Origin of the sequence: Pedobacter cryoconitis, from assembly GCF_003259615.1 — a bacterium.
Lineage (GTDB): Bacteria > Bacteroidota > Bacteroidia > Sphingobacteriales > Sphingobacteriaceae > Pedobacter > Pedobacter cryoconitis.
Genome location: NZ_QLLR01000029.1, coordinates 1 through 57,671, shown reverse-complemented (window position 1 = coordinate 57,671; position 57,671 = coordinate 1). Strand labels below are relative to the sequence as shown.

Below are 57,671 nucleotides of genomic sequence, written 5' to 3'. Positions count from 1 at the left end.
GGCCTGTGAAGGTGCTTTATTGATCGTAGATGCCTCACAAGGTATACAGGCCCAAACTATTTCCAATCTTTATTTAGCACTGGAGCATGATTTAGAAATCATACCGATCTTAAATAAGATGGATTTACCTGGTGCAATGCCAGAAGAGGTAAAAGATCAGATCATTGAACTGATTGGCTGTAAGAGAGAAGAAATCATCCCTGCTTCGGGAAAAACAGGTCAGGGTGTTCATGATATTCTGCGGGCTATTGTGGAACGCGTACCTGCACCTAAAGGAAATCCTGAAGGTGAATTACAAGCGTTGATCTTTGACTCTGTTTTTGATTCATTCCGTGGTATTGTTGCTTATTTCAAAGTATTAAACGGAGAAATCCGTAAAAAAGACAAAGTGAAATTTGTAGCTACAGGCAAGGAATATATTGCAGAGGAAGTAGGTACCTTAAAATTAAAACAATCCCCGAAAGATGTCATCAAAACTGGTGATGTAGGTTATATTATTTCTGGAATTAAAGAAGCCAGAGAGGTAAAAGTAGGTGATACAATTACGCACAAAGACAGACCAAGTTCTGAGCCGATCAAAGGTTTTGAAGAGGTTAAACCGATGGTATTTGCCGGTATTTATCCGGTAGATACGGATGAGTTTGAAGACTTAAGAGAAGCAATGCACAAATTGCAGCTGAATGATGCTTCTATTGTCTTTGAACCTGAATCTTCAGCAGCATTAGGCTTTGGCTTCCGTTGCGGATTCCTGGGTATGTTGCACATGGAGATTATCCAGGAGCGTTTAGAGCGTGAATTTGATATGACAGTAATTACTACTGTTCCCAACGTGTCTTATCAGGCAATGACCACCAAAGGTGAGCTGATCATTGTAAACAATCCATCTGATCTTCCTGATCCAAGTAAAATGGAGTATGTGGAAGAGCCTTATATCAAAGCAAATATCATTACCAAATCTGAGTTTGTTGGTCCGGTAATGTCTCTTTGTATTCAGAAAAGAGGGATTATCGTGAATCAGTCTTACCTGACTTCAGACCGTGTGGAACTTGTTTTTGAGATTCCGATGGGAGAAATTGTATTTGACTTCTATGACCGTTTGAAAACGATTTCCAAAGGATATGCCTCTTTTGATTATCATCAGATCGGTTACCGTAAGTCTGACCTGGTTAGATTGGACATTCTGTTAAATGCAGAACCGGTTGATGCTTTATCGTCGTTAATTCACCGTAGCAATTCTTACGATTTCGGAAAAAGGATCTGTGAGAAACTGAGAGAGTTAATTCCGCGTCAGCAGTTCGAAATTATTATCCAGGCTTCTATTGGTGCTAAAATTATCGCCAGAGAAACCGTGAAAGCTTTACGTAAGGATGTAACCGCCAAATGTTACGGTGGTGATATTTCCCGTAAGCGTAAACTGCTGGAGAAACAGAAAAAAGGTAAAAAACGTATGCGCCAGGTAGGTAATGTGGAAATTCCGCAAACTGCATTTATGGCGGTACTTAAATTAGATTAATCGTTTAACACACAAAACATAACGCTTGATATGCAGTTACTGGACGGAAAATTCGCATCAGAAAAGATTAAATTAGAGATAGCGGCAGAAGCAGCTGATTTTCTAGCACAAAGTGGACGTAAGCCTCATTTATTAGCCATTTTGGTAGGTAATGATGGCGGAAGTGAAACTTATGTGGCCAGCAAAATGAAAAACTGCGAAAAAGTAGGCTTTCAATCATCGCTGATCAGGTATGATGTGGATGTAACGGAAGAAGAGTTACTTCAAAAGATTCACGAGATTAATAGTGATGCAGGTGTAGATGGACTGATTGTTCAGCTCCCTCTTCCTAAACATATTGATCCGGAAAAAGTTACTGAGGCGATAGATCACCGTAAAGATGTAGACGGATTTCACCCGGTAAATTTAGGGCGTATGATGCGTAATCTGCCTTGTTTTATTCCAGCTACTCCTTATGGGATTTTACTTTTATTAAAAGCTTACGGAATCGATACCGCAGGAAAACATTGTGTCGTTGTTGGCCGTAGCAATATTGTAGGCAGCCCGATGAGTATTTTAATGGCCCGCAATGCAAATCCGGGAAATTGTACAGTGACGCTTACACACAGTAAAACTACAAACCTGAAAGAGATCGCTTTGCAGGCAGATATTATTGTTGCCGCTATCGGTAAAAAGAATTTTGTAACTGCAGATATGGTTAAACCTGGTGCAATCATTATTGACGTTGGTATTAACAGAGAAACTTCTGAGACAACCAAGTCAGGTTATAAATTATATGGTGATGTTGATTTTGAGAACGTAGCGCCTTTAGCTTCATGGATTACCCCTGTTCCTGGTGGAGTTGGTTTAATGACTATTGTTGGTTTACTGAAAAACACATTGGCTTCAGCTAAAAAAGAAATCTATTCTTAAAGGAATATTAATAACATTATTTAATGATAAAAATGGCTTGTAGAAATACAGGCCGTTTTATTTTAAATTTATTTTTTGCCGAAAAATCTACTGAACAAACCTTGTTTAAATCCGGCATATAAACCATCAGGTTCTTCCTTTACAGGGTATAAATCTATGTAATCCCCCTGCCCTTCTATTCCTCTTCCGGTTGACAAATCATAAGCGTACCGATGGATCGGACAGATTAATTTTCCATGTTCACACCATCCTCCACTCAGAATACCCCCGGCATGCGGACAAGAGTTTTGTACCAGGTGAATCTCATTCTGATGTCTGAGCAGACACAGTTTTTTACCCGCCACATTAATCTGCCGGATGAAATCTCCCTCTGGAATTTCTTCCTCAATTTTATACCAGCGTAAATCAGCCATTGCTACGGCACTTATTCATAGATTAGTCATTTAAATGCGGTCAATATACATATATTCCTATTTTCCAGCCATATTTATTTAACTTTGCCAATTGATATATGGCACATAATATTCCAGCAGACGGCACATTGCTTCCATTAATGGAAGAATTTTACACGATTCAGGGTGAAGGTTTTAACACAGGCAAAGCTGCCTATTTTATTCGTCTTGGAGGTTGCGATGTGGGTTGTCACTGGTGTGATGTGAAGGAAAGCTGGGATGCTGAACTTCACCCCTTAACTTCGGCAGATGATATTGCTGAAAAAGCAGATACATTTCCTGGTAAAGCTGTAGTGATCACTGGCGGTGAACCATTGATTTATAACATGGATTACCTGACCAAAAAACTTCAGGAAAAAAACATCCTTACTTTTATTGAGACTTCAGGGGCTTATCCATTGTCAGGCAGCTGGGACTGGATCTGTTTATCTCCAAAAAAATTCAAAGCACCGCGTCCGGACATTACTCCTTTCGCCAATGAATTGAAAGTGATTGTATTCAATAAGAGTGATTTTGAATGGGCAGAGAAATATGCGGAAACGGTATCTCCTGCTTGTAAGCTTTATCTTCAGCCGGAATGGTCTAAATCAAAAGAAATTACACCGATGATTATAGATTATGTGATGGCTAACCCTAAATGGGAAATTTCCTTACAAACACATAAATACTTAAATATTCCTTAGGCCGATTATTCCTGTTTTTTTATTAAGTTTATAGGGCTCTCCATGTCCTGTTTAATAGAAAAAACATGAATAAGATTACCATAGTATTTTTTTATCTGTTATTCAGCAGCAGTATTTTTGTGCGGGCACAAGAGTCTGCTGTAAAAAAAGCACAGCAGAATTTCGAATACGCACAAAAATCATTACTATCCAAAGATTATGATGGGGCAGCTAAACTGTTAGAAGATGCAGTGGCTGCCGATCCTTCTTTTCAATTTGCTTTTGTTCAGCTGGCTGATGTCTACAAACTGAAGCGATCTTTTGAAAAAGCCAGGCTTAACTATTTAAAAGCGATTGATATTCAGACACCGCCACTGCCAGCAAGAGTTTATTACTCACTGGGTGAAGCAGAGCTGAATAGCGGACAATACGCTGATGCGGGGAAACATTTCTCTTTATTCAAATCTACTTATAAAGGCAAAGATCAGGAAATGGTCTTGAAAGCAGAAAAGTATATCCGGAATTGTAATTTCGCAGTTATTGCAGTCAAAACACCTGAGAAATATGTACCCATTAATTTGGGCCCCGCTATCAATACCAAAGACCGGGAATATTTACCTACGCTTACTGCAGATGGGTCAACGCTTATTTTTAGCCGTACCGTAGATGGAAATGAAGATTTTTATATATCACGTAAAGTGAATAAGGAATGGAAAACGGCAATTCCATTAAGTGATAAAATTAATACCAGGTTCAATGAGGGTGCGCAGTCGATTTCACCGGATGGAATGTACCTCTTTTTTACCGGATGTAACCGCCCGGATGGATTTGGAAGCTGTGATTTGTATGTAAGCCATAAAAACGGAAACCATTGGGATGCTCCTTTTAATCTAGGCGCTGTGGTTAACTCCTCGTCCTGGGATTCTCAGCCAGCGGTAACTCCGGATGGAAATACCCTTTATTTTGTGAGTAACCGCCCCGGAGGAATTGGTGGTTATGATATTTGGAAAACCACTTTAAATAGTGAAGGTGAATGGAGTAAACCAGAAAATCTCGGACCAGATATTAATACTATTTATGATGAGAATACACCATTTATACATCCTGACGGCAAAACTTTATACTTCTCTTCTAATGGGTGGCCAGGAATGGGAAGCATGGATATTTTTTACAGCCGTGCACAATCAGATGGAAAATGGGGCAAGCCTGTGAATATAGGTTATCCGATTAACACTTTCAATGAGGAAAGTGGTTTAATGGTAAGCCCGGACGGAACGGAAGGATACTTCTCTTCTATACTCAAAGACGGGCTGGGAGATATGGATATTTACAGATTTAAATTACCAGAAGCCGCCAGACCGCTACCCATTACTTATGTTAAAGGAATTGTCAGAGACAAAGAAACCCGTGGTTATCTGGAAGCTAAAGTACAAGTAGTAAATCTGAAAACAAAAGAAACTAAATTCAATGACTTTACCTCTAAAGATAACGGAGAATTTCTGGCAGTTATGCCGTTGGGCAGTACTTATGCCTTTAATGCAATAGCTGATGGTTACCTGTTTTACTCTGAGAATTTCGAACTGAACCAGGCAAAACCCGGTCAGCCATACGTACTGGAAATTTACCTTGAAAAACTGAAACCCGGTGCAAACATGGTTTTAAAGAATATATTTTTCGACACCAATAAATTCGAACTGCTCCAGCCATCAATTACAGAATTAACGAATCTTTTGCAGTTATTACAGGCTAATACTACCGTAAGTATCGAGATTCAGGGTCACACAGATAACGAAGGAAATGCTGAAGCGAATCAGAAATTGTCTTTACAACGTTCCAAAGCAGTTTACGATTACCTGGTTACCAACAAGATAAATCCACAACGACTTACTTTTAAAGGATATGGCGCTACCAAGCCTATTTCATCAAATGATAGTGCTGCCGGCCGTCAGCAGAACCGCAGAACGTCGTTCATTATTACCGGAGTGTAAAAGGCGATTGTCAAAAGACAAACACCTTTTCAAACTTATCAAACACAAAAAAGAGGACTTTCATTGATTAAATGATAAGTCCTCTTTTTGTATTCAAATACAGTATTTATTACTAAACTACTGCTTTTCTAATCTTAATTAATTTCACTAATAACTGCTCTAATAAATCAAGATGCAGCATATTTGCACCATCAGATTTTGCATGTGCCGGATCAGGGTGCGTCTCAATGAACAATCCGTCCGCCCCAACAGCAATCGCTGCTTTCGCAATTGTCTCAATTAACTCAGGTTTACCGCCTGTTACACCAGAACTTTGATTCGGCTGCTGTAAAGAATGCGTTACATCCATCACCACAGGTACACCAAAAGACTGCATTTCAGGTAAACCGCGGTAGTCCACAATTAAATCCTGGTAACCGAATGTATTCCCTCTATCTGTCAATATAACCCGTTTATTTCCAGCTTCGTATATTTTGTCAACAGCAAATCTCATCGAGCCCGCAGAAAGGAACTGCCCTTTCTTCACGTTCACTACTTTTCCTGTTTTTGCAGCAGCAATCAGCAAATCGGTTTGTCTGCATAAAAATGCAGGGATCTGTAATACATCTACGTAAGCAGCGGCCATTGCAGCCTCAGCGCTTTCATGAATATCAGTTACTGTGGGTACACCAAAAGTCTTTCCAACCTTTTCTAAGATCTTTAAAGCTTTTTCATCACCAATACCAGTAAAAGAATCACCTTTAGAACGGTTTGCTTTTCTGTAAGAACCTTTAAAAATAAAAGGGATCTCTAACTGATCTGTAAGGGTTACAATTCTTTCCGCAATTCTCATTGCGATTTCTTCCCCTTCAATTGCACAAGGGCCGGCCATCAAAAAGAAATTCCCGGAAGTCGTATGTTTTAATTTATCTAATTCAAAATTGACCATGCTGTAGCTTAATTTCCAAGTTCTGACATGAACTTGATTCTCATTAATTGTATCTCTTCACGCGTATAATCCGTCTCTCCCAAATCTTTCAAAGCTTCATCAATTGAATCATTCTCAGCCGCACGGAAGTAATCAAATACTTCGTCCTGGCGATCATCATCAAGCATTTCATCGACAAAGTAGTTCAGGTTCAGTTTTGTTCCGGAGTTGACAATCGCTTCTATTTCTTTCAGGATCTCACTGTAAGTGATGCCTTTGGATTTCGCAATATCTTCCAGTCCAATCTGTCTGTCTACATTTTGTATGATGGAAACCTTTAATTGTGATTTATTAGCCTGTGTTTTAATAATTAAATCTATAGGGCGCTCAATATCATTGTCTGTCACATATTTCTTGATCAGTTCAATGAAAGGCGTACCAAATTTCATGGCTTTACCATTTCCAACACCCGAGATCTGTTTCAGCTCATCCATAGCAATCGGATAATGCGTACACATTTCTTCCAGTGAAGGGTCCTGGAAAACTACGAAAGGAGGAACATTTTTCTGTTTCGCGATCTTCTTTCTCAGATCTTTCAGCAATAAAAGCAATTGCATATCCAGTGTTCCACTACCATGTTTTACATCATCTTCATCATCATCTGCCGAACTTTCAATAGGCACATTCAGAATGAACTTAAGACTGTATGGGTTTTTGATAAAATCATTCCCCGAATTGGTCAGTCTTAATAAACCATAGTTATCAATATCTTTTGATAAGAAGTTATTCAGCACTGCTTGTCTGATTAAAGATTTCCAAAGATTTTCACCTTCTACTTTACCCAGTCCAAACTCCTGCAGTTTACTATGCTCATAAGCAATAGTTTGTGCAGTTTCCATACCCAGCAGCACGCATAAAATATGCGCATCATCAAACTTCTCCCCGATATTTTTAATCAGCGTCAGTGCAACTTTTAAGTGCTCTTCAGCTTCAAAATACGTTTTAGGTTTTTTACAGTTATCACACATACAGTTACAGCCTGTCTCATTGAAGTTCTCTCCAAAGTAATGCAGGATCTGTTTTCTGCGGCATACACCAGATTCGGCGTAGTCGATAACCTCTTTTAAGATTTGCGTACCAATTTCACGTTCAGCCACCGGCTTGTCTTTCATGAATTTAGCCAGCTTATCTACGTCCTTCTGTGCATAAAAAGCAATACATACCCCTTCTCCACCATCACGGCCGGCTCTTCCGGTTTCCTGATAATAGCCTTCCATACTTTTAGGAATATCGTGGTGTATTACAAAACGAACATCAGGCTTGTCAATACCCATCCCGAAGGCTATGGTAGCAACAATAACCTCTACATCTTCCATCAGGAATTTGTCTTGTGTATCGGCTCTGATTTTAGGTTCTAATCCGGCATGGTAAGGCAATGCCTTGATCCCATTCAGGTTTAATGCTTCAGCAACTTCTTCTACCTTCTTTCTGCTCAGGCAGTAAATAATACCGGATTTACCTGTATTGTATTTAATGTACCTGATGATTTCTTTGATCACATCCCTTTTAGGACGTATCTCATAGAATAAGTTGGGCCTGTTAAACGAGGACTTAAACAAGGTAGCATCAGCCATCTGCAAGTTCTTAATAATATCCTGCTGCACCTTAGGTGTTGCCGTTGCAGTTAATGCAATAATCGGAATGTCTGGTCCCAGGCCGCTGATCACCTGGCGAATCCTCCGGTACTCCGGACGAAAATCATGTCCCCATTCTGAAATACAATGAGCTTCATCAACCGCAACAAAAGAGATAGTAATAAGCTTCAGAAATTCGATATTATCCGGCTTGGATAAAGATTCTGGGGCTACGTATAATAATTTAGTCTGACCGCTTAACAAATCGCTTTTTACCTGGGCAATTTCCGATTTATTTAAAGAAGAATTCAGAAAGTGCGCAATACTGTCACTTCCGCCAAAAGCCCTCAACTGATCCACCTGATTTTTCATCAGCGCAATAAGCGGTGATATTACGATGGCAGTACCCTCTGACATTAATGCCGGTAATTGGTAACAGATAGATTTCCCCCCACCCGTTGGCATAATTACAAAGGTATTTTTCCGCTCAAGAACATTGGTAATAATTGATTCCTGATCCCCCTTAAAATTGTCGAAACCAAAAAAGGTTTGTAAGTTGTCAAACAACGACTTTTTCACATCCATTTTGTGTATAAAATATTCAGTGCTATTTTTGATTCAAAATAACATAATTTTGCACCAATTAAAGCATCAATATACTAAATATTTCTCTTTGAAAAGTAAAAAATCTATTATCACAGCGGGGATCAACACTTTACAAGCGGAAGCGCAGGCTATACTTGGGCTGGTAAAACACATAAATGACGATTTTGCAACGATTGTGGAACGAATTATCGCCGGAAACGGTCGTGTAATTGTTACAGGAATCGGTAAAAGCGCCATAATTGCGCAGAAAATTGTCGCAACCTTGAATTCTACGGGTACGCCATCGAGCTATATGCACGCCTCAGATGCGGTACACGGGGACTTGGGAATGATACAGAAAACAGACATTGTGATCTGCATTTCCAAGAGCGGAAATACCCCCGAAATCAAGGTACTTGCCCCTTTGCTAAAACAGTGCGGAGCTTTACTGATCGGGATGGTCGGACAACTCGAATCTGAGCTCGCTAAACAAGCAGATCTGATTCTCAATACGACCGTAGAGAAGGAAGCTTGCCCAAATAACCTCGCGCCTACTACGAGTACGACTGCGCAGTTAGCCATGGGGGATGCACTTGCGGTAAGCTTGCTTTTAGCCAGAGAATTCAGTGCACAGGATTTTGCCCGCTTCCACCCTGGCGGGTCCTTAGGGAAAAAGTTGTATCTTAAAGTTTCTGATCTGGCCGAACGTAATGCTAAACCAAGTATTCTGGCCGGTGCTTCTGTAAAAGATGTCATAATTGCAATTAGTAAAAACCGTTTAGGTGCAGTTGTTGTTGTTGATGGTAGCCAAATAATTGGTATCATTACAGATGGTGATATCAGAAGAATGCTGGAAAAACATTCAGATCTTAAAGATCTGACAGCAAAAGACATTATGAACAGCAACCCGAAAATGATAGATAAAGATACTTTAGCAGTAACCGCATTCGAGCTGATCAGGCAATCCAATATCACACAATTATTAATTACTGATGCCAATGGTTATTTTGGTATTGTACATTTGCACGACCTTCTTCATGAAGGTCTATTATAGTTTAATCCTAATATGAACAAAGATAATTACGCCCTAATCATGGCCGGTGGCGTTGGCAGCCGTTTTTGGCCAGTAAGCAGAGTCGAGCATCCGAAACAGTTTATCGATTTTTTCGGTGTAGGGAAAACGCTTATTCAAAGTACATATGATCGTTTTTTAAAGATATGCCCACCTGAAAACATTTTCGTTGTAACCAATGAAATTTACATAGATAAGGTAAAATCACAACTTCCGGACCTTGCGGACAACCAGATCCTTGCAGAACCAATTATGAGAAATACAGCACCTTGTATTGCTTATGGCTCTATGAAGATCACCGAGCTTAATCCGAATGCAACTATTGTTGTTGCACCGTCAGACCATACGATCTCCAATCTGGACGCATTTATAGCCGCTATAGAGCAATCTTTAAAGGCTGCCAAGGAGAACAACTGCCTGATCACCCTGGGCATCAAGCCGAGCCGCCCTGATACGGGTTACGGTTATATACAATATGTAGAGACCACGCTGCCTACAGATCCCCAGTTCAACAAGGTGAAGATATTCACAGAGAAACCTAACCTGGAACTGGCAAAATCATTTATACAAAGCGGTGATTTCTTATGGAACGCAGGTATTTTTATCTGGTCTGCCAAAGCGATCAACGATGCCTTCAATAAACATTTGCCGGATATGTATGATATTTTCCACCTGGGTGCTTCTTTATACAATACTCCGGAAGAGAAAGCATTTATTGGCAATGCCTATTTACAGTGCACCAATATTTCTATAGACTTCGCTATAATGGAAAAAGCTGACAATGTTTATGTGCTGCCTACCGATTTCGGATGGTCAGACCTTGGAACATGGGCTTCTATTTATGATATGGCTGAGAAAGATTATGTAGGAAATGCGGTGATCCCTTCCGAGCAGGTGATGATGTTCAACTCGTCAAACTGTATGGTCAATGTACCTGAGGACAAACTGGTTATCCTGCAGGGCTTACATGACTATATTGTAGTGGAATCCAACAATACACTGTTGATTTGTCCCAGATCTGAAGAACAGAGCGTGAAACAAATCGTAGCAGATGTAAAGTCTAATTTTGGACAGAAATTTATATAGGACCTGTTATTATTTACAGGTTCTTAATTATTACCGCGCTGTCTGATCGCTTCGTACAGAATAACACCGGTAGAAACCGAAACATTTAGTGAACCGATCTCTCCAAACATAGGGATCTTCGCTAAATGGTTGGCCATACGCATAATATCATTTGATATTCCTTCATCCTCCGCTCCCATTACAATTGCTGTTGGGGCAGTATAATCAGGTGCATAAATTAAATCATTTGTTTTTTCAGTACAGGCTACAATCTGCAGGCCGCATTCTTGTAAGAATAAAGCAGTTTTGTGTAAGTTTTGCTGACGGCATACCGGGATAGTAAATAATGCACCTGCAGAGGTTTTAATTGCATCTGCATTAATTTGTGCAGAGTTTTTTGCAGGGACAACAATAGCATGTACGCCTGTACAAGCAGCTGTTCTTGCAATAGCCCCCATATTTCTTACATCAGTAATTCCATCCAGGATCAAAATCAAAGGAACTCCTCCTTTTTCGTAGATCAAAGGAATGATGTCTTCTATTTTCTGAAAAGTAATCGCAGAAATTACAGCAACCACACCCTGGTGATTCTTTTGTGTCATTCTGTTTAACTTTTCTACCGGAACATTGTGTACAGGAATATCAGTATCTCTCAGCAAGCCTTTAAGCTCAGGAATGATTTCTCCTGTAAGACCACGCTGCATGTAAATGCTTTCTATATCTTTTCCAGCTTTAATCGCTTCAATTACAGCACGTATACCGAAAACAAACTCGTTATTTTCTTTAGGCCTGGGTGACCTTCTAAAGTTTTCCATTGATTATATTTTACCTGCAAAAATAGCTGAAATAATGAGAATTGAGGAATCGAGTTTTCATCGTCTGATACACAGCTTCTTATCAACAAGATTCTGTTAGTAAATAGCAGAATTTTTATTCTTTGCACAAAAAACTATGATATTCAGGTGTTAGAATGTTCATAAAGAAATCTTTACAGGAGTAAATTTTTCGCTATTTTTGGGCCTATGAATACGGATAACGGAACACAAGGTCAGGACAGGCAGAACTTTACCTCTTCCAGAAAAAACAGAGTCGGTGCCCCAATGAGCAATATGGGTAAAATACCCCCACAAGCTATAGATTTAGAAGAAGCAGTGCTTGGTGCACTGATGCTTGAAAAAGATGCCCTTTCTACCGTTATCGATATTCTGAAGCCTGATGTTTTTTATGCTGAGGCTCACAAAAAGATATTTGAAGCCATTGCGATCTTATTTCAGAAATCTAAACCGGTAGATATTTTAACGGTCACCTCCGAACTCAGAACATTGGGTACGCTGGAAATGGTGGGTGGTGCTTACTATATCACCAACCTGACTAACCGGGTTGCTTCGGCAGCAAACATTGAGTATCATGCCCGTATTATTTCACAAAAATATATTCAGCGTGAACTGATCAGGATTTCATCCGAGATTATTCAAAACGCTTACGAAGATACAACTGATATATTCGACCTGCTGGATAATGCCGAGAAGGGCCTTTTTGACATCGCTCAGAATAACCTGCGCAGGGATACCCAGAAAATGGACGAGATTATTAAACAATCTCTGGCCACACTGGAAGAATTAAGAACAAAATCTGACGGATTAACTGGTGTTCCATCTGGCTTTACAGCACTGGATAGAATTACAGGCGGCTGGCAGCCTTCCGATTTAGTAATTATTGCTGCCCGTCCGGCAATGGGTAAAACCGCTTTCGTACTAACTTGTGCAAGAAATGCAGCGGTAGATTTTAAACGCCCCGTAGTTGTATTCTCCCTGGAGATGTCCTCGGTACAGTTAGTGAATCGTTTAATATCCGGAGAAACAGAGATTGAACAGGAAAAAATCCGTAAGGGAAACTTAGCGGAATGGGAATGGCAACAGCTGCACAGCAAGATTGGTACGCTGACAGAAGCCCCGCTGTTAATTGATGACACCCCTGCCCTGAATATCTTTGAATTCAGAGCAAAATGCAGAAGATTAAAATCACAGTACGATATACAGATGATCATCATCGATTATTTACAGTTGATGCACGGTAAAGGAGAAGGTCAAAGTGGTGGTGGTAACCGTGAGCAGGAAATTGGTAGTATATCCAGAGCCCTGAAATCGGTAGCTAAAGAATTAAATGTTCCGGTTCTTGCCCTCTCGCAGTTAAGCCGTGCGGTGGAAACCAGGCCGGGAGTAAATGGTAAACGTCCGTTGTTATCCGATTTGAGGGAGTCCGGCTCTATTGAGCAGGATGCGGATATGGTACTTTTCTTATACCGTCCTGAATATTATGGGATCACGGAAGATGAAAGCGGAAGATCTCAGGCTGGTGTTGGTGAGGTTATTATCGCGAAACACAGAAATGGTGAAACGGGTATTGTACCGTTGAGATTTATTGGTAAGTACGTTAAATTTACTGACCTGGAAGAAGATTTCATGCCGCCAAATTCGTTCTCTATGGATAGTCCGGGTGCAGGTATGCTGCCTTCAGCCGACTTTGACCGCCCATCGGGGAACGTAATTATCAAGCCATCCCGTATGGATGATTTCAATGACGAAGACGCTCCATTTTAAAATATATAATCATATTACCGGGCTACATCAGGTAGCCCAGTAATATTCCTGCCAAAACTATCAGCGGAGGACTGATCCTGGTAAAATTCAGAATCAGAAAAGTAACCGCAATAATTACAATCGACAGTGGATCAAAGCCAACTGGTTTGACCAATAAGATAAATGCAGCGATAATAAAGCCTACACTCACTGCATTAATTCCGGACAAAGAATGTTTGATCCTGGTGATCTTTTTCAGATCCTCCCAGAACGGCACAATAAACAGTACCAGGATTAATCCCGGAAGATTTATACCCAAAACTCCTACTATCCCGCCCAATACCTGTCCGTAAATTCCATAACCGAAATTCTTCATGCTGATCGCGCCCAGGTAACTCGTAAAAGAGAACGTCGGGCCGGGTAATGCTTGTTGTAAAGCGAAACCTGATAGAAATTCAGAAGAGCCCAGGTAATGTTTCATTTGCACAAATTCCGTAAACATCAGGGGTACGAGTACCTGTCCGCCACCAAAAATAAAGATCCCGTTGCGGTAAAAGTTTTCGAACAGCCTGATTGGCAAACTAAAAGGAGAAGTCCTGTTAATGATTGCACCTAAGGCAGCGAGAAATAATAAGACACCGAAAAAATAAGCTAGTTTTTTCGGGTTAATGTTCGCAAATAGCTTTACCCTGATCTCACTTTCCTCTTTTGGGGTTTCCAAAGCGGAAGAAATCATTCCTCCAACAAGGATGGCCAGTGGAAAAACATAGGCATTTCTTAATACCAATGTCACAATCACTGCAGAGATAGCCAGAAAAAAGGCAGTTTGGGTGACCAGAACCTTTCTGGAAAGTGTGTATGCACCAAAAGCAACAATGCCCAGGGCAATGGGCTGGATATATTTTAAGATCAATACAAACTGAACTTTATGATCGAGCTGCGCAAAACTGATCGCCGCAAAAGTCATTATGGCTGCTGAGGGAATGATCCAGATCAGGAAGGTAATTAAGGCTAGTTTTAATCCGCCCACCTTATGTGCAATTCCAACCAGGGTTTGTGTGGAAGCCGGCCCCGGTAATATCTGGGCCAGCGCGTTCAATTCCAACAGATCCTCTTCCGAAATATAATGCGTTTGCTTCACAAAATACTTTAACAGAAGAGAGATATGTGCCTGAGCACCACCGAATGCTGTAAATGTAAAAAGAAAGACATCTTTAACAAACAGGAGTTGTCGTTTTTCCATTCCTTTCATTAATCGTCCTCGTAATCCAGGCCTGCTGCCATATTATAGGCTCCTTGTAATTCTGAAAAAGCATGTCCGTCACCTTTTTCTCTGGCCCTTTTCATACCGAGCTGATAAATCTCAACAGCCTTATCTGTCTGCCCGTGTTTTTGATATAATTTACCTAAGTGATAATAAGTTCCAACATAAGACGGATGATCTTCTACTAATTTATGATAATAATGAAAGGCTTGTTCAGTATCATTTAAGGAGTTATACTCTGTTGCCAGTGCATATAAGATAAATGGATCATTCGGTTCTGCTGCCAAAAAAGATAATAACTTGTTTAATCGGGTACTTTGCATTTTAAATCCCTGCTTTTTTAATTAGATTTGCAAAAAGACATTTTTTTGAAATCGTTATATTTAGACACTGATAAAAACCAATAACAGTTAGATAATGGCTTCATCAATTTAAAAAACAACTTATTCATATGAAAATATTAGTTTGTATCAGTAACGTGCCCGACACAACGACAAAAATAACTTTTACTAATGATAATACCCAATTCAATACTGCGGGAGTTACGTTTATCGTGAATCCGTATGATGAAATTGCCTTATCAAGAGCGATCGAACTTTGTGCTGGCGGAAAAGGAACAGTAACCGTAATTAATGTTGGCGAAAGTGCTACTGAACCAACTATCAGAAAAACATTGGCCATTGGTGCTGATGATGCTGTCAGAATTGATGCAGCTCCGCGTGATGCTTATTTTACAGCTTTTCAGATCGCAGAATATGCTAAAGAGGGTAATTTTGATATGATCCTTACCGGTCGTGAATCTATTGATTATAACGGCGCGCAGATAGCTGCAATGGTAGGTGGGTTTTTAGATATACCATCAATCTCTATTATCAAAAAATTAGACTATGACGGAACTACCGCAACTTTGGAAAGAGAAATTGAAGGTGGTAAAGAAGTTGTAACTGTAACGGGTAAATTTGTAGCCAGCTGTGCTGAAGGTGTAGCGCTTCCAATCATCCCGACCATGAGAGGTATTATGTCAGCAAGGTCAAAACCATTGGCAGTGGTTGCTGCACAGCCAATCGAAGAAGTAATTAAAGTAGTACAGTTTGAAACTCCTCCTACCCGCGGAACGGTTAAATTGATTCCGGCAGAAGAAGCTGCAAACCTGATCAGCCTGCTGCATACCGAAGCTAAAGTAATCTAAGGTCTGTTTTAAAAAATTAATTATAAAAATCTAAGCGAAAAAATATGTCAGTTTTAGTATATGTAGAACAAGTCGACGGTAAGTTTAAGAAATCTGTTTTTGAAGCAGTTTCTTATGCAAAAGCCATTGCAGATAAAACAGGGACTAGCCTTACCGCTGTATCTATCGGTAACGTTGCAGATAACGAATTACAAGAATTAGGTAAATATGGTGCTGCCAAAGTATTAAATGTGGCGAGCGCAGAATTAAAGAATTTCGTTAACCAGGCTTATGCTGCAGTAATTGCAGAAGCTGCTCAGAAAGAGGGTGCTGAAATTATTGTACTTTCTAACTCCTTCTCAGGAAAAGGTCTTGCGCCACGTGTAGCAGTTAAATTAAAAGCAGGTTTAGTGGATGGTGCTATCGAACTTCCGCAATTAGATGGCGGTAAGTTCCTGGTAAAAAAAGGTGCTTTCTCCGGAAAAGCATTTGCAGTTACTGAGCTGATCTCAGCAAATAAAGTAATCGCATTGAACCCAAATGCTTTCGGCGTAAAAGAATCACCGGTTACGGCTGCAATCGAAGCCTTCTCTCCTGCTGTTCAGGCTACTGACCTGACAGCAATTGTTAAAGAAATCGTGAGAGCTACTGATAAAGTTTCTCTGCCTGACGCGGAACTGGTTGTTTCTGCAGGAAGAGGTTTGAAAGGACCTGAAAACTGGGGTATGATCGAAGAACTGGCTGGCTTATTAGGTGCAGCTACAGCCTGCTCTAAACCAGTTTCGGATGCAGACTGGAGACCACACTCAGAACACGTTGGTCAGACAGGTATTGCAATCAGTCCAAATTTGTATATTGCTATAGGTATCTCAGGAGCTATCCAGCATTTAGCCGGAGTAAGTTCTTCTAAAGTAATTGTAGTCATCAATAAAGATCCGGAAGCTCCTTTCTTTAAAGTTGCTGATTATGGAATCGTTGGCGATGCCTTTGAGGTTGTCCCTAAATTAATTGAGGCTCTAAAAGCACATCAAGCTTAATATTAATATCAGGCGGAGATGAAAGTTTCCGCCGGATATTCATAAATATGAAAAAAGTAAAACTAGATATTGTTGGCTTATCCTATAGCCAAACCCAATCCGGAGCCTACGCACTGGTACTTGGAGAAGTAAACGGCAGAAGACGTTTACCTATCATCATAGGTGCATTCGAAGCTCAGGCTATTGCAATTGAGATTGAAAAAATGACCCCAAGCAGGCCGTTGACGCATGATCTATTCAAAACATTTGCGCAGACTTATAAAATTGAAATCAAAGAAATACTAATCTACAACCTTGTAGATGGTGTCTTCTTTGCTAAGCTGATCTGTACGGACGGTGAAAGAACTGAGGAAATCGATGCCAGAACATCAGATGCAATTGCACTGGCTGTTCGTTTTAATTCCTCAATTTATACCTACGAATTTATTTTATCCTCTGCAGGTATCGTTATCGAAGGTAACGACTTTGTTTTTCTCGAAAACATGGATAACCTGAATAAGGAACAAGGACAGGACGATATTGATACTTCAATTCCCGGAACTGGCTTTGGAAGCCTTAGCGTTGAGGAACTTAATCAAAAACTTCAGGAAGCTATTGCTGAGGAGGCCTACGAAAAAGCGGCCCGTATCAGAGATGAACTCAACAAAAGAAATTCATCCCAATAGTTAATATTTGCAAGTTTATACACATCTTTATTTTTTCTACCCAAATTTTTTTATTTGAATAATTTTTATGGAGCGTTTTCACGGAGTAATTGGCGTCATTTTTATATTGGGCCTTGCTTATCTTTGTTCTAACAACAAGAAGAAGATTAATTTTAGACTTGTAGCAAGTGGGCTTACGCTCCAGATAGTCATCGCAATCCTGGTGCTGAGAGTTGCGCCTGTTCAGCACTTCTTTGAGTTCCTTGGAAAAGGAATGCAAAAAATCGAGCAATTTGCTAAAGTAGGTGTTGATTTTGTTTATGGTGGTGTTGCTGTGATTGGTTTTGATGGTCAGACACATGCCTATGCTGCCCCTGAAAGTTTCATTTTCGCCTTTAATGTAACGGCCACAATCATCCTGGTTTGTGTGCTGGTAGCTATATTTTATCATTTTGGTATTATGCAGCGTATTGTATCTGTCATTGCGAAAGGAATGAACTTTATTATGCGTGTGAGTGGTGCTGAAGCCCTGAGTAACGTAGCCAGCGCTTTTGTTGGCCAGGTTGAAGCTCAGGTTATGATCAAACCTTATCTTAAAGGGATGACAAAAAGTGAACTGCTGGCTTCTATGAGCGGTAGTTTAGCGTGTATTGCCGGTGGTATCCTGATTGTATATGCAAACATGGGTGCTCAGGCTGGAATGAACCTTGCCCCGAAATTGATTATGGCCAGTTTAATGGCTGCTCCGGGAGCCTTGATTATTTCTAAGATAGTTTTCCCTGAAACAGAAGTTTCACAAACTATGGGTAAAGTAAAACTTGAGGTTAAAAGTGAATATACAAACCTGATCGATGCCATTTCACATGGTGCAGGCGAAGGGTTTAAAATAGCCATGAATGTAATTGCCATGTTAATTGGCTTTATTGCCTTAATCGCTTTAGTAGATTATACTTTAGTTAACATAGGCCACCTTTTCAATCCAAACTTTAATTTATCACTGGATTGGATCTTTGGCAGATTGTTCTATCCATTTGCCTGGTCAATGGGTATTCCTGATGTGGATGTGAGCAACGCAGCTACCCTTCTTGGTCAAAAATTAACCGTGAATGAATTCCTGGCTTTCAAAAACCTGACGACTAAAGCAGTTCCGATCGTTACTGAAAAAGGTGTATTGATTATCAGTATCGCTATTTGCGGTTTTGCTAACTTCAGCAGCGTTGGTATGCAGATTGGTGGAATTGGAGAATTAGCTCCGGAACGCCGCGCAGATTTAGCCAAATTAGGTTTAAAAGCGTTAATGTGCGGAACATTAGCTTCTTATCTTTCTGCTTCTATCGCAGGTGTATTAATGTAATCTTATTGATGTTATATCCTGCTTTTTTGAGCAGGGTATAACATTCCTATAACAACTGTGACCTCCCCGGTCACCTGTTTCATCACCCCGTCATCTTTCCACTTTCTGATTAGGATTTATATTTGATAACATGTAATTTGTCCACCTTGCGGATTATTAATCAGATCAGTTAAAATTTTAACAGAAAAATGAAAACAACAGAATTTGCTATTATCGGATTAGGCGGTGTTGGTGGTTATTTCGGGTTTAAACTTGCCCGGAAATATGCTGCAGACAGCGCAATCAACGTTACTTTTATTGCCCGCGAAAAAACTTACGACATTGTTAAAGAAAATGGCCTTACCCTGCTTTCTGCAGAGAACGAAGATGCTATTGCCAGACCTCATCAAATTTTAAAAGAAGTGGCTGAGCTGGGTCATACAGATGTATTTGTAATCTGTGTGAAAGAGTATGATCTGGAAAACATCTGCAATCAATTAAAAGATAAAATCAAAAATGATACGGTTATTCTGCCATTGATGAATGGCGTGGACATTTATGAAAGGATACGTAAAATAATATCCAGTGGAATTGTACTGCCTTCTTGTGTTTATGTAGCCTCGCATATCAAAGAAAAAGGAGTTGTTGAACATAAAGGAAACCCGGGTAAAATCATTGTAGGTAAAGATCCGGCACATCAGGAGTTCGATCCTCAGGGTATCGTTGACTTGTTTAAGGACGCATCGGTTGATATAGACTACAAAGAAGATTCATTTCCGGCCATCTGGTCCAAATACTTTTTCATTGCGAGCTTTGGCCTGGTTTCTGCCAGATACAACAAATCAATCGGACAGGTTAATGAGGAAGAAGAATTACATCAGAGAGCTTTAAAAGTGATGCAGGAAATACAGGCAATCGCGATCAGAAAAGAGATCAATCTTCCTGAAAACATCATTGCGCAAACCTTTCAGAAAGCAGCCTCCTTCCCTTTTCAAACACCAACTTCTTTGCAACTGGATGTCCAATCAGGAAAAGAAAATACAGAGCTTGAACTATTTGCCGGGGCAATTATAGCCTACGGAAAAGCGCTGGGGATTCCAGTCCCGGAAACCACAGAGATTTATCATGAGATCAAAAATGGAATGCTGGTTTAGCTTTTATTTTTGAAGTAATTCAAGCCAAATAAAGTAAGTGAGCAACCGATTAAACCCGAAAGTACGGTAGAGGAAAAGCCTTTGGTTAATAAAAGCCATGCGTCACCAAGGATAAGAATAAGTAATAAAATTGAGATAATTTTAATCCCGTTCTTTTTAAAGAAATCTGCCATAGTTATTTTTGAAGAAATGCAAACTTAAATATTTTTTATCACCCCGGGTGATAAAATTCAAAAGGAAGAGATTCCAATATAGAATCTCTTCCTTTCAGGCTAACATTTCCTGCAGCATATTAAATAAGGTCAGGTTCCTGGCACAACCAAAATAATTGTAATCCAAAATCAGGTAGATTGTCTTTTTCGAAATCCCGTCATTGGTTAAGATTCTTAGCGGCTGACATAATAAACCCAGGTTTTTAACAAAATTACGCTGGTAATTTTCATCAAAACCTACATAAACTTCTTCTATATCTCCTAGTGAGATCTTCAAATCCACATCCTGATCATCACCCTGAACGGTTAATCCTTTTCTTGTTAAAACTAAAACACCGGTATGACTGTGTATTGGGGGAACACCTGTAAACTGGGCAGCAATATTGTTAATTCCTGTTTTTGACTCCAGTTCATGAGCATAACTCCATAGTACTCTTGCTTCTAATAAATTCATTGGTTAAAATTGAGATGCTCGTTAGGGTTGCAAAATTAGCATTTTATTGATTAATTAAACCTACCTTCACCAACATGCTGGCGATTTGCCATATATTTTCCCACCCCGCTCCTTGCAAAACACCTTTAACACGCTAATCGATAGTTTTATAGACAATAAGGTAGGCATCACAGAAAATTTTTTAAGCGTAGCTTTAGCTGCACAACTCAAAGAAAACCTGTACGGCCTTTACCACAATAAATTACTGCTATCCGCAGGAACAGGAAATGAAACTAGTGTTTCTCATGATCAGCTGGTTAGAAGTGATAAGATCTACTGGTTAGACAGAAAGCATAATAATATTCACGAAAACAGTTTTTTTGATTTGATGGATAGCTTTGTCAGTTACCTGAACAGCTCTTGTTACACCGGAATTACTGGTTATGAATTCCATTATACTTTATACGAAGAAGGAAGTTTCTATAAAAAACATCTGGATCAGTTCAAGAACAATGATAGCAGGCAATATTCAATGATCATTTACCTGAATGCTGACTGGCAGCAAAATGATGGCGGAGAACTTTGTATTCACCATGCGGATAGTTTGCAAAAAATATCACCTGATAATGGTAAAAGTGTTTTCTTCAAAAGCAGTGAACTCGTCCATGAAGTATTAATGACGAATAAACCAAGATTAAGCATAACCGGCTGGTTGAAAATTAATTAAAAACGTTTAAATTGCTGCGCTAATATGACGCAATGAAATTCATTCTCAACCTCTGTTTACTACTGGCTATTTGCTCCCATGCCAATGCACAAGAATTTACTTATAACCAGGGAGGAACTTCATCCAAAAATTATTATGAGGAGATTCCCTACCAAACGATAAACGGCAAAATGTTTATCCAGGTAGAACTGCATGGCAAAAAGCATAAGTTTTTATTTGATACCGGTGCACCGGTTGCCATTAGTCCTGAACTGGTTAAGCAGATAAAAGCTAAGTTTCTGGATGAAGACACGCTTTCGGATGTCAATGGTGTGACCGACACGATGGGTGTCGTACAGATCCCTCAGATCAAAATCGGTAAAGTCACTTTTGATCATATCCCCGCTATCACACTTTTCCCGGACTTCTACAGATGCTGGGGGATTGATGGAGTAATTGGCAGCAATATTCTCCGCAATTCTATAGTGAGTATCAATGGAGCAAAGCAGGTCATTATTCTGACCGATCAGCTGGAAAAATTAAAGCTGAATGATAGCTACAGTTCACCAATGATTACCAATACAAGTTATCAAAGTAATCCAATAATTAAGATCCTGCTGAAAGATAACATTACAGTTGACCTTGGTTTTGATACCGGTGACAATGAGTTTCTGCGGATCTCTGAAGACCTCGTGAATCAGTTACCGGAAACCGGTATTTATGAAATTCTGGCCAAAGGTTATGGAGCCAATACAATAGGCGGACTGGGTTTGCAGCAAAGTGCTGAAAAATATCTGATAAGAATTCCCCAGATCAACATAGGTAATGGGCTGTTTAACAATACAATTGTAGAAACCAATAAAAGTGGCAGTTCAGCTATAGGGTCAAAAATTCTGCTGTATGGAATTGTCACATTAGATTTTATTCATAATAAATTCTACTTCAACAGCATCAAAAAAGACAATGAGGTCAGAGAGAAACAATGGCCATTTGTGCCCACGGTAATTAATGACAGGCTTGCGATTGGCGTAGTCTGGGACAAGTATAAAAACGAAGTAAAACCCGGGCAGCGTATCCTGGCAATTGATAATGTGGATTATTCCAAAGTTACCTTATGTGATATGCTGAACCGCCCGCATATATTAGCTGGTAAACAAACAGCTACAATAACCGTAAAAGATGATCAGGGTAATTTGCAAAAAATACAGATCAGTAAAGTACACTATTAAATTCCGGCAAGCTGATCAGACACAAAAAATCCCCGTTAAATTTATTAACGGGGATTTTTGACTATATCCTAAAGCTAAAACTTAAGGTATTTTTTAGTTCAGGATGTCAGTACTATCGTTTTTCTATTTCAACAAAAGCTCTGTTGGTGTGTCCAACGTAAATCTGACGCGGACGGCCGATCGGCTCTTTATTTTCGTGCATTTCTTTCCATTGTGCAATCCATCCCGGTAAACGTCCAAGGGCGAATAATACAGTAAACATATCTGTAGGGAAACCTAATGCTCTGTAGATGATACCTGAGTAAAAATCAACATTAGGATATAATTTACGCTCTACAAAATAAGGATCACTTAAAGCTGCTTCTTCCAGTTTTTTAGCAATTTCAAGAACAGGATCATTGATACCTAATTTCTCCAGAATATCATCACATGCTTTTTTGATAATTTTAGCACGCGGATCAAAGTTCTTATAAACTCTGTGACCAAATCCCATCATACGGAAAGGATCATTTTTATCTTTTGCTTTATTAATCCATTTCTCGGTATCTCCACCGTCTTCTTTAATCAATTCAAGCATTTCAATTACAGCCTGGTTAGCACCACCATGAAGCGGGCCCCACAGCGCATCAATACCAGCAGAAACTGAAGCGTATAAATTACAATCTGAAGAACCTACCATTCTTACTGTAGATGCAGAACAGTTTTGCTCATGATCAGCATGTAAAATCAGTAAAGTATTCATCGCTTTCACTACTACCGGGTCAATTTCAACCTCTTCTGTACGCTGACCGAAAGTCATGTTCAGGTAGTTACTTACATAATCGTATTTATTTTTAGGATAGATCAGTGGATGACCTAAAGATTTTTTATAGATAAATGATACAATTGTCGGGAATTTAGCCAGCAATTTGATCATCGTAAGGTTCATTGTTTCAGGCGAAGAATTTGCATTCAGCGACTCTGGATAAAATGTTGACAAAGAACATACCAATGAAGCTAACTGAGCCATTGGGTGAGATTTTGAAGGGTATCCGTCCAGGAATTTTTTCATATCCTCATGGATCAGCGTATGCTTGGTGATCTGAGATTGAAAATCTTCAAGTGCTTTAGCTGTTGGCAGATCGCCGTAGATCAGTAGAAAAGCAACTTCAAGGAAAGTAGATTTCTCTGCCAGCTCCTCAATTGAATAACCTCTGTATTTCAAGACTCCTTTTTCACCATCTAAAAAGGTAATTGCACTTTTTGTAGATCCTGTGTTTTTGTAGCCTAAGTCCAGGGTAATGTGTCCTGTTAAATCCCTTAATTTCGAAATATCAATTGATTTTTCACCTTCGGTACCAGTTACAATGGGAAATTCATATACTTTACCATCGATCTTAATTTCTGCAATATCTGACATATATCTTCTAATTTATAAATAACAAATTTAACTATTCTAATGAAATAGCCTACATACAATGATAACAAAGCTGTTAAATAATTGTTAACTGCGGGTCATCATTAAGTAAGAATTGAGCTTATTTCTTTGCTTTAAGCACTTCCAGCACTGCGCCGCAAGTCATCATTTCTTTTCCGTAATATGGATTACTGATCTTTTTCTCTGAAGACAACCAATCTCCCCCATCGCCATTATTGGCCATCGGGCAATGTTGTACATAAATAGAGCCTTGTGTAATATCTGCATGTTTAAAAAGTGCGATAACATCAGAACTCAACGCGGTGAATTCTTTACGCTGCACTTTAATATCCTCAGTACCTGCTATTTTCTCTGCAATCAAAGCCGTGTTTTCACAACCTTCAAAAGCTTTAAGCGAAGTAGCCAGGTCAAGGGCAGTCTGGTGCGCAGCCGCTGCATTACCGGCAACCAGCGAATTTTTCAAGCTAATGTAGCTCTTATATATACTTTCTGATTTGGGATCAGCAAGCTTAACATCATTCACCTCTGCTGCCTTTTCAGCAGTAGCTGTGCTGTCTGTTACAGCAGTTTCATTTTTCACGGTACCGGTACAAGCCACCAAAGTTGATAAAACTGCTATTCCAATATATTTCTTCATCAATTTCGTTTTTTGCTCAAAATACTATTTTAATTTTAAATACTTAAAAAACCACAAGATAAATGAACTGCTTTTCATAAATATTGCAATTACTTGAGAAGTGAGCCTAAACTAAATTAGAAAAAAAACATATTATGATCTGAGTTTGCCCCTGCAGCACAGCAGCATAAATTTAAGTAAGTGAAAACATATCTTCATTTTATAGCGGAATGAGATTAATAGTTAAAAAATAGTTATCAAGAGGTAAAACGTATGATAACTATATAATGCTACAGTGCTTTACAATAATATTTTTCACACTATAGGGGTATCCCTGAAAAGGTGCGTCTTAGTGGTGAATTTAAAATACACATGAACGTACCCAATTTTATAAAAATTGCCAGATTAACACTACTCTCCACTTTTTTACTGCTCATTTTTAAAACTACCTGCGTAAAGGCACAAACCAGCTTAAAACCTGTTTCCCCGCAAAAAAGTAATTCAAAAACATTAAATGGAAGAATAACCGATCAAACTACCGGTGAAACGCTGATTGGCGTAAGTATTACTGCAAAAGGTATAAAAACCGGTACAACAACAAATAACTACGGCTATTTCAGTTTGACTATTCCTGCAGATACTGCCACTTTCCGTATCTCTTATATAGGTTATCAAACAATAGATACTTTAATCAATTTAACCTTAAAAAGTACAGTTGCTTTTCGTTTAAGACCTCTGCAAAACGAATTGAACACTGTTATCATCAAAGGAACAAACAGTGCCCCTATTCAAAACACTTCACAAATGGGAAAAATTAATCTCCCAATCAGTCAGATTCAGGCCTTACCGAAATTTTTTGGCGAACCGGATTTATTCAAAGCCCTGCAAACACTCCCGGGAGTACAACAAGGTAGTGAAGGTACCAGTGCAATGCTGGTACGCGGAGGCTCTCCTGATCAAAATCTGATTTTACTGGACGGGGCACCTTTATATAATCCATCACACTTATTAGGGATATTTTCAGCTTTCAATACTTACGCAATTAAAAATGTAGACCTCTATAAAGGTGCTTTTCCTGCGCGTTATGGCGGCAGGCTATCTTCAGTGGTAGATATTGCGATGAATGATGGCAATATGAACAAGATACACGGACAGTTTACTTTGGGGCTGCTCGCTTCTCAATTGACCGTGGAAGGCCCGCTCAAAAAAGATAAGACTTCTTTTATCATTTCCGGCCGCAGAACTTATCATGACTTGTTGATTACTCCGATATTAAAAAGCAGTCAGCCGGATGTAGAAAAATTTCAATTATATTTCTATGACCTTAACGCTAAAATTCACCATAAATTCTCTGATAAAGACCACCTTTATTTAAGTTTTTACAACGGCCAGGATAAGTTAAGGACAAAAGTAAAACAAGGAAGCAGTGATGGTTCGACCACACTTGGGGATTTTGGTTTAGGCTGGCGCAATATGACAGGTGCAGCAAGATGGAATCATATTTTTTCTAATAAACTATTTGCAAATACTACGCTGACTACCTCGCAATACAAGTTTAATACCACCATGACTTCTTCAATTTTTGGTTCAAAAGCAAATGCAAACTCAGATGACATCCTGAATATTAACTCAGGTATTACAGATTATACTGCCAAAATAGATTTTGATTATCAGCCATTACCTGCCCATAGTATAAAGATGGGTGCTTCTTCTACCCTGCACACTTTTACTCCCGGCACGAGTCTTTCCAAACAGTCTTTCAATAATGAAACTTTGAAAGATGAAAATCTGGGCGGTAAAATTAAAGCAACGGAACTTGATCTTTATGCTGAAGATGACTGGACAATCACCGACAAGCTGAAAGCAAACATAGGCGTGCATGCCAGCGGATTTAATGTACAGGGCAAGTTCTATACTTCTTTGCAGCCACGCATCAGTGCACACTATCTATTGCCGGGTGATTGGGCGCTGAAAGCATCTTATGCAAAGATGACCCAATATATGCACCTGTTAGCCAGCAATTCTATTTCCCTGCCTACCGATCTTTGGGTTCCTGCAACAAGCAAAGTACTTCCGCAGCAATCTAATCAATTTGCACTGGGCATATCCCGTAATATTTTTAATAATCAGTTTGAATTCTCTGCCGAAAGCTATTATAAAACAATGGATAATATCATTGAATATAAAGACGGCGCAGACTATGTAGTAACCAGCGAACATAATGACTGGGAGAATAAAATCACCAGTGGCAAAGGCAAAGCTTATGGCCTGGAATTATTCCTTCAAAAGAAAACAGGCCGCTTAACAGGCTGGGCCAGCTATGCACTGGCCTGGACAAACCGCAGCCTGCCGGAAATCAACCATGGAAAAACTTATCCTTATAAGTATGACCGCCGGAACACGTTAAACCTGGTTGGGGTTTATAAATTAAAACCAGGAATTGAACTTTCAGCAACTTTTGTTTACCAGAGTGCATCACCTTTTACCATGCCCACCACACAATTTGAAGGAGTTAGCCCTGAACAGGATCAACCGCAAAAAACTCAAAAGCTCGACTATATCGAGTCCAGAAATAACATTCGTATACAGCCTACACATAGATTAGACGTTGGTATAAGTTTTATCAAACTCAAAGAAAGTGGTAAGGTGCGTACCTGGAATGTGAGTATTTACAACGTTTATAACCGACAAAATTTATTTTATTTCAATGTCAAAGATTACAAAGGAAATACAGCTAATCTGACCGGAAACAGCTTGTTACCTATTATGCCCAGCATTTCTTACAGCCTTAAATTTTAATCATGAAAACAATTAACTTCTTCCCCATACTTGCAATGAGCTTATTGACATCTTGTGAGAAAAAATTAACCATCGATTTACCTTCAGATGCAGATCGTCCAGTATTGAATGTATTAATGAGTGAAAATATGCCATTGAAAGTACGCTTTACGCTATCTGGCAGACTAGCAGAAGGACAATCATTTAAAGACCCTGAGCATGCGGAAACAAAACTCTATGAAAATGATGTTTTTAAAGAATCATTAAAGCCGCAGACCATAGACGGTAAAAAATATTATGTAAGCACCATTGGGGTACTAAAAGATAAAAAATATAGAATAACAGCTGCCGCACCTGGTTTTAACCTGGTTGAGGGCAGTGACATCATTCCGGACATCACTACCATAGACATCAATAATCAGGCAGTGATTGAATCAAATAGCGACGATTATAAACTAAAGTTCAATTTCCTGCTAAAGAACAACAGCAAGGAAAAGCAATATTATCGCTTCAGGATTTTATATGAAGAGAACAATTCCGGCAAGCCCTCTAAAAAAATACCATTTTATATCCGCCCGGTCAATAACACTGATATTTTTGGAAGTGGAAATTCAGACAAAAAATCATTATTTGTAGAAAAGGCGCAACCAGCAGGGGAAACTAAATTTTATGCTTTCAGTACAGATTACAAACCCGCATCAAAGAATATGTATATAGAAGTCACTTTATTGACTGAAACCAGTTATAAATATCTAAAGAGTGTATCCAAAGCAGATGACAGCGAAGACAACCCCTTTTCAGAAAAGGTGATTATCCACAGTAATATACAAAATGGATTGGGGATAGTCGGGGGTTTAGCTTATAAGGAGTTTGCTATACCTAATGAGTAAACCAGGTTAGCTGACCACTGGTAACCGGAAAAAGAAAGTAGAGCCAAGCCCAGGCTCGCTTTCTATCCAGAAGTTCCCCTGATGTCTCCTTAAAATTTCCGAAGAAATAAAAAGACCAAGGCCTAGTCCTTCAAATCGCATGGCATTGTCACCAACTCTATAATATCTTTCAAATAGCCTCATCCTATCTTTTTCAGCTATACCAATACCAAAATCCTGGATAGATACAAGCAAGTCAGTCCCTTCGATTATCGACTTTACAATTACCTTTTGACCATCAGGGGAATATTTTACCGCATTGGTCAAAAAATTATGAATTACCTGTTCCAGTCTGTATTGATCTCCGGGGTAGCTGATTTCTGCTGCTTTCTCCAAAATAATTTCATGGTCCGGGGCCGTCAGCTGAACATTCTCTATACTTTCGATCAGCATCTTTTTGAAATCGAAAAACTCAAGCTCATAGGTAATCTTACCTGCATTGATTTTCGTTACATCCAGCAGGTCTTTTATTAATCTTTCTAAACGGGAAATATTCTGAGCAGACTTCGCGATAAAGCCATCGAGCGCGTGTTCCTTGTTTTTACGCTGAATCAACTGATTAAATGCCTTAATACTGGTTAATGGTGTTTTGAGTTCATGGCTGGCAACCGATATAAACTCATCCTTACGCTGCTCATTGTTTTTTTGCAGGTCGATATTAGTATTAGTCCCTATCCAAAGTAATAATTTACCATTTTCAATCAATGGGATGGCCCTGGCTAAAAACCATTTATAGTTTCCTTCGTGGCATAATAGTCTAAACTCAGTTACATATTCACACTCTGTTTCCAAAGCATTCTTCCACTTTTCAAGAGACTGCACTAAATCATCAGGATGTACAAATTTCTGCCAGCCATGCCCTATAACCGTTGGCACATCGAAGCCGAAATCATCACAGACTACCTGGTTTACATAATCCAGCAAACCTGCCGAATCTGCCGTCCAAACCTGCTGTGGCAAAGCATTCAGTAAAAATCTGAACCTGGATTCATTTTCTGCCAATTCGAGAATAGAAGCAGATAATTCTTCATTAATAGCCGTTAGCTTTTCTGTTAATTGCTGTTCCCGCTGCAAACCCATTACACTGCTGGTTACATCTTCGGCCATCACCAGAATACTATCGATCGCTCCTTCACTATTTTTCAATGGTGTATAAGAAAAATCTACATAGAGTGTTTTTAAACGCCCGCCTACAACGAGTTGTGCAATTGCTCCTCTGCTACTAAACGGAATTCCGGAAGTATAAACCTGCTGTAATAATTGGGGGAACACCTGGTGCGTTATTTCCGGCATAAATTCCAATAAAGGCAAACCTAAAATAGAATAATTTCTATCCCACAGACTTAACATCCGTTCATTTACAATTTCCAATCTCATTTCCTGACCAGACAAAATGCACAGACCTACAGGAATATGACTAACAATATTTAAAAGTTCCGGATGCTGCTGAATACCTGTATTCTTTTGTTCGTTTTGCAAATCAAGAGTCAAAAGAACAGATGGAGGCTGCCCGTCATGATTAGCTATAGCTACAATTTCCAGTTTCCAATAATTTCTGATTTGTCCTGCTGCTGCAAACTGATATTCGAAATCATGAAGTTCTGATTTCTGCGTGAGTTCGACTGACTGCATTAAAGAATTTTCCAGCAAAAGTAAATTTTCACAGCTGCAGTTTCCCGCATTAAACAAATCCCAGATACTTTTACCTGTCGCACTTAAAGCCTCATTTAAGCTCGCTATTCTAAAAGCTTCATTAGTGTTGATAATTATAAAATCCCGGCCGTGGGCACTTAAGAGCAGACGCGGCGAAGAGCTATTGAACAGGGCTTGAAAAAGGGCATCAGTCAGCATGGTTATCCATAAAATAAATCAGATTTTAAAAACAGTAAATATATTAAACCTATATAACTAATTTTTACATTAAAAGTTTTATATACAACTACACTATTTTAAAGTATTTAAAATCAAGAAATACAGCTAATTATATACTATCTTTTCAGCATTATTAATGCCCGTAATTGCGGTTTTCAACTCATCGGAAAGATCTCCCCCTATCCTGTTGGTAAAAATTATTAGCGCAAAAAGAATACTAATATTTTTAGCAAACAGTAAAAATAAACTATTCTTTTCATATTTTCGTTTAATCTACTATAACTAACTACTCGATGAAAATCATGATTTTTGGAGCATCAGGCTCTGGTACAACTACTTTAGCCCATCGTCTCTCCATTGAGCTGGGTTTTAGTCACCTTGATACTGATGACTATTACTGGCTTAAAAGCGAAATACCATTTGAATTAAAGCGCGATCCACAAGAACGCGACGACTTATTTACTAACGATTTTAATAAAAATGAAAACATTGTTGTTTCTGGCTCAATATTAAATTGGAATGCGCAATTCGTTAATTTCTTCGACCTGGTTGTATTCTTATGGATCCCTTCTGCGATCAGAATACCACGCTTAATTAAAAGAGAAACAGCGCTGTACGGAGAGCTGATGGAGACAGATGACTATTGGAAAAAAAAGCATGCTGAATTTATTGAATGGGCATCAGGTTATGACCAGCCAGGTTTTCCCAGCAGAAGTTTTGAACAGCATACGAAATGGCTCAATAAATTAAAAACACCAATCCTCAGGTTAGAGAGTGATATTACCATTGAAGAACGGCTGCGGCTGGTCAATGAAAAAATTGAGCACCTGTCTATCCACCAGGAATTGGCGTTTACGGAAAAGAATGAAATCAACCGGACACTCTATGACCTTTTATTATCTGCTGATCCATCCATAGAAGTTATAAATTCATATACACATAATAACCAGATCTTTGTGGCGCTGTACCGGACAAAAATCATAGGCGCTTTTGTATTGTTACCTTTAAACAAAAGTACTATTGAAATCAAAAACATTGCCGTTAAAGCCCAGTATCAGGGTATTGGCTTAGGCAAGCGTTTATTAAAAAAGGCGGTTAATGCTTCTATAGCCAAAGGATTTAAAACATTGAGGATTGCAACCGGAAATTCAAGCATCGGCCAGCTCGCTTTATATCAAAAAGAAAATTTTGAACTCGTTGGTATGAATCACAACTTCTTTATCGATCATTACCCTCACCCGATTATTGAAAATGGGATACGGTGTAAACACCTGTTAATCCTTGAAAAAAGTATCTAATTAATGTGTTTCTTTCAGGTATAAAATTACAATAAAGTATAAACAGATCAGGCCAAGCATAAATCCGCCCAGTACATCTGTTAGCCAATGAGCGCCCAGGTATATGCGTGAAAAAGGTATTGTTAAGATCAACAGCGCAGACAGCAAAGCTACCACTACCCTTAAAACCAGGTTAATTTGCTTAAGATTCCACATCAGGAACAGTAGAAAGCCAAAAAAAATGGTATAAAATAAGGTATGTCCACTTGGAAAACTTTGCTGTTTAGCCACTTCAACTATTCTGACCAGGGCTGCTGTAGGCCTTGGCCGGTTAACCAGCAATTTGATGACTGTACTGATCAGCCCGGAGCTAAAAGTAAGTATAACAAAAAGTGCCTCTCTGCGAAATTTAAAGACGTAAAAGATGATAGCTACTATAAACCCCATAAACATCGGAACAGGAAAAGCGCCAAACAAGCTAATAAATTCCATATTTCTGTCCAATTCAGGACTCTGAGTTGATTGTACCAGTGCAGAAACTTTTAAATCGATAGCCGACGGCGGAAATAATGCGACAATGAAGGATAAAAATATGAACCCGGAACACAGGATTATTAAAAACCAGGTTAAAAACTTTTTTCTATTTACAGTTGCGGTGTCTATCAATTTATATTGGATTACAGGAAAATCCAAAAATACAAATCATAATGGGGAATCGGTAGTCTGGAAGGACATTGTTTAGTCCGGTTTATACTGCAAAAAGTAACTTTTTCATAACAAAAGGCAGCACGCATAAACGCACTGCCTTTTGTGATCAATAATTTTCAAGGAACAACTTGTTATAAAGTAATAACAGGTGCATTTGCAACCAGGTCTTCCTTTAAGTCAGCAACAAAATGATCAATCTGCTCCTTACTTACACCAGGCATACAAATTACGTGGCTGTTACCGTCTTCAGTTGCAATTTGCCACTTCTGTCTCAGTGCTATTGAGGGTGCAGGAAATACGACTGTCAATGCCGAAGGATTAGTCCATGCTTTAACGCCGATAGCATTCAGACTTTTCACTGTATAAGCTGCAATTTCCAAACATTCCAGCGCACGCTGCTTCAATCCTTCTTTACCCAATTTCTTAATCGCATACCACATAAAAATAGGACTATGACCATTGCGGCTACCAGTAATGGTAGTATCTACTGTACCGATATAAGGGATTGCCTTTCCGATCCTGTCTTTATAATTCTTTTTAACCAGTACCAGGCCGCAAGGAATAGGTGAGCCAATAAATTTATGTCCGCTAATGGCCATACTATCGGTACCATTTGTAAAATCAAATCCTGGTTTAAGATCTAATAAAGCACTATACGTACCTGCCAGAGCTGCATCACAGTGGATATAATGATTTTTGATTGCCTGTTTGCGCAAAATCTGCTGAATTTGCTGCAAATCATCTTTCGCTTCCATCATTGTTGTACCGATATTGGCAAGAATAATTACGGGCTGATCACGGTGCATTTGTACCATTGCATTCAAATCTTCATAATCCATTTCCCCGTTTTCCTGGGTTCTGATAACAATACTGCGCAGATTTAATAACTGGATATTCTTTTGTACGCTATAGTGAGTTGCTTCTGAATAATAAACAATTCCATTAGGGTATAATTCTCTTGCTACGTATAAACCGTAAAGATTTCCTTCCGACCCTCCATTGGTTACATATCCCCACCAGTTCTTTGCTGGTGCATTGAAAAGTTCAGCAAAAAACTCCAATACTTCCAGTTCCAGAGAGCGGGAGTTCAAATCATAAGTAGATTCTACCCAAGGGTCACCCACATTATTTAAAGGCAGTTTAAGCAGCGGATATAACTCAGAATAATCAAAGTCTTGCGCAATAGGATAGCCGATAAAATATTTCGAGCGTTCCTCTGCCATTTTCATATAAGTACTCAGACGTTCATTGTCCTGAGTGTTCAATTGTGTTTTCATTTGGTGGCCTGTCTGTATAATGGTATTTAATTCTTCAAAATTAGGCACCTACCAGATTATTTTCTTTGGTTAAATGATATTCAGTAAAAAATACTGTTCAGGAATACATTCACAGTAAAAAACATCATATTTGTACCTTACTGAATCCAATTTCAGTAAAATACAATGATTGATAAATTAGATAAGCTGGATACCCGTATATTGAATATCCTTCAAAAAGACTCTTCATTAAGCACTAAAGATATAGCCCAGCAGATTGGACTCAGTGTTTCCCCTACCCATGAAAGAATTAAAAGATTAAAAACAGAGGGATATATTGAAAAGTATGTGGCGCTGGTTAATAGAGAAAGGCTTGGTAAACATTTGCTCGTGCTTTGTACAGTAACCCTCAAAGAACAATCTATAGAAACCCTGAAAAACTTCGAAGAATCAGTTATCTGCTTTAAAGAGGTGCTGGAAGTATTATGTATTGCCGGAGGACAGGATTATCTGTTAAAAATCGTTGTGGACGATGTAGATGACTATCATACATTTGTTGTAACCCACCTCTCCTCTTTATCAAACATATCAACCCTGAGCAGCAGTTTTGTCTTAAAAGAAATTAAACGCGAAACAGCTTATTACTTAAACTATTAAATCCTTGCAAGCTCATCTGTAATGACTGATAATTTATTAAAAACATAAAATTATTTGGAGATTAATTCAATACATCGTAATATTGCAATATAATATATGGGACTTACAAAAACAGAAATATTTACAGACGAGCAGAATCAGCTGGCGCAATTGTTAAAAGCAATGGCACATCCGGCCCGTATAGCTATTCTGCAAAGAATTTTAAAATCGAACACCTGTATTTGTGGTGACCTGGTAGAAGAACTAGGTTTAGCACAAGCTACAATTTCTCAACATTTGAAAGAGCTTAAAAATGCAGGGATTATCCAGGGCACAATTGAAGGTGTTAGCGTATGCTATTGCATCAATCCTGCAGTATGGAAACAATTAGAATTACAATTAGGTGCTTTTCTAGGCTCTTATAAAGGCGAACCAAACTGCTGTTAACCTTTTTTTACACTTATCAATCGTTAAATTGCAATATATGAATACAACAGAATTAACAAAGTGGAACGACTTTAAAACAACGTTACAACAACACCCCGGTCTGACGCTGCAATTTCAATATTCAGCAGAACAGCGGGTAGATGCTTCTTATCACATTACTGAAATCAAGCAGGCTCCTATAGTTTCTGTAGACTGTGGTGGGGTTATGAATTCCTGGACAGAAATTATTGTTCAGTTATGGGAACCAGCTGTAAAGGATAGTGAAAGAGCAATGCAGGTACACAAAGCTTTATCCATAGTGGATTTGGTTGAAAAATCACTCGCACTAAATCCTTTGGGTATAGTGAAAATAGAATTCGGTAATTCAGAATTTGACACCAGGCAAATGTACCCGGGAAGTATAACCGTTGAAGGTGAAAACCTGGTTGTTAACCTTAGTCCTGATTTTACGCAATGTAAAGCTATTGGAAGAGGTGAAAGCTGTGGAGTCCCTAAAACAGAAAAACCAAAAATCCAACTGTTCAATTCATCCGGCTCAGGTCAGTCCTGCACACCAGATTCTGGCTGCTGCTAAATTAATATTCAGATGAAAAAAGTATTAGTATTATGTACCGGTAATAGTTGCCGGAGTCAGTTGGCAGAAGGTTTTTTAAGACAATTTGCAGGTAATCAGGCAGAAATTTATAGTGCAGGAATTGAAGTACATGGGGTGAACCCAAAAGCAATTCAAGTGATGAGCGAGGCAGGGCTGGATATATCTGCTCATACCTCAAATCATGTGGATGAATATGCCGCCATTGATTTTGATTATGTAATCACAGTTTGTGACAACGCAAAAGAAAGTTGTCCTTACTTTCCGGCCCGGGCAATAAAATTTCATTATAATTTCCCTGATCCGGCAAAAGCCAAAGGAACTGATGACGAGGTGATGCAGGAATTCAGAAGAGTCCGTGACCTCATTAAAGAATATTCTTCAGCATTTGTTAAAGACAATTTTAATTCTTAAAAATTACAAAACCATGAGTGCTAACCACTGTGCCCCCGCAACTGATAGAAAGAAACTAAGTTTCTTAGACCGCTATTTAACCCTTTGGATTTTTCTTGCCATGGCTGCGGGGGTCGGGACCGGTTATTTCATCCCATCCTCTGCTGGTTTCATTAATTCATTTTCCAGCGGAACAACAAATATCCCTCTGGCTATCGGACTGATCCTGATGATGTATCCTCCTTTAGCGAAGGTTAAATATGAAAAGATGGGGGAAGTTTTTAAAGACACCAAGGTTTTAAGTATCTCTCTAGTCTTGAACTGGGTTATTGGCCCTTTTCTTATGTTCTTTTTAGCGATTACCTTTTTAAGAGACTATCCTGAATACATGATCGGGTTAATTTTAATCGGTCTGGCCAGATGTATTGCCATGGTTGTGGTCTGGAACGAGCTGGCGGACGGGAACAGAGAATATGCAGCAGGCTTAATTGCCTTAAACAGTATTTTCCAGGTCTTGTTATATAGCGTTTTCGCTTACGTATTTATCACCGTACTCCCTCCCTATTTTGGCCTTAAAGGCTTAGAAGTGAATATCACGATTGCCGAAATCTCAAAAAGTGTTGCAATCTACCTCGGCATTCCCTTTGCCATGGGTGTAATCAGCAGATATACCCTGATCCGTTTAAAAGGAGAAGAATGGTTTCAGACTAAATTTATTCCGATGATATCGCCCGTTACACTAATTGCACTGCTCTTTACAATCGTCATTATGTTTAGTCTTAAGGGCAGTTTGATTGTTCAGATTCCGTTTGATGTGATCCGGATTGCGATACCGCTGGTCATCTACTTCACTATTATGTTCACCTTAAGCTTTTTTGCAGGTAAATATTTCGGAGCAGATTATTCAAGAAGCACTGCAATTGCTTTTACCGCTACAGGGAATAATTTTGAGCTCGCTATTGCTGTTGCTATAGGTGTTTTTGGGATTAATTCAGGTCAGGCTTTTACTGGGGTCATTGGCCCGCTGGTAGAAGTGCCCGCACTGATTGCGTTGGTTAACCTTGCTTTTTGGTTCAGAAAGAAATACTATCCTTCAGAACCAATTGTAGCAAAGCCTTAATTAAACTTCTTCGTCGAGTACAGGTGCATCAGCAATTTTTTCAGTGATCGATGCCGGCAAATAAGGTCTGCCCCCCGATGCCGGAATACAAGTTCCTGTAAAAGTTGCTTTGGTCATTACCTTACCATTCAGCATGATGGCCTGCTTAAAGTGTAAACGTGGCAAACCAGCTTTATCAGTATATAAAGTACAGGTCACTGAAAAATTATCACCTTTTTTAAGCGATCTTAGAAAGCTGATTTTATAACCAGATAATACCATAAACACCCCTTTTCCAGCCTCTTCCTCAAAGTCGAATCCCAGTACTTCTCTAATATAATCGTGGCGGCAATACTCCATGTAAAACGGGTAGTATAAGCCGTCCATTATTTCCTGAACATCGATGTGTTCATCCTTTACAGTGTAGGTTTTAATATATTCCATTTGTTGTGTTTATATGTCTTTAATTGTGGCGAAATGCAGTAATTTTTCGTAAAAAACTACCATTCATCCTGCCAATACTACCACTCGTCGGCTTTCCCCTTGCATCCGCCCGGTTACCAGCCATATTCGTTCTATAATTAAATACAGAACGCTATGCAAGCTCTTAAATTAACGCTCCTTTTCCTCTTTTCTTTTACCCTGGCCAAAACACAGACTAAAATTTCCGGCGTGCTTAAAACCACTAAGGGAATAAAAGTAGCCAACGCCAATATCAGTTTAAAAAACAGTTACGATGGCGCTTCTACAGATAGTACAGGAAGATTTGCCTTCACAACTACAGCATCAGGCGCTGTAACATTAATATATTCAGCTTTAAACTTTGAGAGAGATTCTGTTCAGATTAACCTTGATCATGGAAATTTAATCCTTAATCTGGTTATTAAAGAAGCTATGAATCAATTGCAGACTGTCAGTATCAGTGCTGGTTCTTTCATCGCTGGAGACGGAAAAAAGGGTGCAATCTTAAGCTCACTGGATATTGCGACCATAGCCGGTTCGCGTGCAGACATATTTGCGGCCCTGCAAACCCTACCAGGTGCACAAACCTCTTTTTCGGAAAGCGGATTATTTGTCAGAGGTGGTGCGGCCTCAGAAACCAAGACCTATTTTGATGGAATGCTGGTAAAAAGTCCGTTCAATGCAACAGTTCCAGACCAGGCATCCAGAGGTCGTTTATCTGCATTTTTATTTAAAGGCACTTCTTTTTCTGCTGGCGGATATTCTGCACAATACGGCCAGGCACTATCTTCCGCACTGATTTTAGAAAGCACTGATCTTCCTGAAAAAACAACCACAGGTATCTCTTTACTATCTGTTGGCGGTGGAGTTGATCAAAACATCAGGTTCAAGAACAGTTCAATTACTATAGGAGGTTATTATTATAACTTATCCCCTGTTTATAGTATCATTAAACAGCATTTTGATTACGTCAAAGCGCCGGAAAGTACGGGAGGTAATATTCAGTATAAACTAAAAACCTCTCCAACAGGTATGTTTAAAATTTATGCTTCCTATGGCCGGACTAAACTCGCCCTGTACAGAGCCAACATCGATACACCTGCCACGCCAAATTACTTTAGCAATCACAACTTTAACATTTATCTGAACTCTACTTATAAAGAATATTTTGGCAACAGCTGGAAGCTGGAATCAGGTATTGCTTACAATAAAGACAAAGATTCAGGCTTAATGACTGTTAATGATTATAGCCGTCAGGATCACCTGCTGGAAGGAAAAGCGACAGTAACGAAATCCTTTGGGCAACTCTCCAATTTCAAATTCGGTACAGAAACATTCAATACCGGCAGACTGGAAAGCTTAAATGGACTCGCCAGAGCATATAATGATCAGATCAGCTCAGGATTTGCAGAAACAGACCTGTTTTTAACCCAGAAAATTGTTGTCCGCCTGGGCCTGAGAGGTGAATACTCCTCCTACCTGAAGAAATACAACCTGGCCCCAAGGTCATCTTTGGGTTTCAAAACAAGTGCACATGCACAACTATCTTTTGCTTATGGACGCTTTTATCAAAATCCTGAGGATGAATACCTGGTTATTAAACCAACGGATTTTGAACACGCAGACCATTATATCCTTAAGTATGAAATCAATACACCAGACCGGAATTTCAGGATCGAAGGATATTATAAAGACTATAACCGGCTGACCAAAATAAACAATGGCAATCCTGACAATTCAGGCAGCGGTTATGCGAAGGGTTTTGAACTGTTCTGGAGAGATAAAAAGAGTATCAGAAATGCGGATTACTGGTTATCCTACTCCTTTCTGGATACCAAAAGAGATTTCAGGGATTTTCCAATGATGGCTACCCCTTCCTTCGCCGCAAAACATACCGTGTCAGTAGTTTACAAACACTTCATTGAATCTTTACATACCCAATTTGGCGGCACCTATAGCTTTGCATCCGGCAGGCCCTATGTCAATCCAAATAACCCGGTTTATTTAGCCGACAAAACTCAGAATTTCAACAGTCTGAGCTTAAATGTCAGTTACTTAACCCATGTCTTAAAGCAGTTTTCTGTGCTGTACCTGAATATCAACAATGTACCGGGATTCAAGCAGGTCTATGGCTATCAGTATAGCGCCAACGGATTAAACAGACAAGCCCTTGTACCTGCGGCAAAAAGAGATTTTTTGATAGGTATCATGATCACTATCGGTGATGACACCTTTGTCAGATAAACAAACAGCTCAAATAAAACCTATAAACTTTAAAACCAATCATTTTAAACCATACATAAAAACAAATCATCATGAAAACTTTAATGAAATCAATCACCTTACTCCTTGTTCTGATCAGCTTCAACAGCTTTGCGCAAAATGCCGGTCCTAAATTTATACAAGCTACAAAAAGTGGCTTAGAACTGATTGCCAATGCTAAAGGAGCTGAAGATTACCTCAAAGCCGAGAATCACTTTGAGCGCATTGCTGCGGTGGAAACTAAAGAATGGCTTCCTTCTTATTACGCGGCGTATTGTAATCTTTATGCGGGATACATGACAGCCGATAAAGAATTGAAAGATCAATATTGGGATAAAGCACTGCTGGAAATTGACAAAGCCGATGCCCTATCTTCAAATAATAGTGAGATTTATGCTTTAAAAGGTGCGCTGCAATTTATGAAAATGTCTGTTGATCCTCGTACAAGAATGTATCTTATAGGCGAATCTGCGGGATCATTGGAAAAAGCTGCGACACTTAATCCAGAAAATCCACGTATCTATTTTATCAGAGGTCAGGACGTATTTTACACACCCGAGGCTTTCGGCGGTGGAAAAGTAAAAGCTAAATCACTTTTAGAATCAGCAATAGCAAAATTTGCTATATTTAAGCCCGCAAATACTATAGACCCTAACTGGGGAGCAGAATCTGCCAAAGCATTATTAGCACAATGTAAATAAGATGAAAATATCAGATAACTGCGATCAGGATCAATATCAGGAAAAAAGCCTGAACAATTTCAGCTCTATTAGCTGGCTGAGATTAAATCTTTATAATATCCCTGTTGGAATTGGAGTAGGCATAGCACTTTGCTTATTGATCAGCGCATTCAAAGGACAATGGATTGGCACAAGAGGTCTTATTTACCAGGTTTTATTTAGTACGGTCATTGCCTTTTGCATCGTCAATACCATATTCGTTTCTCAGAAGATCATGAAACTTGGTAGTGGAAAAGGATGGTTGTTCCTGGTCGTCTATTATCTGTCAAGTATCCTTGGGATGCTGATCGCTATAGAAATGATATACCTGATCAGAGCATGGCTCTTTCAGCAGGAATACCATTTCTTACACCTTGAAGATGCCAGGTTCAGTATCGTAGTAGTGGTCATTGTCTGTACGGTTATCAAAGTCTACACTTCGCAAAAAAGTAATATGAATGCGAAGCTAAGGGAGAAAAACATGAATCTTCTGAAGCTCAATCAAATGAAAACCGAGGCAGAGCTGGCTACCCTTCAATCTAAGATCAACCCTCATTTTTTATATAATTCTTTGAACGCGATTGCCAGTTTAATACATGAAGATCCTGACAGAGCTGAGCGCATGACTATTCAGCTTTCCAAACTCTTCAGATACAGTATCAATCAAAATCAGGAGAGCCTGGTTACCGTTCAGGAAGAAATGGAGATTGTAAGTACTTATCTGGATATTGAAAGGGTAAGATTCGGTGACCGTATCGACTTTGTAATTGCAGTTGATGAAGAACTATCAAATGATAAAATTCCCCGTTTTCTGATTCAGCCGCTGGTAGAAAATGCACTGAAGCATGGACTGAAAAATGTAGCCGACCATGCCCTTTTACGTGTTGAAATACAAAAAACAGATAAAATTATAATTGCTGTGATCGATAACGGTATTCCTTTTCCTGAAGAACTCGAAACTGGATACGGTCTGCAAAGTACTTATGAAAAGCTACAGCTGCTTTACGGTAGTGATTATGAAGTACAAATCCTGAACAACCCCATAAAACAAATAAAAATTATCATTCCTTTTACACATGGCTAAGCAGTGGAACACCATTATCATAGACGATGAAGAACTGGCAAGGAAGAGGCTTAAACGGCTGCTTGCTGTCCATGACTGCATTCATATTATTGGAGAAGCAGCAAATGGAGCCGAAGGTTTACAGCAAATAGAAAAACTTAATCCGGACCTGGTATTTCTCGACATAGAAATGCCAGTCCTGAATGGCTTTGAAATGTTAAGCCGTCTGGCCAAACCACCCAAAGTAATCTTTACAACTGCTTACGATCAATATGCGGTCAAGGCTTTTGAAGAAGAATCTGTCGATTATTTATTAAAGCCGATTGAAGATGAAAGATTGGCAAAAGCAGTGAACAGACTACAAACACAACAGCAAGCGCTTGATTATACCATACCTCTGGACCTATTGATGCGCCAGCTAAAGATTAAAAAGGAGATTAAAACGCTGACTGTTAAAATTGGTGATAGAATTCTGTTAATCAAGATCCAGGATCTGGTCTATATTGATGCAGAAGAGAAGTATGTCTTTTTAAATACTATAGACGGTAAAAGAAGCCTGACTGATTTTACAATCACTGCACTGGCAGAAAAGCTACCAGATCAATTTGTCAGAATCAACAGAAGTACAATTATCAATTCTGATTTAATCAAAGAGATAAAAAGAGGCTTTAATGGTGCATTCTTTTTTATCATGAATGATGTTGAAAGTACTAAACTCAATTCAGGCAGGACTTTTGGCCCCGCATTAAAAGATATTTTTGATATTTAAGAACTAATTTTCCCCCTTGAATAATTACCGGTAAATTATTTTTATATCTTAGTCGAAATCACAGGGCAAGAATGGCTATTATCAAAAACGCACCGGCAACGCTGAAACCATACTATCAGGAACTGCTGACAATCCATTCGGAATTTGACAATTAATTTTAGATTTGAAGACTAATTCAGGTTTTGATGGCTAATTCTGGATTTGAAGCTTAAATCAGAATTATAAGAACTAAAGCGGTAAAATAAACCAGAAAGTGCTGCCTACTCCTACTTCACTATCTGCACCTATTTTTCCTTCATGCTTAGCAATAATCTCTGCACAAATATAAAGTCCTAAGCCTAAACCAGGTTGTCTGGACTCTTCCACTCTATAATAGCGATCAAACAAATAAGGGGTTTTTTCTGCAGGAATACCAGGTCCTTTATCAATAACAGATACCTTAACCGTGTCACTTATCTTTTCAAGATTTATAATAATATCTTTTGAACCCGGAGCATATTTAACTGCATTTGTCAGCATATTAATGATAACCTGCTCTATCCTTTCCTGATCCGCATTAACCCTTAAATCCTTTTCCCCGGTAATTATAAGATGACTTTGATCACCTCTGAATACCTGTTCAGCACAACTGTCAATCAGTTCAGATAAATTAAATAACGTTTTATGAAGTGGAACTCCTCCTTCTGCCAGCTGATTCGAATCAAGCAAACTATCAATTAAGCCACTCACCTTATCTACACTTTTACCGGCCAAACCTATCAGACTTTGCATCTTTTCAGAAGAATTATGTTTCATCCGGTCCAATAACTGCATAGAAGCCTTCAAAGAAGCTACCGGAGTTTTCAATTCATGGCTGGCAATACTGATAAAGTCATCTTTTTGCTGTTGCAAGATTTTAAGATCATTAATATCAGTTGCCGTCCCAATCCAGAGCAAAACAATATCTTCGTCATCTTTAATAGGCTGCATCCGTATCAGGTACCATTTGTACCCTCCATCTTCATCCTTTAAACGCGTCTCATAATGTCCGCTATCTTCGCTGGCCAGAATCGCTTTAAACTTTTCAACGTGGTTTTTCAAATCCTCAGGGTGCATCATCTGCCTTAAAGCCATACGTTGATTTTCATCAGCATCCATCCCCGTATAACTATACCACTGCTCGTTGTAAAAATTGATTTCCCCCTCTACAGTATTCGTCCAGGCAATTTGTGGAATTGCATTGAGCAGCAAACGGAACCGCTGTTCATTTTCTTCTACTTCAAGCCGTACTAAAACCATATCTGTAACTTCATAGACAAACAATAATATGCCATCTATTTTTCCAGCCGAATCAAAACGCGCCTGATAGATAAAATTGAAATAACGTTCTTCAGCATTACCAGTCTCTTCATTTGCAAGTGGAATAAGCATTTCACTTCCCTGGAAAGCCTCTCCCGTGGCATATACTTCCTGCAAAATTTCCCACATCAGCTGCCCTTTGATTTCAGGCAAAGCGGTTACAAAAGTTTTCCCAAGCAGATCACGGTTAGGGAATAATTCCTGGAAAGAAGGATTAACCAGTTCAAAAACAAATTCAGGGCCATCTAATACACAAATTCCTGCAGGAGCCTGCATTAAGAATCTCTTAAGCCTGTCCCGCTGACTCTCCACCTCTTGTCTCTTATCCGCATGCTGATCCGCATCAAGATTTTCTTTTTCTTCTAATTCCTGACTCAATTTATTCAGCTCTTCCTGTGTCTGCGTCAATTCATCATTAATTGCTTCTAATTCTTCAACAGCATTTTCGAGTTGTTCTGTGCCGGCTTCAATTTGTTCACCTGTTGCTGCCAGTTCCTCATTAAGCTTGATTTGGGCAGCGGGCAAAATTTCTAAAGGAAGATAAGCAGCATGCCATATCGTCAATAAATAATCTACTTCCTGAGCATCGTTTAAAACTGGCACAATTTCTATCCGCCAGATATTCTCAGTTTCATCATTTACTGGCGCAAGAGATACAAAATGAAAAGAAGGTAATTGTATAACCTCTTTGCTATTCTTTGATAACATTAAATTATCCATCAGCAAGGTTAAGGCTTCAGCAGGTGTTAAAGACTCAAATGCGGTACCCACATTAACACCTATTATATCCTGATCAAGCGTATTACTTATTATTTTATGCTGCTTATTGTGCGCAATTATGATAAAATCAGTATTGACCACAAACATTGGCATTGTGGCATAATTAAATACAGATTGAAAAAGTTGTTCATTGGAAGGAATCATCAAAAAAGGTAGTTTTAGATAATCTGTCAAAGATAAGGTTCCTTTGGCAAACGAAAGTATAAATACATAAAACCCAGGCTATGAAATCTCTGAGGGTTCCCTTACCCACAGATTTAGCGAACTGCTTTCTTCTCATATCTCAATTTCATTGCTAAACATAACACTGGAAGAGCCATATTGTTTTTGTCGGATTAACCGCTCCATTCTTCTCCGGAATTTCCTTTTTATGCTTCCTAAATCCTTATATTTCATAACCATTTGATTTGTTAATTCAAGAATAGCATGAAAGACTTTGATATTATTGTTATTGGTAAAGGACTGGTTGGATCAGCGGCAGCTAAGTATTTATCATTCAAAAACAAAAGAATTGCAATTATAGGTCCGGATGAACCTTCCGATTATGATAAATCCACAGTTTTTGCAAGTCATTATGACCAGGCACGTGTACAGCGGCTGATCGGGAAGGATAAAGTATGGACACGCTTGAATCTGGACTCCGTTAAACAATACCATGCCATACAGGAACAAAGCGGTATACAATTTCACAACCCAGTTGGCTGTTTATATGTGAATCCGGAAGGAAGAGATGAATATCTAAATAAAGCAGCTTACCTGGCCAGCCAGTTTAACCTCGATTATACAGCTTATGCCAATGGTTCAGAACTTGCTTCGGATTTTAGTGCGTATAGTTTTCCTCAGAACGCACAAGGTCTATCAGAGCAATCACCCTCAGGCCTGATCAATCCCAGATTGCTGTTGAAAGCACAATTAGAAATTTTCAAACAGCAGCATGGGGTGAATTTAAAGGATACTATTTTAGACATTACCTACCATAAACGCGGCTATATAATTACCTCACAGGAAGGCCATACTTACCAGGCTCCCAAAATATTGCTGGCTGCCGGATCATTTGTGAATTTTCATAACCTGATTGCCCAGAAACTAGATTTGCAGATAAAAAATGAAATTATTCTGTTAGCAAAGGTGACCCCTGAACAGGCATCAGAACTCACAAACCTTCCTTCACTACTTTATGAAATTGATAATACAGTCACTGAAGGAATATATCTGATTCAGCCAGTTCAATATCCAAATGGGCATTATTATATAAAAATGGGATGCAATCTGCCTGAAGACATTTACTTTGATCACATTGAGCAGGTACAGCATTGGTTCAGAAAAGGAAACAGTGATCAATTTATCAATAGATTAAAGCAAGCACTCTTAAAGATATTACCAAATATTGAACCTATTGAATACCTGACCAAACGCTGCATTATCAATCGTTCAGTACACGGAAGGCCATATATCGGGGAAAGTAATCAACCCGGATTATATATAGCAAGCGGCTGTAACGGCTATTCAGCAATGTGTTCTGATGCAATTGGAGGAGTAGCTGCCCATTTAATCAATCACAGGAAATTACCTGAATATTATACTGAAAAAGACTTTGAAATTTTCTATCATTAATTAAATCTGCAGGAATAATAACCCATAGCAATACAGCAAGATCATTTCCTTTTAAAAACTGCCGATACCAGAATGATCACGCCCACAATAAGGCTGATGGCCAATCCACCCAAGGCCAAGACTGGTATTCCATCAAATTTAGGGGGTTTATCTGCAAGGATCAGGATAGCGGAAGTGATCAATAACGCAGACATAAAGACACTCAAACCAAGGTTGGACATCCCACGTTCTATTGTTGTTTTAAAAGCAGGTAAATCCTTCACTTCCTGTACAACTTTTAAATCTCCACTATTCAGCTTGCTGATAATGGACTGTACATCATCAGGCATAGTTTTCAAAGCCTCGGTTAGTGTCCTTAAAAGCTTTAAACCACTCTTCTTCAATTCCTCAGGGCTCAGTCTCCGAAAAGCAATCTTTAAAATATAAGGGCGTAAACTATCCAGAATATTCAAGTCAGGTACAAGTGCCCTGCCAATTCCTTCAATTAATACAATTCCACGAACTAACAGGTAAAGATGATCAGGCATCAAAATTTCATTGTTATTCAGAATAGCCGAAAACTTACTCAGTACTTCCTTAATATCCATTTGCTCCAAAGAAACACCATCCAGCAAATTAAAAAACTCATGTATATCTCTTTCCAGTTTACTTTCATCGGCCACATTAAACCGTATCGCCATTTTCTTCATAGTGGCGATTAATCTTCTGGCATCCTGCGCCATAAAATAAGAAACAAAATCTTCCAGCATTACCTTCTCTGTAGGCATCATACTGCCCATAGACCCAAAATCTATAAAAGCAATCTGTCCGCTTTGCAGCACCAGAAGATTTCCCGGATGAGGATCTGCATGGAAGAAACCATGCTCCAATACCTGTGTCAAATAAAGATCAAGACCACTATGCGTAATTTTCTCCGGACTCAATCCCATAGCAACAATACCTTGCTTATCTGTTATTTTAACCCCTGCTATAAATTCCATACACAGGATATTATCATTAGATAACTCAGGATAAGCATCAGCCAGGTAAATCGCTTCATTTCCTTTAAAGTTTCTGGAAAAGCGTTCAATGTTAGCCAGTTCATTCAAAAAGGAAAGTTCCTGAAATATAGATTTCTCAAATGCCTCCAGTACCTCAACGAGATTTATTTTACGGAACACCTCACTGTAACTGGTTAAGAATCCGGCGATGTCTTTCATGATCAACATATCCGAAGCCACCATTTCGCGTATTCCGGGGCGCTTTATTTTCAGGATTACAGGCTGACCATTTTTCAATTCTGCTTTATAAACCTGTGATATAGAAGCAGAAGCAAAGGGCTCATCGGCGATATGGGCAAAGAATTCTTCAGGATCAATACCCAGATCCGTTTGGAGCAACCCTCTGACATCCATAGGTTTGGACTCTACTTTATCCTGCAATTTCTGTAATTCCACAATCATTTCTTTAGGCAGTAAATCTTCTCTGCTGCTAAAGGCCTGACCAAATTTCACATAAGTTGGTCCCAACTCTTCCAAAGTCATTCTAATCCGCTCATAAACAGTCAGTGATGAATCGTCTGGACTGGCCTCACTACCCGAACTATTAAATAATTCCTCAAATCCATATTTAGCCAATATTTTAACGAGCGACGCTGTTCTTTTGAGTTTTCTCTTCTGATTTTCCATCATAGGTTTGTAGCCTTAATTAGATCCGCAACAAGTCTGAAACAATCAGTTACCCTGCTCCTTCTTTCTTACTCAATTTTAACGCCAGAATAAAGACTACCATTTTGGTAGTTTAATTATATTATTTATACATTTGCAGCCGGAAATCCATTTAACTATACAAGCGTTAATCCTTCAAAAATTAGCTATGCTTTTCAAGAAACCAATAAAACTACTTATAGAAGAACAAGAAAACAAAGGTGAGAATGGGCTTACCCGGACATTAGGCCCTTATAATCTGGTTGCACTGGGCATTGGTGCGATCGTAGGAGCCGGCATTTTCTCGCTCACCGGGATAGTCGCTTCTGAAAATGCAGGCCCTGCAGTTATCCTGTCTTTTATTCTGGCGGGTGTAGCCTGTGCATTTTGTGCACTCTGCTACGCGGAATATGCCTCTATGATACCAGTAGCAGGTTCTGCTTATACCTATACGTATGCCACACTGGGTGAATTTATGGCCTGGATTATCGGCTGGGATTTAGTACTTGAATATGCGCTTGCCTCTGCCACTGTTGCGGTAAGCTGGTCCAGTTATGCCATTAAACTATTAGCGCAGCTACAAATCCACCTGCCGCCCAAGTTAACCAGTTCTCCTTTTGATCCCGTTAAATTAGCCGATGGAACAATGTTACAAGGAGGTATTATCAATCTGCCAGCGGTTTTTATCGTTGTTATTCTCTCCCTTGTTTTAGTCAAGGGAACACAGGAATCTGCGACTATCAATAACTTACTGGTAATTTTGAAAATAAGTGTTATTCTTCTCTTTATCGCAATGGGCTGGTCTTTCATCAATACAGCTAATTACAGTCCCTTTATTCCAGAAAATACAGGAGAATTCGGACATTTTGGTTGGTCTGGAATTGTTAGAGGTGCAGCTGTCGTATTTTTCGGCTTTATTGGTTTTGATGCAGTTTCTACCGCTGCTCAGGAAGCTAAAAATCCACAAAAAGATATGCCTATTGGTATTATTGGTTCTTTATTGGTGGCGACCGTATTATATGTAGCCTTTTCTTATGTGATGACTGGCCTGGCTCCTTACACAGTATTCAAAGGCGATGCAAGCCCTGCTGCCACGGCTTTCGCTGTTACAGGTTATCATTTTCTGAACAGCGCACTGATTATCGCTATTCTGGCCGGCTATACTTCAGTGATCTTAGTCATGTTATTAGGGCAATCACGTGTTTTTTACAGCATGTCTAAAGACGGACTATTACCTGAATTCTTCAGTAATATTCATCCCCGCTTTAAAACGCCTTGGAAAAGCAACCTGTTTTTCCTGGTATTTGTAGGTCTTCTGGCTGGCCTGGTTCCAATTTCAGATTTGGGTCACATGGTTAGTATCGGGACTTTATTTGCTTTTTCATTGGTAGCACTCGGAGTAATCATTCTCAGACGAACAAATCCAGAAATCCCAAGATCATTCAAAGTACCTTTTGTACCCCTTATTCCAATTCTTGGTATCGCAGTCTGTGTTTGCTTAATGGCTGGCCTGCCTATTGAAAGCTGGGAACGTTTGTTTATCTGGATGGCAGCCGGAATTGTTTTCTATTTCCTTTACGGGAAAAAGAATAGCAAACTCAGAAAGCAATATCGGGAAAATAACGGCAAACCGGAATTATAGTGCGCCGGACGTTTTAATCAGCCCGTGCAGCACGGCAATAAAACTTTTACTGCTAAAGAAGCCCATCAGGGAGGTATCAAAAGCAATATCATTTTCTTTGCTGTACAGGCTGATCCTGTTATTATCTGTAGAAAAATGACTAACATCTTCGATGCGCAATTGCACCTCATTAATAACCAGGTGATGCTTATAGACCGTAATTTCTTTAGGAGGTAAATTTAGAAATGACTTACCCGGAATACTATCACTTATATAGTTAAAAACTATACCATTACCAATTTGTATCTCTTTCAACACTTTAGCGGTATAGAGTACCTGATGATGGCTTATAATCAAATCTATCGCCTTAAATATGTGTCTGTTTCTGGCTGTCATAATTTCCCACCGGCCTTCCTTTCTATTACGAAAAGCAATATTATTGGGATTAAAACTGTTTCCGGAACTAAACAACCCCAAGTCTTCAATATCTTCAAAAAGTATAGTTTTGAGCTGTCCGCCATTTTCTGTTACGATGCCTTTTTCATACAGGTAATATGCTTTTCCAAAGCTTAAATTTATGGCTATCAACAATGGAGAAATAGCAAACACCATGATTAAAATGATAATCCAATAAAGCTGATCAAGCTTTCCTGAAAAATTCACCGGGTGCTTCACCCCATAAAAGCTGAAACTATTGCGCGCTTCAGCCGGAACAATTGCTTCCATATAAATCAACCATGCAAGCCCCGATAAAAAGATAAAGATACCGACAGCAAAATATACAAAAATCTTTGAAGGGCTATGTCTGCTTTTCAGCATTCCTAGTCCCGGTAAATTATTCATGCTATCAGATTTAATGGCCTATCAATAGAAAACAAGGTCAAAGCAACTGAAACAGCTTTATGAAACTTATTTAAAAATCAGAACTATTGACTCTCTGTTTTAGAGATTTCTAATATAGTAAATATCTTCATAAATTAAAACAAAATTTATCTTAACTAATAATATTAATCAAATAAGAAATAGCATCCGGAGAATGTAAAGCAGCGGTCGATTCTAAAGTAGCTTCAGTAACTTCCACAGCCCTGAGCCGCATGTTTTCTTCATAGGCAGCAATCGCTGATTTAAGATCAGAAAAATCACTATTAGTCAGGCAATTGCTTAATTCCAGGGCATCAAGCATAGCCATATTTACGCCCTCACCCGCATAAGGAGGCATTAAATGTGCCGCGTCTCCCAACATAGTCAAATTAGGCAGTGCTTCCCAATTTTGATCAAGGGGCATATAATACTGAGGACGGGGTATAAAACCTGAGCTTGCATTTTCAAACAATTCAAGCCATACTTTATCCCAGCCTTCATATTCCTTTTTAAACCAATCAATTACCTGATATTTATCAGAATAATCAACCCCAGATTCCCGGCTCCACTGCTCCTGTATATTACAGCCTGTATAGAACACCAGGCTTCCATCCCCCTTAGAACTGACAATCAGAGACTTTTCATTTCCCATCGCAAATATCTTTCCACCATTTAACAGCCGATGTATTTCAGGGCACGCCAATTCACTATTATATACCGCTCCTTCTACGACTGTAACGCCAGAGTATACGGCTTTTACAGGTGTCATATAAGGCCGGATTTTCGAATTTGCACCATCGGCAGCAATTACCAGGTCTGCGTAGACAGAATTGCCATTTTGAAATTCCAGGTTCCAACCCTCACCCTTTGGAGAAAGCGAAATAAAATGGTTGCCCCATACTACGGTTTCCGGTGCTAAGGAGTCCAGTAAAATTTGTTGTAAAGGTCCACGGTCAATTTCAGGACGGAATGTTTCTGGTGCTCCGGTTGCTTCTCTATTTCCCTGGTCGTCAAATATAATATTGGCATGTTGATCTGTTACCCGTAACTTATCTGCACCTGGACGGTAATTAGCCTTAAACTCTTCCATTAGACCGGCTTCATTAATAGCCTTTAAACCAGATTCATAATGTAAATCTAAAGTGGCTCCTTTCGCTCTTGCATCTTTATCAGCATCCCGTTCGTAGACTTTCACTGCCGCACCTCTGTTTTGCAAAATCCTGGCTAATGTTAATCCGCCAGGACCTCCTCCTACTATTGCAATTTGTTTGTTTTCAATCGTATTCATAATCTATTTATTTAAGCATTCCTTTAATCACAGCCTCACAACATTCCAGAATTATCTGCTCTGTAATAATTTGTTCCGGCCTCTCTTTATAGTCAAAATATTCATTAACCAGGTCTAAAAGCGGGGAAAATAGCATTGCCCGGTGTACATCATGCGGGAAATCTCTGATTATATCTTTTGATACGTTTAATCTCAGAAAATGGTGGATAGGTGCAAAGAAATGTCCTTGTTTAATATTTTCCCGTTGGAAGGCTTTATTCAGCAATGGCGAGGACTTACCATATTGAAGTAAGGCAAAGGAGTTCCTGTTCTCTTTTAAATAGCGAAAAGTATTCAGCCATATCTTTTTAACCCCTTGTGCAAAATCTGCCTCCGGATTAAAATTTTCCAATACTGCTTTTTCATAAGCTCCTAATACATCTTCAATAAAAAGCGTAATCAGAAAATCTTCCTTATTCTCATATTTTATATAGATGGTACGAGGAGATACATTAGCCGCTTTAGCTAATTTCTGCATACTCAAATTCTCCAATCCCTCCTCTGCAATTATCTGCAAAGCTATGTTACGGATTGCTTCTTCCTTTTCTAAATTTTTCGGCCTCATAGTCAAAGATTTCCTTCTGCTGTAGAAAAGGATAAATCATAAGACAAACGTAAGTAAATAAACGTTTACTTACAAGATGTAATATAAAATAACTGCTACGATGCCTATTTAAAGCTCAATAACCACTATTTACTAAAATAAGTCAGGGATATTGTTCAGCAATTTCTTACTTTTATCTTTCAACTCATTGCCTTTTTGGATAATGGATTTGGGATCACTCATCTTTTGCAACTCGGCATTGACTACTTCAAACCGGTCTATAGTATCAAACATTTTATCAGTTTGCACGATGTTATGTTCTTTCAGAAACGTTCTCCAATCAATTTTAGCCAAAACAACCAGCATTTGCCGGGTTGCTATTTTACCAATAAAGAATTTGTCATAAACACCATTAAGTTTTGCATCAGGCTCCTTTTTATTCAAGTATTCAATAGATTCCTGTATAGACCCACGCTCACTATCGCTCAGTAAAGGACTTGTCTTTAACTTATTCAGGGAGGCTATGGCCTGCTCATTTTTACCTCTTTTGATATATACAAAACTCTCTATACTCCATACCGTCTCATTTTGAATGCCTAATTGATGTGCATCGGCCAGGAAAACCTCAAAGTCGTCCAACGCTCTTGTTTCATCAATATCACGCTTCATCATTAAACGATCCAGACCTCTGAAAACATGATTTAAACCATGAAAAGCAACGTGTGTCTGCTCATTGTTAAATCTACCCCACTTGAAAAATGCCCGCGTATAAGGCAGATCAACCTTTTGCTGCTTGTCAAGCCATTTGATATTATTACCAATCTCATCCTCCGATAAATAATAAAACTTGTTGGTAAAAAATAGTAAGCCCCGCACAAATTGAAGCAGGGTCTTTATTTCACTATCAGGTAATTTATCCGGTTGTGTCTTACTGCATTCATAAAGAGAGATTTCCATACCTAAATCTTTCGCTGCCAGCGCCAGCATACTCAAAATAGCATGTTCTCCGTTTTGTAATACAATTTTATCAGCTTCAGAACGGTGAACAGGAACTGTTTTTGGTTGTATTCCATCTAATAATGGAGGGAAAATATCTTCATCAGTCTTGATTACGAAACTCTTAATTTTACTATAATCCCGATACAATAGCGCTGCATCGACCACAGAGATATTGTTTTTCCCAGTACCCATTTTATCAATAATCCCCGATACTGCCCGTAACTCTTTAGCGTGATCGCGATATTCAGGCATCATTGTGTCCTTTATAGCAGATGCACGTACACCAAGTTTGGCGAATTTCCAAAATATGATTTTATCCGATGTCAGGCTCTTCACTAATCCAAGGCGATCTTTCTCTAATAATAATTTGTCAGTTTGCTCACCTGAACATCCAGTCAATATAAAAGCAATAATTGAAAACGCTAAATACTTATTCATCAGGAGTAATTATAATAATTTTAATCGATTATTGTTGAATTTAACAGCCCCCGAAACTATAGGTAATAATAACTCCCTCTTTTGTTTCTTTCAGCGTTATACTTGTTGAACCACCCTCCTGATAAAAAAAGAATTCTGTATCAATATTCCGCTCTTTCATCGTATCCTTATCCAAATCTTTATTATACCACCAGCAGAATTTATCATATAAACTATTAGTCACTACCCTTTTCTTAACATCATGGAAATCAATATCGATTGCATCATTATATGAAGTCAGCTTTAACAATAGCAATATAGCTTCATGCTTCTTTAAACCTTTTAAAAAGAGTGTGTGTGTTTCACCTCCCGGCCCATCTTTCTCAAAATACTGATACGCTGAAATCTGGTAATTACCATTCTTAAACCGGTAAGTCTTTTGATAATTAATCTCGTCTTTGCTTCCTTTTGGCAACTCCTTTTTACTCCTGGAAACCGGAGTACCAAACAACCTGGTCAGATAACCAGTTGTTAATTCTTCAAAATCATCTTTACTGTTTTTAGCTACCTGCAAATCGGGTATACAAGATAAGAACAGCTGCGGCACGTATCCGGTTTTATCCTGATATTTTACTTTAGTCCAGGTTCCAGGCATACTATACCATGTACCACCACTTCTGTTCAGTTCTTCTTTTCCAGGTAATTCCGTAACGCCATAGTAGCTTAATATGATATTGAAGGCTGGCAATCCTGCCTGACTAACATTTTGCTGTAATCTGGCTCCTTTAGGAATTTTGACCAGTACACGGCTACCAGCAGCTGGTTTTTCATACAAAGGAAGTACACTCCCTTTCCAATTATAGGCTGATTTTACCTGCGAACCGGCATTAAGGCCACAGGAAAGCAAAACAAGAAACAATGATATTTTCACAACAGACATAAAGAGTTATTTAGCTAAATTAATTATTCAAAATGAAAAGGGATTTTTTTTACGGGTGGTTTACCCTTGAAATTTTGTGGCGGAAGTGCGTCTTCTCCTTTTGTTTTTAAGAGCTTTACTTCTTTAATGAATGCCTTGCCGCTCACTGCAAAACCAAACTGACCTTTGGTTTTAACAAAGTTTTTGGTGTCTGTAAAAGAAATTACTTCTTCATCATTGATCCATATAAAAAACTGATTGCCTGCCCTTTGTATTTTCCAGTTTTGCCAGGTATCCTGCTTTGGTCTGTCTACTTTTGGCATGGTACCGATATGTCCTGTACTTTGGATAAAACTTCCCCTTTGATCCAGATTAAGCAATAAGGAGCGATCTTCAATTGCAACCCTGTTTTCTAACTGGTTGAGCAGGATTCCCAGGAATTTAGCACCATTTAAATTGAGTATGACCTCAAACAGATTAGATTCAGGCTCCACTAAGGATGAAAATGTAAGAATATAGTTCTCCGGCACTGATTTGTTACAAAGCAGAATAGCCCAGTTGGCATCCCTGCTTCCATGAATGATATGATCTTTAACTTCCCAGTTCCCATTTACGGTCAGCCAATTTTTCTCAAGCTTATTTTTTCTGAATGTTTCCTCAAACACGACTTTGCTTTGTGCATTAGTAATCAATACAGTACTGAAAATTAAAAAGGATAACAGAAGGATTTTGCGGTGATTCATTGTCGATATTTAAATAACTTACACTTTTTCGGACACGCAACTTATAACTTTCTGTTGAACTAATGGTTAATTATTTCGACTTTTTTACAGGCTGCCAGTCCTATTTCAGAGGTTGTGCATTCAGTTACATGACTTGCCATTGTGTTTTAAATACACTCATTAAAACACTAAAACACATGGTTTATTCATGTTTAGGCTTGTTAGGTGGGCAAAAAAAGATAACTTTAAACCATATTTTTTTATAATGAATAAAGAAGAATTTAAGCCTTTCATACCTGCAGAAAGTAATGTAGCAGAATTTACAATCAAGTCCATTTTACTGGGATGTATTGCCGGGATCATATTTGGTGCCGCCACCGTTTATCTCGCTTTAAAAGCAGGATTAACTGTTTCAGCATCAATACCCATAGCTGTACTGGCTATCACACTGGGCAAAAAGTTTTTCAAGACCACCATCCTGGAAAATAACATTATTCAAACTACGGGATCTGCTGGTGAATCTATAGCTGCCGGAGTTGTATTTACCCTTCCGGGGTTTCTATTTCTGAGCACAGATATTGGTGGACAGAGCTCAGGAGAAGCATTTTTTAACTACATGACTATTCTGATTCTCGCCATTCTTGGGGGTGTTTTAGGGACTATGATGATGATTCCGCTCAGAAGATCATTAATTGTCAAAGAGCACGACACACTGCCATATCCTGAAGGAACAGCCTGTGCATCAGTCCTGAAAGCCGGAGAAAGAGGCGGATCATTTGCAAGGACAGCTTTTTGGGGTTTAGGTTTCGCAATGATTTACGCGTTGATGCAGAAAGTTTTCCATGTGATTTCCGAAGCACCGACCTGGGTAACTACACAAGCTAATAAATTTCTGCCTTCTGCGCAGGTTAGCGGAGAGATTACCCCGGAGTATATGGGTGTTGGTTATATTATCGGGCCAAAAATTGCCGGAGTACTGGTTGCGGGTGGTGTGCTGGCATGGCTCGGACTTATTCCATTATTAGCGACTTTAATTGATCCTGCATTAGCAGCTCATCAATTGGTAAAGCTTGGATTACTTGCTGATATTACTAAAGCAGGTGGTTCTGTAGGATGGAATCCTGCAACACAAACATTCTCAGATTATCCATTGGCAATTTATCAGGCCTATGTGAAACAGATCGGTGCAGGAGCAGTAGCTGCCGGAGGGTTTATCACTTTATTAAAGACAATCCCTACAATCATATCTTCATTCAAAGATAGTTTAGGTTCTATCAAGGACGGAAAAACAGTAGCAGATACTAAAAGAACAGACCGCGATCTTTCGCTGAAAGTTGTTGGTGTAGGAAGTTTAGCATTGATTATTCTTGTTGCTGTACTACCACAGATCCCAAGTAACGGAATTTTAAGCAATTTACTGATTGGCGTACTGGTTGTAATGTTTGGTGCATTTTTCGTGACTGTATCCAGCCGTATTGTTGGTTTAATAGGTTCGAGTAACAACCCTATTTCGGGAATGACTATCGCAACCATCATGGGAACCTGTCTTGTCTTCATCGCAGTTGGATGGACTGGTAAGGTCTACGAACCGATGGCACTGGTTGTGGGTGGTATGATTTGTATAGCAGCAGCTAATGCAGGCGCAACGTCCCAGGATCTTAAAACGGGTTACATCATTGGTGCAACACCAAGATACCAGCAGATCGCCTTATTTATAGGTGTAATCGTATCTTCTATCGTGATTGGACTAACAGTTCGCATTCTGGATACGCCTACTCCTGAAATGCTTGCACAAGGTATTAAACATGCGATTGGTACTGAATTATATTCTGCTCCTCAGGCTACACTGATGGCAACCTTAATTAAAGGTATGCTTTCTTTTAACCTGGATTGGCAATATGTATTGGTTGGTGTGTTTATTGCTATTACTATAGAGTTATGCGGTATCAACGCTTTATCGTTTGCTGTAGGAGCTTATTTACCTTTAGCTACTACCCTTCCGATTTTTGTGGGTGGTGCGATCAAAGGAATTGTAGACTGGAAAGAACGTAAAAAAGTAAAAACTCCGGAGGAAGAGGAATTGGGCCCTGGAAATCTCTTTGCAACGGGACTGGTTGCTGGTGGTGCACTGGCAGGAGTTGTCGTCGCAATTTTGATGGTTATCCCATCTGTACGAAGTAACCTGAGCAAAGTAGATGTTCAGCCATTGTTTACCCGCTGGTTTGGTGCTGGTGGTTATGAATTGCTGGGTGTATTGATTTTCCTTTTCATGGGATTTGTTTTGTATAATATCTCAAAAAAGAAAAATGAAGCTGAAGACATCATAAAATAGATATTCATAAAGGAGGTTTATGACTGTATAAACCTCCTTTATTAGGTTAATTTAACAGTTTTTTAACGTTAAATGCAATTAATCAGGCTTAGAATCAGGCTACTATAAGATAAGGGCAATATTTATTTGCACTATACGTATCCTACTCCTATATTTGCATCACTTTAAACGGAAACGCTTAAAGTATTGTTCTGAAAAGAATGATGATTCCGTAGCTCAGCTGGTAGAGCATTACACTTTTAATGTAGTGGTCCTGGGTTCGAATCCCAGCGGGATCACGAAAGCCTCAATGAAAATTGAGGCTTTTTGCGTTAAAAGATATTGCTAATTTTTTGGATCAAGCGGAATTCTTGGGGGGAGATAAATTTTAAGCATATATTTTCGATAACCTGAACAGGAAGAATTTGATGTCCCGAACCCCTCTTGAAGTGGCTCTGAATGCTTTAACTTTAGCATTGAATGATTCAGCAGAGGCATTTGTACTTCTGTTGAGAAAGAAGTTCAAGATCGATAGATAATGTGCCTGTATAGACCTTGACACCGTCCTAAATGACTCAATTCCTGACTCTTCCACCTGATTGTACCATAATGCTAATGGCTTAAAAGCCTGCTCTTTACTTGTACATATCTTGAAAATGTTTCCAAGACCAAGTGATAAATTATAAGCC

51 protein-coding genes and 1 tRNA gene (1 of these 52 running past the window's edge) are annotated in these 57,671 nt (G+C 39.0%); 30 read left to right on the top strand and 22 right to left on the bottom strand.

Annotated elements, in window-relative coordinates; genetic code table 11:
* Both lepA and LY11_RS21350 read left to right on the top strand, forming a co-directional pair.
* Positions 1 to 1,513: the 3' portion of a translation elongation factor 4 gene (gene lepA / locus LY11_RS21355; protein ID WP_111635660.1), read on the top strand. Its footprint begins 275 nt before the window's first position; the window shows 1,513 of its 1,788 coding nt (coding positions 276–1,788); its start codon lies beyond the left edge, outside the window; the stop codon is at positions 1,511 to 1,513.
* 30 nt (positions 1,514 to 1,543) lie between these two features.
* Positions 1,544 to 2,425: a bifunctional 5,10-methylenetetrahydrofolate dehydrogenase/5,10-methenyltetrahydrofolate cyclohydrolase gene (locus tag LY11_RS21350; protein ID WP_111635659.1), complete on the top strand. Its 882-nt coding sequence runs from the start codon at positions 1,544 to 1,546 to the stop codon at positions 2,423 to 2,425.
* A 68-nt stretch (positions 2,426 to 2,493) separates the two neighbouring features.
* Here the strand turns inward: LY11_RS21350 and LY11_RS21345 are convergent, their stop codons facing one another.
* Positions 2,494 to 2,838, bottom strand: coding sequence for a Rieske (2Fe-2S) protein (locus LY11_RS21345; protein ID WP_111635658.1), 345 nt, complete (start codon positions 2,836 to 2,838; stop codon positions 2,494 to 2,496).
* A 98-nt stretch (positions 2,839 to 2,936) separates the two neighbouring features.
* Between LY11_RS21345 and LY11_RS21340 the strand changes: the two genes are divergently transcribed.
* Together LY11_RS21340 and LY11_RS21335 are read left to right on the top strand one after the other, a co-directional pair.
* Complete coding sequence (locus tag LY11_RS21340; RefSeq protein ID WP_068398144.1) at positions 2,937 to 3,560, top strand: 7-carboxy-7-deazaguanine synthase QueE; 624 nt, start codon at positions 2,937 to 2,939, stop codon at positions 3,558 to 3,560.
* A 65-nt stretch (positions 3,561 to 3,625) separates the two neighbouring features.
* Positions 3,626 to 5,527, top strand: coding sequence for an OmpA family protein (locus LY11_RS21335; RefSeq protein ID WP_111635657.1), 1,902 nt, complete (start codon positions 3,626 to 3,628; stop codon positions 5,525 to 5,527).
* A gap of 112 nt (positions 5,528 to 5,639) precedes the next feature.
* On the opposite strand, the gene kdsA is transcribed toward LY11_RS21335, so the two are convergent.
* Both kdsA and recQ read right to left on the bottom strand, forming a co-directional pair.
* The gene (gene kdsA, locus LY11_RS21330; RefSeq protein WP_111635656.1) at positions 5,640 to 6,455 is read right to left on the bottom strand and encodes a 3-deoxy-8-phosphooctulonate synthase; all 816 of its coding nucleotides are present in this window, start codon (positions 6,453 to 6,455) and stop codon (positions 5,640 to 5,642) included.
* An 8-nt stretch (positions 6,456 to 6,463) separates the two neighbouring features.
* The gene (gene recQ, locus LY11_RS21325; RefSeq protein ID WP_111635655.1) at positions 6,464 to 8,653 is read right to left on the bottom strand and encodes a DNA helicase RecQ; all 2,190 of its coding nucleotides are present in this window, start codon (positions 8,651 to 8,653) and stop codon (positions 6,464 to 6,466) included.
* An 88-nt stretch (positions 8,654 to 8,741) separates the two neighbouring features.
* Between recQ and LY11_RS21320 the strand changes: the two genes are divergently transcribed.
* Positions 8,742 to 9,707, top strand: coding sequence for a KpsF/GutQ family sugar-phosphate isomerase (locus tag LY11_RS21320; RefSeq protein ID WP_111635654.1), 966 nt, complete (start codon positions 8,742 to 8,744; stop codon positions 9,705 to 9,707).
* 12 nt (positions 9,708 to 9,719) lie between these two features.
* Positions 9,720 to 10,811, top strand: coding sequence for a mannose-1-phosphate guanylyltransferase (locus tag LY11_RS21315; RefSeq protein WP_111635653.1), 1,092 nt, complete (start codon positions 9,720 to 9,722; stop codon positions 10,809 to 10,811).
* Between the two features lie 23 nt (positions 10,812 to 10,834).
* Here LY11_RS21315 and rlmB read toward each other — a convergent pair whose 3' ends face one another.
* Positions 10,835 to 11,605 (bottom strand): 23S rRNA (guanosine(2251)-2'-O)-methyltransferase RlmB, encoded by a 771-nt coding sequence (gene rlmB / locus LY11_RS21310; RefSeq protein ID WP_111635652.1) that lies wholly within the window; start codon positions 11,603 to 11,605, stop codon positions 10,835 to 10,837.
* Positions 11,606 to 11,812: 207 nt separating this feature from the next.
* Here rlmB and dnaB point away from each other — a divergent pair, with 207 nt between their 5' ends.
* Positions 11,813 to 13,390: a replicative DNA helicase gene (gene dnaB / locus LY11_RS21305; RefSeq protein ID WP_111635651.1), complete on the top strand. Its 1,578-nt coding sequence runs from the start codon at positions 11,813 to 11,815 to the stop codon at positions 13,388 to 13,390.
* A gap of 22 nt (positions 13,391 to 13,412) precedes the next feature.
* On the opposite strand, the gene chrA is transcribed toward dnaB, so the two are convergent.
* Complete coding sequence (gene chrA / locus LY11_RS21300; RefSeq protein ID WP_111635676.1) at positions 13,413 to 14,612, bottom strand: chromate efflux transporter; 1,200 nt, start codon at positions 14,610 to 14,612, stop codon at positions 13,413 to 13,415.
* An 8-nt stretch (positions 14,613 to 14,620) separates the two neighbouring features.
* Positions 14,621 to 14,956, bottom strand: a complete 336-nt coding sequence (locus tag LY11_RS21295) for a tetratricopeptide repeat protein (RefSeq protein ID WP_111635650.1) — start codon at positions 14,954 to 14,956, stop codon at positions 14,621 to 14,623.
* A gap of 128 nt (positions 14,957 to 15,084) precedes the next feature.
* On the opposite strand from LY11_RS21295, the gene LY11_RS21290 reads away from it, so the two are divergent.
* From LY11_RS21290 to LY11_RS21270, 5 genes are all read left to right on the top strand, one after another.
* Positions 15,085 to 15,822: an electron transfer flavoprotein subunit beta/FixA family protein gene (locus LY11_RS21290; RefSeq protein WP_111635649.1), complete on the top strand. Its 738-nt coding sequence runs from the start codon at positions 15,085 to 15,087 to the stop codon at positions 15,820 to 15,822.
* A 44-nt stretch (positions 15,823 to 15,866) separates the two neighbouring features.
* Complete coding sequence (locus LY11_RS21285) at positions 15,867 to 16,838, top strand: electron transfer flavoprotein subunit alpha/FixB family protein (protein WP_111635648.1); 972 nt, start codon at positions 15,867 to 15,869, stop codon at positions 16,836 to 16,838.
* A 47-nt stretch (positions 16,839 to 16,885) separates the two neighbouring features.
* The gene (locus LY11_RS21280) at positions 16,886 to 17,503 is read left to right on the top strand and encodes a bifunctional nuclease family protein (protein WP_068398106.1); all 618 of its coding nucleotides are present in this window, start codon (positions 16,886 to 16,888) and stop codon (positions 17,501 to 17,503) included.
* 67 nt (positions 17,504 to 17,570) lie between these two features.
* Positions 17,571 to 18,836, top strand: coding sequence for a NupC/NupG family nucleoside CNT transporter (locus LY11_RS21275; RefSeq protein WP_111635647.1), 1,266 nt, complete (start codon positions 17,571 to 17,573; stop codon positions 18,834 to 18,836).
* A 188-nt stretch (positions 18,837 to 19,024) separates the two neighbouring features.
* Positions 19,025 to 19,969, top strand: coding sequence for a ketopantoate reductase family protein (locus LY11_RS21270; protein WP_111635646.1), 945 nt, complete (start codon positions 19,025 to 19,027; stop codon positions 19,967 to 19,969).
* Positions 19,970 to 20,236: 267 nt separating this feature from the next.
* Here LY11_RS21270 and LY11_RS21265 read toward each other — a convergent pair whose 3' ends face one another.
* Complete coding sequence (locus LY11_RS21265; RefSeq protein ID WP_111635645.1) at positions 20,237 to 20,635, bottom strand: hypothetical protein; 399 nt, start codon at positions 20,633 to 20,635, stop codon at positions 20,237 to 20,239.
* A gap of 112 nt (positions 20,636 to 20,747) precedes the next feature.
* Here LY11_RS21265 and LY11_RS21260 point away from each other — a divergent pair, with 112 nt between their 5' ends.
* Positions 20,748 to 21,341, top strand: coding sequence for a 2OG-Fe(II) oxygenase (locus LY11_RS21260; protein ID WP_111635644.1), 594 nt, complete (start codon positions 20,748 to 20,750; stop codon positions 21,339 to 21,341).
* Positions 21,342 to 21,373: 32 nt separating this feature from the next.
* Positions 21,374 to 22,549: a retropepsin-like aspartic protease gene (locus LY11_RS21255; protein ID WP_111635643.1), complete on the top strand. Its 1,176-nt coding sequence runs from the start codon at positions 21,374 to 21,376 to the stop codon at positions 22,547 to 22,549.
* 112 nt (positions 22,550 to 22,661) lie between these two features.
* Here LY11_RS21255 and LY11_RS21250 read toward each other — a convergent pair whose 3' ends face one another.
* Both LY11_RS21250 and LY11_RS21245 read right to left on the bottom strand, forming a co-directional pair.
* Entirely contained in the window at positions 22,662 to 23,948 is a 1,287-nt protein-coding gene (locus tag LY11_RS21250) for a citrate synthase (RefSeq protein WP_111635642.1), read from the bottom strand.
* A 118-nt stretch (positions 23,949 to 24,066) separates the two neighbouring features.
* Complete coding sequence (locus tag LY11_RS21245) at positions 24,067 to 24,603, bottom strand: DUF3347 domain-containing protein (RefSeq protein WP_111635641.1); 537 nt, start codon at positions 24,601 to 24,603, stop codon at positions 24,067 to 24,069.
* Between the two features lie 351 nt (positions 24,604 to 24,954).
* Here LY11_RS21245 and LY11_RS21240 point away from each other — a divergent pair, with 351 nt between their 5' ends.
* Positions 24,955 to 27,381, top strand: coding sequence for a TonB-dependent receptor (locus LY11_RS21240; protein ID WP_111635640.1), 2,427 nt, complete (start codon positions 24,955 to 24,957; stop codon positions 27,379 to 27,381).
* Positions 27,382 to 27,383: 2 nt separating this feature from the next.
* Positions 27,384 to 28,250 (top strand): DUF4249 family protein, encoded by an 867-nt coding sequence (locus LY11_RS21235; protein ID WP_111635639.1) that lies wholly within the window; start codon positions 27,384 to 27,386, stop codon positions 28,248 to 28,250.
* Between the two features lie 6 nt (positions 28,251 to 28,256).
* Here the strand turns inward: LY11_RS21235 and LY11_RS21230 are convergent, their stop codons facing one another.
* Positions 28,257 to 30,140, bottom strand: coding sequence for an ATP-binding protein (locus LY11_RS21230; protein ID WP_111635638.1), 1,884 nt, complete (start codon positions 30,138 to 30,140; stop codon positions 28,257 to 28,259).
* Between the two features lie 314 nt (positions 30,141 to 30,454).
* Between LY11_RS21230 and LY11_RS21225 the strand changes: the two genes are divergently transcribed.
* The gene (locus LY11_RS21225; RefSeq protein ID WP_111635637.1) at positions 30,455 to 31,459 is read left to right on the top strand and encodes a GNAT family N-acetyltransferase; all 1,005 of its coding nucleotides are present in this window, start codon (positions 30,455 to 30,457) and stop codon (positions 31,457 to 31,459) included.
* On the opposite strand, the gene LY11_RS21220 is transcribed toward LY11_RS21225, so the two are convergent.
* Both LY11_RS21220 and LY11_RS21215 read right to left on the bottom strand, forming a co-directional pair.
* The gene (locus tag LY11_RS21220) at positions 31,460 to 31,930 is read right to left on the bottom strand and encodes a phosphatase PAP2 family protein (RefSeq protein ID WP_146610887.1); all 471 of its coding nucleotides are present in this window, start codon (positions 31,928 to 31,930) and stop codon (positions 31,460 to 31,462) included.
* Between the two features lie 347 nt (positions 31,931 to 32,277).
* The gene (locus tag LY11_RS21215) at positions 32,278 to 33,423 is read right to left on the bottom strand and encodes a histidine decarboxylase (RefSeq protein WP_111635675.1); all 1,146 of its coding nucleotides are present in this window, start codon (positions 33,421 to 33,423) and stop codon (positions 32,278 to 32,280) included.
* Positions 33,424 to 33,588: 165 nt separating this feature from the next.
* Here LY11_RS21215 and LY11_RS21210 point away from each other — a divergent pair, with 165 nt between their 5' ends.
* The 5 genes from LY11_RS21210 (at position 33,589) to arsB (ending at position 36,590) form a co-directional block, all read left to right on the top strand.
* The gene (locus tag LY11_RS21210; protein WP_111635635.1) at positions 33,589 to 34,059 is read left to right on the top strand and encodes an Lrp/AsnC family transcriptional regulator; all 471 of its coding nucleotides are present in this window, start codon (positions 33,589 to 33,591) and stop codon (positions 34,057 to 34,059) included.
* Between the two features lie 96 nt (positions 34,060 to 34,155).
* Positions 34,156 to 34,485, top strand: coding sequence for an ArsR/SmtB family transcription factor (locus LY11_RS21205; RefSeq protein ID WP_111635634.1), 330 nt, complete (start codon positions 34,156 to 34,158; stop codon positions 34,483 to 34,485).
* A gap of 37 nt (positions 34,486 to 34,522) precedes the next feature.
* Positions 34,523 to 35,059 (top strand): DUF6428 family protein, encoded by a 537-nt coding sequence (locus LY11_RS21200; RefSeq protein ID WP_111635633.1) that lies wholly within the window; start codon positions 34,523 to 34,525, stop codon positions 35,057 to 35,059.
* Positions 35,060 to 35,071: 12 nt separating this feature from the next.
* Entirely contained in the window at positions 35,072 to 35,491 is a 420-nt protein-coding gene (locus tag LY11_RS21195; protein ID WP_111635632.1) for an arsenate reductase ArsC, read from the top strand.
* Positions 35,492 to 35,504: 13 nt separating this feature from the next.
* Positions 35,505 to 36,590 carry an ACR3 family arsenite efflux transporter gene (gene arsB / locus LY11_RS21190; RefSeq protein WP_111635631.1) on the top strand — a complete coding sequence of 362 codons (1,086 nt, stop codon included), beginning with the start codon at positions 35,505 to 35,507 and terminating at the stop codon, positions 36,588 to 36,590.
* On the opposite strand, the gene LY11_RS21185 is transcribed toward arsB, so the two are convergent.
* Positions 36,591 to 37,013 carry an acyl-CoA thioesterase gene (locus LY11_RS21185; protein ID WP_111635630.1) on the bottom strand — a complete coding sequence of 141 codons (423 nt, stop codon included), beginning with the start codon at positions 37,011 to 37,013 and terminating at the stop codon, positions 36,591 to 36,593.
* A 153-nt stretch (positions 37,014 to 37,166) separates the two neighbouring features.
* Here LY11_RS21185 and LY11_RS21180 point away from each other — a divergent pair, with 153 nt between their 5' ends.
* The 4 genes from LY11_RS21180 (at position 37,167) to LY11_RS21165 (ending at position 41,844) form a co-directional block, all read left to right on the top strand.
* Positions 37,167 to 39,275, top strand: coding sequence for a TonB-dependent receptor (locus tag LY11_RS21180; protein WP_111635629.1), 2,109 nt, complete (start codon positions 37,167 to 37,169; stop codon positions 39,273 to 39,275).
* A 71-nt stretch (positions 39,276 to 39,346) separates the two neighbouring features.
* A complete protein-coding gene (locus LY11_RS21175) occupies positions 39,347 to 39,994 on the top strand; it encodes a hypothetical protein (protein ID WP_111635628.1) in 648 nt (215 codons plus the stop codon).
* A 1-nt stretch (position 39,995) separates the two neighbouring features.
* Positions 39,996 to 41,096 (top strand): sensor histidine kinase, encoded by a 1,101-nt coding sequence (locus LY11_RS21170; RefSeq protein ID WP_111635627.1) that lies wholly within the window; start codon positions 39,996 to 39,998, stop codon positions 41,094 to 41,096.
* Positions 41,089 to 41,844 carry a LytR/AlgR family response regulator transcription factor gene (locus LY11_RS21165; protein WP_111635626.1) on the top strand — a complete coding sequence of 252 codons (756 nt, stop codon included), beginning with the start codon at positions 41,089 to 41,091 and terminating at the stop codon, positions 41,842 to 41,844. The genes LY11_RS21170 and LY11_RS21165 overlap by 8 nt, the downstream gene beginning before the upstream one ends.
* A 228-nt stretch (positions 41,845 to 42,072) precedes the next feature.
* Here the strand turns inward: LY11_RS21165 and LY11_RS21160 are convergent, their stop codons facing one another.
* Positions 42,073 to 44,106, bottom strand: coding sequence for a PAS domain-containing sensor histidine kinase (locus tag LY11_RS21160; RefSeq protein WP_111635625.1), 2,034 nt, complete (start codon positions 44,104 to 44,106; stop codon positions 42,073 to 42,075).
* Positions 44,107 to 44,388: 282 nt separating this feature from the next.
* On the opposite strand from LY11_RS21160, the gene LY11_RS21155 reads away from it, so the two are divergent.
* Positions 44,389 to 45,576, top strand: coding sequence for an NAD(P)/FAD-dependent oxidoreductase (locus LY11_RS21155; protein WP_111635624.1), 1,188 nt, complete (start codon positions 44,389 to 44,391; stop codon positions 45,574 to 45,576).
* Between the two features lie 41 nt (positions 45,577 to 45,617).
* Here the strand turns inward: LY11_RS21155 and LY11_RS21150 are convergent, their stop codons facing one another.
* Positions 45,618 to 47,246, bottom strand: a complete 1,629-nt coding sequence (locus tag LY11_RS21150; protein ID WP_111635623.1) for an ABC1 kinase family protein — start codon at positions 47,244 to 47,246, stop codon at positions 45,618 to 45,620.
* A 184-nt stretch (positions 47,247 to 47,430) separates the two neighbouring features.
* Here LY11_RS21150 and LY11_RS21145 point away from each other — a divergent pair, with 184 nt between their 5' ends.
* The gene (locus LY11_RS21145) at positions 47,431 to 48,903 is read left to right on the top strand and encodes an amino acid permease (protein WP_111635622.1); all 1,473 of its coding nucleotides are present in this window, start codon (positions 47,431 to 47,433) and stop codon (positions 48,901 to 48,903) included.
* Here the strand turns inward: LY11_RS21145 and LY11_RS21140 are convergent.
* From LY11_RS21140 to LY11_RS21115, 6 genes are all read right to left on the bottom strand, one after another.
* Positions 48,898 to 49,725, bottom strand: coding sequence for a hypothetical protein (locus LY11_RS21140; RefSeq protein ID WP_111635621.1), 828 nt, complete (start codon positions 49,723 to 49,725; stop codon positions 48,898 to 48,900). The genes LY11_RS21145 and LY11_RS21140 overlap by 6 nt on opposite strands.
* A 151-nt stretch (positions 49,726 to 49,876) precedes the next feature.
* Positions 49,877 to 51,031 carry an FAD-dependent oxidoreductase gene (locus tag LY11_RS21135; RefSeq protein ID WP_111635620.1) on the bottom strand — a complete coding sequence of 385 codons (1,155 nt, stop codon included), beginning with the start codon at positions 51,029 to 51,031 and terminating at the stop codon, positions 49,877 to 49,879.
* 7 nt (positions 51,032 to 51,038) lie between these two features.
* The gene (locus LY11_RS21130) at positions 51,039 to 51,635 is read right to left on the bottom strand and encodes a TetR/AcrR family transcriptional regulator (RefSeq protein ID WP_111635619.1); all 597 of its coding nucleotides are present in this window, start codon (positions 51,633 to 51,635) and stop codon (positions 51,039 to 51,041) included.
* A 132-nt stretch (positions 51,636 to 51,767) separates the two neighbouring features.
* Entirely contained in the window at positions 51,768 to 53,051 is a 1,284-nt protein-coding gene (locus LY11_RS21125; protein ID WP_111635618.1) for a short-chain dehydrogenase, read from the bottom strand.
* Between the two features lie 40 nt (positions 53,052 to 53,091).
* Entirely contained in the window at positions 53,092 to 53,970 is an 879-nt protein-coding gene (locus tag LY11_RS21120; RefSeq protein WP_111635617.1) for a hypothetical protein, read from the bottom strand.
* Between the two features lie 23 nt (positions 53,971 to 53,993).
* Entirely contained in the window at positions 53,994 to 54,692 is a 699-nt protein-coding gene (locus tag LY11_RS21115) for a hypothetical protein (protein ID WP_111635616.1), read from the bottom strand.
* Positions 54,693 to 54,936: 244 nt separating this feature from the next.
* Here LY11_RS21115 and LY11_RS21110 point away from each other — a divergent pair, with 244 nt between their 5' ends.
* Together LY11_RS21110 and LY11_RS21105 are read left to right on the top strand one after the other, a co-directional pair.
* Positions 54,937 to 57,003, top strand: coding sequence for an OPT family oligopeptide transporter (locus tag LY11_RS21110; protein ID WP_111635615.1), 2,067 nt, complete (start codon positions 54,937 to 54,939; stop codon positions 57,001 to 57,003).
* Between the two features lie 205 nt (positions 57,004 to 57,208).
* Positions 57,209 to 57,281, top strand: a tRNA-Lys gene (locus LY11_RS21105).
* A gap of 89 nt (positions 57,282 to 57,370) precedes the next feature.
* On the opposite strand, the gene LY11_RS21100 is transcribed toward LY11_RS21105, so the two are convergent.
* Positions 57,371 to 57,671, bottom strand: a 301-nt coding sequence (locus LY11_RS21100) for a transposase (protein ID WP_146610885.1), incomplete at its 5' end; no start/stop codon positions are given.

Excerpts from the sequence above, each read along its gene's own strand:
- LY11_RS21350 (WP_111635659.1), top strand. The coding sequence starts at position 1,544 with ATGCAGTTACTGGACGGAAAATTCGCATCAGAAAAGATTAAATTAGAG.
- LY11_RS21345 (WP_111635658.1), bottom strand. The coding sequence starts at position 2,838 with ATGGCTGATTTACGCTGGTATAAAATTGAGGAAGAAATTCCAGAGGGA.
- LY11_RS21340 (WP_068398144.1), top strand. The coding sequence starts at position 2,937 with ATGGCACATAATATTCCAGCAGACGGCACATTGCTTCCATTAATGGAA.
- LY11_RS21335 (WP_111635657.1), top strand. The coding sequence starts at position 3,626 with ATGAATAAGATTACCATAGTATTTTTTTATCTGTTATTCAGCAGCAGT.
- kdsA (WP_111635656.1), bottom strand. The coding sequence starts at position 6,455 with ATGGTCAATTTTGAATTAGATAAATTAAAACATACGACTTCCGGGAAT.
- recQ (WP_111635655.1), bottom strand. The coding sequence starts at position 8,653 with ATGGATGTGAAAAAGTCGTTGTTTGACAACTTACAAACCTTTTTTGGT.
- LY11_RS21315 (WP_111635653.1), top strand. The coding sequence starts at position 9,720 with ATGAACAAAGATAATTACGCCCTAATCATGGCCGGTGGCGTTGGCAGC.
- rlmB (WP_111635652.1), bottom strand. The coding sequence starts at position 11,605 with ATGGAAAACTTTAGAAGGTCACCCAGGCCTAAAGAAAATAACGAGTTT.
- dnaB (WP_111635651.1), top strand. The coding sequence starts at position 11,813 with ATGAATACGGATAACGGAACACAAGGTCAGGACAGGCAGAACTTTACC.
- chrA (WP_111635676.1), bottom strand. The coding sequence starts at position 14,612 with ATGGAAAAACGACAACTCCTGTTTGTTAAAGATGTCTTTCTTTTTACA.
- LY11_RS21295 (WP_111635650.1), bottom strand. The coding sequence starts at position 14,956 with ATGCAAAGTACCCGATTAAACAAGTTATTATCTTTTTTGGCAGCAGAA.
- LY11_RS21290 (WP_111635649.1), top strand. The coding sequence starts at position 15,085 with ATGAAAATATTAGTTTGTATCAGTAACGTGCCCGACACAACGACAAAA.
- LY11_RS21285 (WP_111635648.1), top strand. The coding sequence starts at position 15,867 with ATGTCAGTTTTAGTATATGTAGAACAAGTCGACGGTAAGTTTAAGAAA.
- LY11_RS21280 (WP_068398106.1), top strand. The coding sequence starts at position 16,886 with ATGAAAAAAGTAAAACTAGATATTGTTGGCTTATCCTATAGCCAAACC.
- LY11_RS21275 (WP_111635647.1), top strand. The coding sequence starts at position 17,571 with ATGGAGCGTTTTCACGGAGTAATTGGCGTCATTTTTATATTGGGCCTT.
- LY11_RS21270 (WP_111635646.1), top strand. The coding sequence starts at position 19,025 with ATGAAAACAACAGAATTTGCTATTATCGGATTAGGCGGTGTTGGTGGT.
- LY11_RS21265 (WP_111635645.1), bottom strand. The coding sequence starts at position 20,635 with ATGAATTTATTAGAAGCAAGAGTACTATGGAGTTATGCTCATGAACTG.
- LY11_RS21255 (WP_111635643.1), top strand. The coding sequence starts at position 21,374 with ATGAAATTCATTCTCAACCTCTGTTTACTACTGGCTATTTGCTCCCAT.
- LY11_RS21250 (WP_111635642.1), bottom strand. The coding sequence starts at position 23,948 with ATGTCAGATATTGCAGAAATTAAGATCGATGGTAAAGTATATGAATTT.
- LY11_RS21245 (WP_111635641.1), bottom strand. The coding sequence starts at position 24,603 with ATGAAGAAATATATTGGAATAGCAGTTTTATCAACTTTGGTGGCTTGT.
- LY11_RS21240 (WP_111635640.1), top strand. The coding sequence starts at position 24,955 with ATGAACGTACCCAATTTTATAAAAATTGCCAGATTAACACTACTCTCC.
- LY11_RS21235 (WP_111635639.1), top strand. The coding sequence starts at position 27,384 with ATGAAAACAATTAACTTCTTCCCCATACTTGCAATGAGCTTATTGACA.
- LY11_RS21230 (WP_111635638.1), bottom strand. The coding sequence starts at position 30,140 with ATGCTGACTGATGCCCTTTTTCAAGCCCTGTTCAATAGCTCTTCGCCG.
- LY11_RS21225 (WP_111635637.1), top strand. The coding sequence starts at position 30,455 with ATGAAAATCATGATTTTTGGAGCATCAGGCTCTGGTACAACTACTTTA.
- LY11_RS21220 (WP_146610887.1), bottom strand. The coding sequence starts at position 31,930 with ATGGAATTTATTAGCTTGTTTGGCGCTTTTCCTGTTCCGATGTTTATG.
- LY11_RS21215 (WP_111635675.1), bottom strand. The coding sequence starts at position 33,423 with ATGAAAACACAATTGAACACTCAGGACAATGAACGTCTGAGTACTTAT.
- LY11_RS21210 (WP_111635635.1), top strand. The coding sequence starts at position 33,589 with ATGATTGATAAATTAGATAAGCTGGATACCCGTATATTGAATATCCTT.
- LY11_RS21205 (WP_111635634.1), top strand. The coding sequence starts at position 34,156 with ATGGGACTTACAAAAACAGAAATATTTACAGACGAGCAGAATCAGCTG.
- LY11_RS21200 (WP_111635633.1), top strand. The coding sequence starts at position 34,523 with ATGAATACAACAGAATTAACAAAGTGGAACGACTTTAAAACAACGTTA.
- LY11_RS21195 (WP_111635632.1), top strand. The coding sequence starts at position 35,072 with ATGAAAAAAGTATTAGTATTATGTACCGGTAATAGTTGCCGGAGTCAG.
- arsB (WP_111635631.1), top strand. The coding sequence starts at position 35,505 with ATGAGTGCTAACCACTGTGCCCCCGCAACTGATAGAAAGAAACTAAGT.
- LY11_RS21185 (WP_111635630.1), bottom strand. The coding sequence starts at position 37,013 with ATGGAATATATTAAAACCTACACTGTAAAGGATGAACACATCGATGTT.
- LY11_RS21180 (WP_111635629.1), top strand. The coding sequence starts at position 37,167 with ATGCAAGCTCTTAAATTAACGCTCCTTTTCCTCTTTTCTTTTACCCTG.
- LY11_RS21175 (WP_111635628.1), top strand. The coding sequence starts at position 39,347 with ATGAAAACTTTAATGAAATCAATCACCTTACTCCTTGTTCTGATCAGC.
- LY11_RS21170 (WP_111635627.1), top strand. The coding sequence starts at position 39,996 with ATGAAAATATCAGATAACTGCGATCAGGATCAATATCAGGAAAAAAGC.
- LY11_RS21165 (WP_111635626.1), top strand. The coding sequence starts at position 41,089 with ATGGCTAAGCAGTGGAACACCATTATCATAGACGATGAAGAACTGGCA.
- LY11_RS21160 (WP_111635625.1), bottom strand. The coding sequence starts at position 44,106 with ATGATTCCTTCCAATGAACAACTTTTTCAATCTGTATTTAATTATGCC.
- LY11_RS21155 (WP_111635624.1), top strand. The coding sequence starts at position 44,389 with ATGAAAGACTTTGATATTATTGTTATTGGTAAAGGACTGGTTGGATCA.
- LY11_RS21150 (WP_111635623.1), bottom strand. The coding sequence starts at position 47,246 with ATGATGGAAAATCAGAAGAGAAAACTCAAAAGAACAGCGTCGCTCGTT.
- LY11_RS21145 (WP_111635622.1), top strand. The coding sequence starts at position 47,431 with ATGCTTTTCAAGAAACCAATAAAACTACTTATAGAAGAACAAGAAAAC.
- LY11_RS21140 (WP_111635621.1), bottom strand. The coding sequence starts at position 49,725 with ATGAATAATTTACCGGGACTAGGAATGCTGAAAAGCAGACATAGCCCT.
- LY11_RS21135 (WP_111635620.1), bottom strand. The coding sequence starts at position 51,031 with ATGAATACGATTGAAAACAAACAAATTGCAATAGTAGGAGGAGGTCCT.
- LY11_RS21130 (WP_111635619.1), bottom strand. The coding sequence starts at position 51,635 with ATGAGGCCGAAAAATTTAGAAAAGGAAGAAGCAATCCGTAACATAGCT.
- LY11_RS21125 (WP_111635618.1), bottom strand. The coding sequence starts at position 53,051 with ATGAATAAGTATTTAGCGTTTTCAATTATTGCTTTTATATTGACTGGA.
- LY11_RS21120 (WP_111635617.1), bottom strand. The coding sequence starts at position 53,970 with ATGTCTGTTGTGAAAATATCATTGTTTCTTGTTTTGCTTTCCTGTGGC.
- LY11_RS21115 (WP_111635616.1), bottom strand. The coding sequence starts at position 54,692 with ATGAATCACCGCAAAATCCTTCTGTTATCCTTTTTAATTTTCAGTACT.
- LY11_RS21110 (WP_111635615.1), top strand. The coding sequence starts at position 54,937 with ATGAATAAAGAAGAATTTAAGCCTTTCATACCTGCAGAAAGTAATGTA.